The 57671-nt window shown below is 68.8% G+C and carries 45 protein-coding genes, 1 tRNA gene and 1 pseudogene (1 of these 47 running past the window's edge); 21 read left to right on the top strand and 26 right to left on the bottom strand.

The genetic code is table 11. The features are described from left to right. The 13 genes and pseudogenes from glf to ACY48E_RS04660 all read left to right on the top strand — a co-directional run. A protein-coding gene (gene glf / locus ACY48E_RS04720; RefSeq protein WP_462870943.1) for a UDP-galactopyranose mutase crosses the window boundary here: on the top strand, positions 1–266 show its end. Its footprint begins 973 nt before the window's first position; 266 of the gene's 1239 nt are visible here — the last part of the coding sequence; its start codon lies beyond the left edge, outside the window; the stop codon is at positions 264–266. Beyond that, positions 263–2116 carry a glycosyltransferase gene (locus tag ACY48E_RS04715; RefSeq protein WP_462870942.1) on the top strand — a complete coding sequence of 618 codons (1854 nt, stop codon included), beginning with the start codon at positions 263–265 and terminating at the stop codon, positions 2114–2116. Before glf ends, ACY48E_RS04715 begins: the two co-directional genes overlap by 4 nt. After that, the gene (locus ACY48E_RS04710; RefSeq protein ID WP_462870941.1) at positions 2094–2645 is read left to right on the top strand and encodes a phosphatase PAP2 family protein; all 552 of its coding nucleotides are present in this window, start codon (positions 2094–2096) and stop codon (positions 2643–2645) included. The genes ACY48E_RS04715 and ACY48E_RS04710 overlap by 23 nt, the downstream gene beginning before the upstream one ends. Then, the gene (locus ACY48E_RS04705) at positions 2642–3547 is read left to right on the top strand and encodes a decaprenyl-phosphate phosphoribosyltransferase (RefSeq protein WP_462870940.1); all 906 of its coding nucleotides are present in this window, start codon (positions 2642–2644) and stop codon (positions 3545–3547) included. Before ACY48E_RS04710 ends, ACY48E_RS04705 begins: the two co-directional genes overlap by 4 nt. After that, positions 3525–5423, top strand: coding sequence for a flagellar motor control protein ZomB (gene zomB / locus ACY48E_RS04700; protein WP_462870939.1), 1899 nt, complete (start codon positions 3525–3527; stop codon positions 5421–5423). The genes ACY48E_RS04705 and zomB overlap by 23 nt, the downstream gene beginning before the upstream one ends. A 216-nt stretch (positions 5424–5639) precedes the next feature. After that, positions 5640–6683, top strand: coding sequence for an alpha/beta hydrolase (locus ACY48E_RS04695; RefSeq protein WP_462870938.1), 1044 nt, complete (start codon positions 5640–5642; stop codon positions 6681–6683). Between the two features lie 272 nt (positions 6684–6955). Continuing rightward, positions 6956–9001: an alpha/beta hydrolase-fold protein gene (locus ACY48E_RS04690; RefSeq protein ID WP_462870937.1), complete on the top strand. Its 2046-nt coding sequence runs from the start codon at positions 6956–6958 to the stop codon at positions 8999–9001. A gap of 157 nt (positions 9002–9158) precedes the next feature. Continuing rightward, the gene (locus ACY48E_RS04685) at positions 9159–9680 is read left to right on the top strand and encodes a DUF732 domain-containing protein (protein WP_462870936.1); all 522 of its coding nucleotides are present in this window, start codon (positions 9159–9161) and stop codon (positions 9678–9680) included. Positions 9681–9691: 11 nt separating this feature from the next. Then, positions 9692–10669: a cutinase family protein gene (locus ACY48E_RS04680; protein WP_462870935.1), complete on the top strand. Its 978-nt coding sequence runs from the start codon at positions 9692–9694 to the stop codon at positions 10667–10669. A 162-nt stretch (positions 10670–10831) separates the two neighbouring features. After that, entirely contained in the window at positions 10832–11833 is a 1002-nt protein-coding gene (locus tag ACY48E_RS04675) for an LLM class F420-dependent oxidoreductase (protein ID WP_462870934.1), read from the top strand. Between the two features lie 278 nt (positions 11834–12111). Beyond that, positions 12112–13995: pseudogene (gene fadD32 / locus ACY48E_RS04670) on the top strand (long-chain-fatty-acid--AMP ligase FadD32); the annotation flags it as partial. 204 nt (positions 13996–14199) lie between these two features. Next, positions 14200–19191 carry a polyketide synthase Pks13 gene (gene pks13, locus ACY48E_RS04665; protein ID WP_462871222.1) on the top strand — a complete coding sequence of 1664 codons (4992 nt, stop codon included), beginning with the start codon at positions 14200–14202 and terminating at the stop codon, positions 19189–19191. 10 nt (positions 19192–19201) lie between these two features. Next, on the top strand, positions 19202–20746 hold the full coding sequence (locus ACY48E_RS04660; RefSeq protein WP_462870933.1) for an acyl-CoA carboxylase subunit beta: 1545 nt from the start codon (positions 19202–19204) through the stop codon (positions 20744–20746). A gap of 71 nt (positions 20747–20817) precedes the next feature. On the opposite strand, the gene ACY48E_RS04655 is transcribed toward ACY48E_RS04660, so the two are convergent. From ACY48E_RS04655 to ACY48E_RS04625, 7 genes are all read right to left on the bottom strand, one after another. Continuing rightward, complete coding sequence (locus ACY48E_RS04655) at positions 20818–21759, bottom strand: hypothetical protein (RefSeq protein WP_462870932.1); 942 nt, start codon at positions 21757–21759, stop codon at positions 20818–20820. Positions 21760–21942: 183 nt separating this feature from the next. After that, entirely contained in the window at positions 21943–25269 is a 3327-nt protein-coding gene (locus ACY48E_RS04650; protein WP_462870931.1) for an arabinosyltransferase domain-containing protein, read from the bottom strand. Positions 25270–25304: 35 nt separating this feature from the next. Then, entirely contained in the window at positions 25305–28475 is a 3171-nt protein-coding gene (locus ACY48E_RS04645; RefSeq protein WP_462870930.1) for an arabinosyltransferase domain-containing protein, read from the bottom strand. Beyond that, entirely contained in the window at positions 28472–30169 is a 1698-nt protein-coding gene (locus tag ACY48E_RS04640; RefSeq protein WP_462870929.1) for a glycosyl transferase, read from the bottom strand. Before ACY48E_RS04640 ends, ACY48E_RS04645 begins: the two co-directional genes overlap by 4 nt. A 134-nt stretch (positions 30170–30303) precedes the next feature. Next, positions 30304–32235, bottom strand: coding sequence for an arabinofuranosyltransferase (locus tag ACY48E_RS04635; protein WP_462870928.1), 1932 nt, complete (start codon positions 32233–32235; stop codon positions 30304–30306). Positions 32236–32242: 7 nt separating this feature from the next. Further along, entirely contained in the window at positions 32243–33007 is a 765-nt protein-coding gene (locus ACY48E_RS04630) for a decaprenylphospho-beta-D-erythro-pentofuranosid-2-ulose 2-reductase (protein WP_462870927.1), read from the bottom strand. Next, a complete protein-coding gene (locus ACY48E_RS04625) occupies positions 33004–34410 on the bottom strand; it encodes an FAD-binding oxidoreductase (protein ID WP_462870926.1) in 1407 nt (468 codons plus the stop codon). The genes ACY48E_RS04630 and ACY48E_RS04625 overlap by 4 nt, the downstream gene beginning before the upstream one ends. Positions 34411–34468: 58 nt before the next feature. Between ACY48E_RS04625 and ACY48E_RS04620 the strand changes: the two genes are divergently transcribed. After that, a complete protein-coding gene (locus tag ACY48E_RS04620; protein WP_462870925.1) occupies positions 34469–34966 on the top strand; it encodes a GtrA family protein in 498 nt (165 codons plus the stop codon). Here ACY48E_RS04620 and ACY48E_RS04615 read toward each other — a convergent pair whose 3' ends face one another. The 3 genes from ACY48E_RS04615 to ACY48E_RS04605 are packed head-to-tail and all read right to left on the bottom strand — an operon-like array spanning position 34967 to position 36084. After that, the gene (locus ACY48E_RS04615) at positions 34967–35317 is read right to left on the bottom strand and encodes an MmcQ/YjbR family DNA-binding protein (protein WP_462870924.1); all 351 of its coding nucleotides are present in this window, start codon (positions 35315–35317) and stop codon (positions 34967–34969) included. Continuing rightward, a complete protein-coding gene (locus ACY48E_RS04610) occupies positions 35314–35469 on the bottom strand; it encodes a hypothetical protein (RefSeq protein WP_462870923.1) in 156 nt (51 codons plus the stop codon). The genes ACY48E_RS04615 and ACY48E_RS04610 overlap by 4 nt, the downstream gene beginning before the upstream one ends. Positions 35470–35505: 36 nt before the next feature. Then, positions 35506–36084: a dTDP-4-dehydrorhamnose 3,5-epimerase family protein gene (locus tag ACY48E_RS04605; protein WP_462870922.1), complete on the bottom strand. Its 579-nt coding sequence runs from the start codon at positions 36082–36084 to the stop codon at positions 35506–35508. A gap of 38 nt (positions 36085–36122) precedes the next feature. On the opposite strand from ACY48E_RS04605, the gene rfbB reads away from it, so the two are divergent. Continuing rightward, positions 36123–37127, top strand: a complete 1005-nt coding sequence (gene rfbB, locus ACY48E_RS04600; protein ID WP_462870921.1) for a dTDP-glucose 4,6-dehydratase — start codon at positions 36123–36125, stop codon at positions 37125–37127. Positions 37128–37164: 37 nt separating this feature from the next. Here rfbB and ACY48E_RS04595 read toward each other — a convergent pair whose 3' ends face one another. From ACY48E_RS04595 to ACY48E_RS04575, 5 genes are read right to left on the bottom strand one after another with little or no spacing between them, the layout of a single operon-like run. Further along, the gene (locus ACY48E_RS04595; RefSeq protein WP_462870920.1) at positions 37165–37995 is read right to left on the bottom strand and encodes a glycosyltransferase family 2 protein; all 831 of its coding nucleotides are present in this window, start codon (positions 37993–37995) and stop codon (positions 37165–37167) included. Beyond that, positions 37992–38522, bottom strand: a complete 531-nt coding sequence (locus ACY48E_RS04590) for a GtrA family protein (RefSeq protein WP_462870919.1) — start codon at positions 38520–38522, stop codon at positions 37992–37994. Before ACY48E_RS04590 ends, ACY48E_RS04595 begins: the two co-directional genes overlap by 4 nt. Further along, a complete protein-coding gene (locus tag ACY48E_RS04585; protein WP_462870918.1) occupies positions 38519–39403 on the bottom strand; it encodes an NAD-dependent epimerase/dehydratase family protein in 885 nt (294 codons plus the stop codon). Before ACY48E_RS04585 ends, ACY48E_RS04590 begins: the two co-directional genes overlap by 4 nt. Further along, a complete protein-coding gene (locus ACY48E_RS04580) occupies positions 39400–40413 on the bottom strand; it encodes a glycosyltransferase (RefSeq protein WP_462870917.1) in 1014 nt (337 codons plus the stop codon). The genes ACY48E_RS04585 and ACY48E_RS04580 overlap by 4 nt, the downstream gene beginning before the upstream one ends. A gap of 11 nt (positions 40414–40424) precedes the next feature. After that, positions 40425–42698, bottom strand: a complete 2274-nt coding sequence (locus ACY48E_RS04575) for a hypothetical protein (protein WP_462870916.1) — start codon at positions 42696–42698, stop codon at positions 40425–40427. 90 nt (positions 42699–42788) lie between these two features. On the opposite strand from ACY48E_RS04575, the gene ACY48E_RS04570 reads away from it, so the two are divergent. Further along, positions 42789–44657 carry a glycosyltransferase gene (locus tag ACY48E_RS04570; RefSeq protein ID WP_462871221.1) on the top strand — a complete coding sequence of 623 codons (1869 nt, stop codon included), beginning with the start codon at positions 42789–42791 and terminating at the stop codon, positions 44655–44657. A 21-nt stretch (positions 44658–44678) separates the two neighbouring features. Here the strand turns inward: ACY48E_RS04570 and ACY48E_RS04565 are convergent, their stop codons facing one another. From ACY48E_RS04565 to ACY48E_RS04545, 5 genes are read right to left on the bottom strand one after another with little or no spacing between them, the layout of a single operon-like run. Further along, a complete protein-coding gene (locus ACY48E_RS04565) occupies positions 44679–45575 on the bottom strand; it encodes a class I SAM-dependent methyltransferase (RefSeq protein ID WP_462870915.1) in 897 nt (298 codons plus the stop codon). Positions 45576–45606: 31 nt separating this feature from the next. Further along, complete coding sequence (gene glfT1, locus ACY48E_RS04560; protein WP_462870914.1) at positions 45607–46545, bottom strand: galactofuranosyltransferase GlfT1; 939 nt, start codon at positions 46543–46545, stop codon at positions 45607–45609. After that, positions 46538–47350 (bottom strand): galactan export ABC transporter ATP-binding subunit Wzt/RfbE, encoded by an 813-nt coding sequence (gene wzt / locus ACY48E_RS04555; RefSeq protein ID WP_462870913.1) that lies wholly within the window; start codon positions 47348–47350, stop codon positions 46538–46540. The genes glfT1 and wzt overlap by 8 nt, the downstream gene beginning before the upstream one ends. A gap of 13 nt (positions 47351–47363) precedes the next feature. After that, a complete protein-coding gene (wzm, locus tag ACY48E_RS04550) occupies positions 47364–48233 on the bottom strand; it encodes a galactan export ABC transporter permease subunit Wzm/RfbD (protein ID WP_462871220.1) in 870 nt (289 codons plus the stop codon). A 19-nt stretch (positions 48234–48252) separates the two neighbouring features. After that, positions 48253–48765, bottom strand: a complete 513-nt coding sequence (locus ACY48E_RS04545; protein ID WP_462871219.1) for a bacterial proteasome activator family protein — start codon at positions 48763–48765, stop codon at positions 48253–48255. A 157-nt stretch (positions 48766–48922) separates the two neighbouring features. Here ACY48E_RS04545 and ACY48E_RS04540 point away from each other — a divergent pair, with 157 nt between their 5' ends. Beyond that, positions 48923–50122, top strand: coding sequence for a cysteine desulfurase-like protein (locus ACY48E_RS04540; RefSeq protein ID WP_462870912.1), 1200 nt, complete (start codon positions 48923–48925; stop codon positions 50120–50122). 27 nt (positions 50123–50149) lie between these two features. Here the strand turns inward: ACY48E_RS04540 and ACY48E_RS04535 are convergent, their stop codons facing one another. Continuing rightward, positions 50150–51139 carry an NAD(P)H-quinone oxidoreductase gene (locus tag ACY48E_RS04535; protein ID WP_462870911.1) on the bottom strand — a complete coding sequence of 330 codons (990 nt, stop codon included), beginning with the start codon at positions 51137–51139 and terminating at the stop codon, positions 50150–50152. Further along, positions 51139–52209: an L-glyceraldehyde 3-phosphate reductase gene (mgrA, locus tag ACY48E_RS04530; protein WP_462870910.1), complete on the bottom strand. Its 1071-nt coding sequence runs from the start codon at positions 52207–52209 to the stop codon at positions 51139–51141. The genes ACY48E_RS04535 and mgrA overlap by 1 nt, the downstream gene beginning before the upstream one ends. Positions 52210–52270: 61 nt before the next feature. On the opposite strand from mgrA, the gene ACY48E_RS04525 reads away from it, so the two are divergent. From ACY48E_RS04525 to ACY48E_RS04515, 3 genes are all read left to right on the top strand, one after another. Continuing rightward, a complete protein-coding gene (locus ACY48E_RS04525; RefSeq protein ID WP_462870909.1) occupies positions 52271–53440 on the top strand; it encodes an alpha-hydroxy-acid oxidizing protein in 1170 nt (389 codons plus the stop codon). 168 nt (positions 53441–53608) lie between these two features. After that, positions 53609–54040, top strand: a complete 432-nt coding sequence (locus ACY48E_RS04520) for a MarR family winged helix-turn-helix transcriptional regulator (protein WP_462871218.1) — start codon at positions 53609–53611, stop codon at positions 54038–54040. Positions 54041–54134: 94 nt separating this feature from the next. Beyond that, positions 54135–54224: transfer RNA gene (locus ACY48E_RS04515), tRNA-Ser, on the top strand. A 49-nt stretch (positions 54225–54273) separates the two neighbouring features. Here the strand turns inward: ACY48E_RS04515 and ACY48E_RS04510 are convergent. Next, positions 54274–55203, bottom strand: coding sequence for a sigma-70 family RNA polymerase sigma factor (locus ACY48E_RS04510; protein WP_462870908.1), 930 nt, complete (start codon positions 55201–55203; stop codon positions 54274–54276). A gap of 85 nt (positions 55204–55288) precedes the next feature. Here ACY48E_RS04510 and ACY48E_RS04505 point away from each other — a divergent pair, with 85 nt between their 5' ends. Further along, the gene (locus ACY48E_RS04505) at positions 55289–55501 is read left to right on the top strand and encodes a DUF1059 domain-containing protein (protein ID WP_462870907.1); all 213 of its coding nucleotides are present in this window, start codon (positions 55289–55291) and stop codon (positions 55499–55501) included. A 201-nt stretch (positions 55502–55702) separates the two neighbouring features. On the opposite strand, the gene ACY48E_RS04500 is transcribed toward ACY48E_RS04505, so the two are convergent. The 3 genes from ACY48E_RS04500 to ACY48E_RS04490 all read right to left on the bottom strand — a co-directional run. Then, positions 55703–55900 (bottom strand): hypothetical protein, encoded by a 198-nt coding sequence (locus ACY48E_RS04500; RefSeq protein ID WP_462870906.1) that lies wholly within the window; start codon positions 55898–55900, stop codon positions 55703–55705. After that, positions 55897–56559, bottom strand: coding sequence for a hypothetical protein (locus tag ACY48E_RS04495; RefSeq protein ID WP_462870905.1), 663 nt, complete (start codon positions 56557–56559; stop codon positions 55897–55899). The genes ACY48E_RS04500 and ACY48E_RS04495 overlap by 4 nt, the downstream gene beginning before the upstream one ends. A 343-nt stretch (positions 56560–56902) precedes the next feature. Beyond that, positions 56903–57671: HNH endonuclease (locus ACY48E_RS04490; RefSeq protein ID WP_462870904.1), on the bottom strand; the 769-nt coding region annotated here is incomplete at its 5' end.

Below are 57671 nucleotides of genomic sequence, written 5' to 3'. Positions count from 1 at the left end.
ACGAGCCGTACTACCCCATCAACACCCCCGACGATCGGGCCAAGCTCGCCGCCTACCGCGAGCGCGCGAAGGCCGAGACCGCGCAGAACAAGGTGCTCTTCGGCGGCCGACTGGGCACCTACCAGTACCTCGACATGCACATGGCCATCGCCAGCGCGCTCACCGCCTTCGAGAACACCCTGCGTCCGCACTTCGAGACCGGCGCCCCGCTCTCGGGTGGGACGGCGCAGCCGGGTGGGACGGCGAAGCCGGGAGGGGGGGCGTGACGGCGCTGCTCCAGCGCATTCTGCTGCCCCGACCGGGCGAGCCGCTGGACGTTCGCACCCTGTATCTGGAGGAGGCCTCCACCAACGCCCGTCGCGCACATGCGCGCTCGCGCACGTCGCTGGCCGTCGGACAGGAGTCCGAAGTCTCCTTCTGCACCTACTTCAACGCCTTTCCCGCCAGCTACTGGCGGCGCTACAGCATCCTCACCGCCGTGGTACTACGTGTGGCGATAACCGGCCGCGCGCGTGTGGACGTCTACCGATCCAAGGCGGACAGTTCCCGCATCCACGTCCAGGGACTCGAGACCGACGGCTCCGGTCAGGCGCTCGAGTTCGTGATCGACCTGGCCCCCTTCGAGGACGGCGGATGGATCTGGTTCGACGTCAACTCCGACACCGACTGTGTGCTCGACTCCGCAGGCTGGTACGCCCCCGTGGAGGCACCGGGGGTCGCGTCGGTGGCCGTCGGCATCCCCACGTTCAACCGGCCCGAGGACTGCGTCAAGGCACTCACCGCGCTCGCGTCGGATCCGCTGGTGCTGGCAGTCGTCGAGAAGGTGATCGTGCCGGATCAGGGCACTCGCAAGGTGCGCGACCAGCCGGGATTCGTCGACGCGGCCGCTGCGCTCGGTGATCGTCTGGCACTGCACGACCAGGCCAACCTCGGCGGGTCCGGCGGGTACAGCCGCATCATGTACGAGGCGCTGACGACAACGGACTGTCAGCACATCCTGTTCATGGACGACGACATCGAGATCGAACCGGACTCGATCCTGCGGGCTCTGGCGATGTCGCGTTTCGCGAAGGTGCCGACCCTGGTCGGTGGCCAGATGCTGAACCTGCAGGCACGCAGCCACCTCCACGTGATGGGCGAGAAGATCGACATGTCGATCTTCATGTGGGGGGGCGCGCAGAACGTCGAGTACGACCACGACTTCTCCGAGGACCCGCTGCGGGACTCCAAGTTGCTGCACCGGCGGATCGACGTCGACTACAACGGCTGGTGGATGTGCATGATCCCCCGCGTGGTCGCCGAGACCATCGGTCAGCCCCTGCCGCTGTTCATCAAGTGGGACGACGCGGAGTACGGCCTACGCGCTCGCGAGCACGGTTTCCCCACGGTGACGCTGCCGGGCGCGGCGATCTGGCACATGGCGTGGTCGGACAAGGACGACGCCATCGACTGGCAGGCGTATTTCCACCTCCGCAATCGCCTCGTCGTGGCGGCGCTCCACATGCAGGGCAGCGTCAATGCTCTCGTCGCGGACACCGTCAAGGCCACCGCCAAGCACCTGCTGTGCCTCGAGTACTCCACCGTCGCGATCCAGAACATGGCCATCCGAGACTTCCTGAAGGGCCCGGCGCACATCGCGTCGATCCTGCCCACCGCGCTCGGTGACGTGCACGCCGCGCGCCGCGCCTACCCGGACGCCGTGGTGGTCGGCTCGTCCACCGAACTGCCGGCACCCTCCGGTGCGAGCGTTCCCGCTGTCGGTGAACCCGTCGGCGCGCTGGCCAAGGTGGCGCGGCTCGGCCGGGGCCTGGTGCACAACGTGCGCGCCGCCGATACCGCCCACCACGAGCGTCCTCAGCTCAACGTCCCCACCCTCGACGCGCGGTGGTTCCTGCTCTCGCAGATCGACGGCGTCACCGTGACCACCGCCGACGGCCGGGGCGTGGTCTACCGCAAACGGGATCCGCGGACAGCCGCCGGACTGCTCGCCGAGGCATTGCGACTGCGCCGTGAGCTGCGCGTTCGCTTTCCGGACCTCGCAGGGCAGTATCGTCGCGCCGTCCCCGAACTGACCAGCAAGGAGCATTGGGAACGTGTCTTCAGCCACCAGCAGTAGATCGCCGCGCGAGATCGCGGTGATCGCCGCGGTCCAGCGCAGCGTGGGCGCGGTGCCCGGTGCGGTCCCTGCCGCGCGCGGGATGTCGCACTTCGGCGAACACGCTCTCGGGTGGATTGCCATCGGCGCGATCGGCGCGGCACTCGATCGCCCGCGACGTCGCGAGTGGCTCGGTGTGGCCGGGGGAGCGGTCGGTGCACACGCCGCCTCGATCGTCGTCAAGCGCATCTCACGCCGTCGTCGACCCAGCGACCCGGCTGTGCGCGTGGGTGTGTCGACGCCGTCGCAGTTCAGCTTCCCGTCCTCGCACGCCACGTCCACCACCGCCGCTGCCGTGCTGATCGGGCGCATTCTCGGCAAACCCGTTGCCGCGGCCGTGGTGCCGCCGATGCTCCTCTCACGCCTTGTTCTGGGCGTGCACTACCCCTCCGACGTTCTCGTCGGGTCGGCGCTCGGCGCGGTGTCCGCCGCGGCCGTCGTGAAGTTCCAGTCCCAGTCCCAGTCCACGACCTCGGCAGGAGAATCATGAGCGAGGAAGCCGCACCGGTCGGAGCGCCCCCGAAGAATCTTGTCGACGGCATCATCAAGGCCGTTCGTCCCCGTCAGTGGGTCAAGAACGTGCTGGTGCTCGTTGCGCCGCTGGCCGCCGGCTCGGTCACCGACGTGAACGTCCTGGCTCCGGTGGGCTTGGCCTTCGTGGTGTTCTGCATGGCCGCCTCGGGCGTCTACCTGGTCAACGACGCGATGGATGTGGAGGCCGACCGCGCGCACCCCACCAAGAGGTTCCGGCCGATCGCGGCCGGGGTGCTGCCGGTCAACCTCGCGTATGCGATGGCCGTGGTGCTGCTGGCCGGGTCGATCGGCCTGTCGTTCGTCGCCAACAACAACCTGCCCGTCGTGATGGCGGTGTACGTCGGGGTGCAGCTCGCGTACTGCTTCGGGCTCAAGCACCAGGCCGTCCTGGACATCACCATCGTCTCGTCGGGATTCCTGCTGCGCGCCATCGCCGGCGGTGTCGCTGCGAACATCCCACTCTCGCAGTGGTTCCTGCTGATCATGACCTTCGGTTCGCTGTTCATGGCGGCCGGCAAGCGGTACGCGGAACTGCAACTCGCCGAGCGCACCGGCGCGAAGATCCGCCGCTCGCTCGAGAGTTACACCACCAGCTACCTGCGGTTCGTCTGGACGCTCGCGGCGACATCCCTGGTGATCTGCTACGGACTGTGGGCTTTCGAGCAGGACCGCGTCGACAGCACCAATCTGTTCGCAATTTCGATGGTCCCGTTCACGATCGCTATCCTTCGGTATGCCGTCGACGTCGACGGTGGCGTTGCCGGGGAGCCGGAAGAGATCGCACTCGGTGACCGAGTGCTCCAACTCCTCGCCATAGTGTGGATCGGAGTTGTGGGTGTCGCTGTCTACCTCACCTGAGGAGCGCACGGCCACGCCCGAGATCGCCTCGACAGAAGGCTCGACAGGAGAGCTGTCGACGCCGACCTACGCCCGTGTGATCGGCGCACTGGGCATCGCCGTCACCGCTGCACTGACCTTCTACGGTGCGTGGGAGCGTCGCTGGATCGCCGACGACGGCCTCATCGTCCTTCGCACCGTGCGCAACCTGCTCGCCGGGAACGGGCCGGTGTTCAACCGCGGTGAGCGCGTCGAGACCAACACCAGCGCCGCATGGACGTACGTGGTGTGGTTCTTCGGTTGGCTCAGCGGAGTGCAGCTCGAGTACGTCGTGCTCACCATCGCCCTGGTGCTGACCACCGCCGCGGTGGTGATCGCGATGATCGGCACCGCCCGGCTGCACCGCGGCCGCGTCGCGGTCCTGGTTCCGGCCGGCGCGATCGTCTACATTGCCGTCTCGCCCGCTCGCGACTTCGCGACGTCCGGGCTCGAGACGTGCCTGGTGCTGTTCTGGCTGGCCGTCCTGTGGCTGCTGGTGGTGCGGTGGGCCTACCGCGACCGCAGTGCACCGGTTGTCCTGGTGGCGTTCTGGGCCGGGCTCTCGCCGTTGGTGCGGCCGGAACTGGTGCTGGTGGGCGGGCTGTTCCTGGTCATCATGTTCGTCGCCACCCGCGGACTTCTCCGCAAGGCGATCCTGGTCGCTGCCGCAGGAGCGATCCCGCTCGGCTACCAGGTGTGGCGGATGGGCTACTACGGCCTGCCGTATCCGAACACCGCGGTGTCCAAGGATGCGGGCGGTAGCAAGTGGGGTCAGGGGACGAAGTACCTGATCAATCTCATCGCGCCGTACTGGCTGTGGATCCCGTTCGCGATCGCCCTGGTGATCGCGGTGGTGACGGCGGTGGTGCTGGCTCGCCGAGCGCAGGTGTCGCTGCCTCGCTCCGATCGCGATCTTCGCGCAGCCGCAGTGCGGGCCGTGCGGACGGCGCCGCAGTGGGTGCGCTCGCCCGCGGCGGTCACGGCCGCGATGGTGCTCTCCGGTGTGCTCTCCGCCGTGTACACCGTCCGCGTCGGCGGCGACTTCATGCACGGACGCACTCTGCTCCCGGGTCTGTTCATGCTGCTGCTCCCGGTCTCGGTGGTGCCGTTGCCGTTGCGCCGCGCGGCGGTGGCCGTACCCGCTGCACTGGCGTGGATCGCTGTGATGGTCTGGGCCGGTTTCGCCGCGTCGACGCCGGGCATGCCGGGGGGCAGCTCCCTCACGCGCAGCGGCATCGTCGACGAGCGGGCGTTCTATGCCCTCAACACCGGTCACCAGCACCCGATCCTGGCCAGCGACTACCTGGACTACCCACGGATGCGCGCGATGGTGCGCACCATCGAGGACACCCCGAACGGTGGGTTGCTGCTCAACAGTCCCCAGTACACCTACTGGGACGTGGTGACCCCACCGGCGCCGATCCCGCCGGGCGGGGCCGAGCACGTCGTCTACTTCCTGAATCTGGGGATGACGAGCATGAACGTGGGGCTCGACGTGCGGGTGCTCGATCAGATGGGACTGGCGTACCCGTTGGCGGCCCACACGCCGCGCCTGGACGGTGGCCGGATCGGCCACGACAAGGCTCTCTACGCGGACTGGGTGGTCGCAGACACCGGCATGGTCGAGACCAAGCCGTTCCTACCCCCGTTCATGGACGAGAACTGGGTGGCGCGCGCCAAGCTGGCGTTGACATGTCCGCAGACGGTGCAGCTGCTGGATTCGTATCGGTCCGAGCTCACACGCGCTCGCTTCGTTCAGAACTTCAAGAACTCCCTCGAGATAGCCGCCTATCGGTTCGATCGGGTCCCCGAGTACGCGCTCGAGGACTGTTCTCTGCCACTTCCACCGGAAAAATGACCGTCCCGTAGTGAGATCCACATCACATTCGGGCGTGATTCTCAGCAGTTTCGAGCCGAATCCGCGCCGTGTTTCTGCAGTGATGTGCAGCCGGGATGTGCGCTGTGTAACGATGAGCGCGCGCCGAGGTATCAACGGTGGGGTTCCCATCGGCGCGATGTCGTCGGTTAAGGTTCTGCGGTCGGCGACCGCAAGACATACGGAGAGGCCAGTTGTATGCATGAGGGGTCCGTGGCTGTCCTGAAGGACGGCACGAACAACACGACCGACGCGCACGGGGGGAAGCGTTCGCGTGTCGGTGCTCGGCTGCGCCGGGCTCTGGTGGCTGTCGGCCTGAGCGTGGCACTGCCGCTCGGCCTGGTGGTCGCCGTCGCGCCCACGGCCTCCGCGGCCGACGTCGGCGGTTTCGACGTGTGGACCGACTCGTCGATGGGCCCGATCAAGAGCCGCGTCTGGCGTGCGGCCGACGGCAACACCAACAAGGTGGTCTACCTCCTCGACGGGCTGCGGGCCCGCAACGATCTCAGCGGTTGGGAGATCGAGACCAACGCCGGCTCGTTCCTGGCGAGCCAGGGCATCAACGTCGTCGAGCCCGTCGGTGGTCAGTCGAGCTTCTACACCGACTGGTACACACCGTCGAACTTCAACAACCAGAAGGTCACCTACAAGTGGGAGACCTTCCTGACCAAGAACCTCCCCGACCGCCTCGCCGCGCCGGATCTTCGCTTCTCGCGCACCCGCAACGGTGTGGTGGGCCTGTCGATGGGCGGCAGCGCGGCTCTGACGCTCGCTGCGTACTACCCGCAACAGTTCAGCTACGCGGGCTCGCTCTCGGGCTACCTGAACATCTCCGCCCCCGGCATGCGCGAGGCCATTCGCCTGGCGATGCTCGACTCCGGCGGCTTCAATGTCGACGCCATGTGGGGACCGCCCTGGAACCCGGCGTGGCTGCGCAACGACCCGTTCGTGTTCGCCCCGCGTCTGCGTGACAACGGCACCCGCGTGTGGGTCTCGGCCGCGAGCGGCCTGCCCGGCGACTTCGACCGCCCGCGGTCACTGGTGGACTACTTCAACACCGCCAACGGCATGGCACTCGAGGCTCTCGCTCTGGCCAACAGTCGCGCCTTCCAGATCCGTATGGCGACCATCGGCGGCAACAACGTGACGTACAACTTCCCGGCGTACGGCACACACCGGTGGGACTACTGGTCCCAGCAGATCTATCTGCTCAAGGACGACCTGCGCAACAACATCGGCTGACCTGCTCCCGGTCGGTTGCACACTCGGGTGTCGAGCCCCGGAACACCTGGTGTTCCGGGGCTCGATGCGTGTCCGGAACCGTGCGGTGGGCAATCCGGAAGCCTGTGGTGGGTAACCCGCATTCCCGCATCGGGTAACAGAGTGGTAACAACAGCATCAGTGGTAACAGCGAGCCGTTCGGTGCCGATGATCCTGAACGTGTAGAACTATTCGGTGACCCGTCCGGCGATGCGGTCGTCGATCACTGTTCGTCAAGAAAGCGAGTTAAGGCGATGCGTCTCGGTACATCAGGTTCGGCGGCACCGAGCCGCAGATTCCTCGCCGCGGTCGCCGCGGGGCTCGTCCTGCCCCTGGCCATCGGCGGTGCAATCTCCCCGGCCGGTGCGCAGCCCGCCGCCACACCCACCCCCGTGACCACGACCGCCCCTGCGCCGACCACCACCCCGGCACCCACCACCACCGCGCCGCCGACCACCACGGCGCCGGCCGCGACCCCCACCACCGACCCCGCTGTCGTGCCCACCACGACAGCCCCGCCCCCGCCCGCCGCGCCGACCTCCGTGCCGGTCGCCGAGCCGGCACCGGCAGCGGCACCGTTGGCCGCGCAGGCCACCGCAGCTCCGCCGTCGACCGTTCGCTGGATCACCGACCGCCGCGTGGCGATCACGGTGAACTCGCCGTCCATGGGTGCGCCCATCCAGGTGCAGATCCTGCTCGCGCGCGACTGGAACAAGAGCCCGCAGGCCGTCTTCCCGTCGGTGTGGATGCTCGACGGGTTGCGGGCGCGCAACGACGAGAACGGATGGACCCTCGAGACCGACGCCGCATCCTGGTTCGCCGACAAGAACGTCAACGTCATCCTGCCCATCGGTGGGCAGTCCAGCTTCTACAGCGACTGGCAGCAGCCCGACAACGGCGTGAACTACCAGTGGGAGACGTTCCTGACCAAGGAACTGCCGCCCGTTCTCGAGGGCTCGTGGCGCACCAGCAAGATCCGTGCGGTCGCGGGTCTGTCCATGGGCGGGACCGCCGCGATGGCTCTCGCCGCCCGCAATCCCGGCTTCTTCAAGTTCGCCGCCTCCTACTCGGGCATCCTCACCACCACCACCCTGGGCATGCCTCAGGCCGTGGCGTTCGCGATGCGCGACGCCGGGAACTTCGACGCGAACAAGATGTGGGGCCCGCCCAGCGACCCGGCGTGGGCAGCCCACGATCCCTACTCCCTCGCCGACAAGCTGCGGGGCGTGAGCATCTACGTCTCCAGTGGTAGCGGCCTGGCCGGTCCGTACGACCAGCCGTCGGGAATCCCCGGGATCAGCACCAACACCGCGGGCACGGGCCTCGAGATCCTTGCGCGTCTGACGTCGCAGACGTTCGCCACGCGACTGAACCAGCTCGGCATTCCCGCGTCGATCAACTACCGCCCGTCCGGTACGCACACGTGGCAGTACTGGAACTTCGAGTACAAGCAGTCGTGGCCGCAGATGGCCGCCGCGCTCGGTGTCGAGGTCGGCAAGCCCAACTGTGGCGTCAGCGGTGCGATCGCCGGCGTGGTGGCGGCCAACGGGTTCCTCGGCGACTGCCTCACCGACCCCTACCCGGTGACCGGCGGGACGGCTCAGGACTTCCGCTTCGGTCGCGTGTTCTCCTCCGACGCGGGAACCGCTGCCGTCGCCGGTGCGATCGGCGGCGCGTACCAGGCCATGAAGGGCCCCGACAGCCCGATCGGCCTGCCGACCACCAACGAGCTCGTCGCGCCCGACGGCCGCGGACGCTTCAACTCGTTCCAGAACGGGATGATCTACTGGACGCCGCAGACCGGCGCCCACGCCGTGCGCGGCGCGATCCTCGCCGAATGGGCCGCACAGGGCTACGAGCGCGGACCGCTGGGATACCCCGTCGCCGACGAGGTGGCCACCCCGAGCAAGCCGGGCGCGGTCCAGGGCTTCGAGATCGGCGCCATGTACTGGAGCCCGAACAACGGCGCGCGCGCGGTCCTCGGGCGCATCATGGCCAAGTACGCCTCGATCGGGTTCGAGAACAGCCCCCTGGGCTTCCCGCAGACCAACGAGATCCCGGTCCGCGACGGCGGCAGGTTCACCCAGTTCGAGGGCGGCAACATCTACTGGTCGCCGATCACCAACGCCTGGGTCGTCCTCAACGGACCGATCTTCGACGCCTGGAAGAGCGTCGGTTACGAGGCGGGCCGCATCGGCTACCCGATCAGCGACGTCTTCCCGATCGCCGGCGGGGTGCAGCAGAACTTCCAGTTCGGATTCATCACGCTCAAGAACGGACAGACTCAGGTTCTGCCCTGATCGTCGGGTGACACCGGGACTCGTGGTCGTCGGCCACGAGTCCCGGTGGATCCGCGACCAACCCACAGAGTTATCTCAGGCTCGGTCGGTACCGTCGCGAACGGCCGAATCGCTCCGACCGACCGCCCCGGCACCGTTCTCGACGAAAGGACAGCGGATGACCGCCTACCGTGCACCGCTTCGTGTCGCCGCCGCGACGGCCGCGTTCGCCGCAGCTCTCGCGTTGGCAGGCTGCTCCGGTAACGACTCCACTGCCACCGGTAAGCCGAGCACCACCAACCCCGGCGCCCCCGCCACCACGGCCCCGGTCGTCCCCACCGAGGGCACCGCCGGCGGCAACGATGTCGCAGCCACCGCGCCGCCGGAGCAGCCGCAGCCCGTACCCTCCGGGTTCCCCGGTCCCACCGACGTCCAGATCGATGCGCGCGGGCAGAGGTTCCTCGATGCGCTCAAGGCTGCGGGCGTGACGGTGACAGGAACCGGTGATATTGCCATCTCCACCGCCAACTACATTTGCGCAGCCAAGCGCGACAACGTCGATCCCGCCGCCATCGCCACGATCGTCAAGGCCAGTGTGGGCTCGGAGGCCGTCGCCACCGGCGCGACCCTGTCCGACGACCAGGCCGGTGCGCTCGCGCAGAAGTACATCGACACCGCATCCTCTGCGTACTGCAGCTAGGACCGTCCCAGATGTCGGCTCGAACCACCCGTAGGCGCTCGCCCTGGCGATCGATCGTCAAGCTCCTGGTGATCCTGCTGGTGCTGGTCGTGGTGGCCGTCGCCGCGTGGTACCTGCTCGCCGGGCGCCTGCGCACTCCCGCACCCACGCCGGGCCCACCCGCCGCGCAGCCTCCGCCGACGTCGCAGCCGGCGTCGTGTCCCGACGTGTTCGTGCTGGCGATCCCCGGAACCTGGGAGTCGCGTGACGGAGACGACCCCTACAACCCGACGGCCAATCCCGCATCGCTGATGCTCAACGTCTCGCGCCCGCTGCAGCAGCAGTTCGCGCCCGCGCGGGCGGAGATCTACACCCTGCCGTACGTCGCGCAGTTCTCGAATCCGATCGCGATCCCGCCGGATGGTCAGGCCTCCTACAACAACTCCCGCTCGGAGGGCACCGCTGCCGCCGACGCCATCCTCACCGCTCGTCGCACCGCGTGCCCGCTGACCAACTTCGTGCTCACCGGTTTCTCCCAGGGCGCCGTGATCGCCGGCGACGTGGCCGCAGCGATCGGCGCGGGCACCGGGCCGATCGCGCCGCAGAACCTCCTCGGAGTCACCCTCATCGCCGACGGTCGACGCGACGGAACCAGCGCCAAGGAGGTCGGCCCGCCGGCCGACGGCGTCGGTGCGGAGGTGGCTCTGGGTGGTCTCGACGTCCCGGGCATCACGTTGACCGGTGCTCGCCAGGGCGGGTTCGGGACGGTCGCCGATCGGGTGAACACCATCTGCGCCGCCGGTGACCTGGTGTGCGCGTCGTCCCCGGATGCCATGTCGCTCAGGAACATTCCGGGTTCACTGGTCACCCTGGCTGCGGCTGCGGGAAATCCGGTGCACTCGCGGTACGCGTCGTACGTGGTGGATTCGGCGGGGACGACGGCCACCGAGTGGACGGTGCGGTGGGCGGCCGGGCTGATCTCCGCAGCGCCTGCCCCTGCACATTCCTGACGGTCATCCTTACCATTTCTGACACGGAGTCGGGTTCGGGACCGTCCAGCACGGGTTCGGAATCAGGCCCCGGGAGCGGTTACAGTGTTGCCTCGTCGTGATCTGCGGTGACGCGCAGTCGATGAAAGGGACATGAAACCGTCCATGCTCCAGGAGAAGGCTATGAGTTCAGGGGAAGCGCCCATTTCGGCGCCTGTCCGGCCGTTCAGGTTTGCCGCCAGTGGCGAGGGCAACCCCGAGGAAGGTGGCGCACGCAAGTTCGTCGCTCTCGCTCGGACCGCCGAGGAACTGGGCTACGACAGCTTCATGATCCCCGATCACCTGGGCAATCAGGTCGGCCCGATCGCCGCCCTCGGCGCCCTCGCGGTCGCGACCGAGAGGATTCGGTTGGGCACCGCGGTGCTCGCGAACCCGTTCCGCCACCCGGCGATCCTCGCGAAGGACGCCACCACCATCGATCAACTCTCGCGCGGACGGCTCGAGCTCGGTATCGGCGCTGGTTGGCTCAAGGACGAGTTCGGCCGCGCGGGGATCGACTACGACCGCCCCGGCGTCCGAATCGAGAAGCTCGACGAGGCCCTGACCATCCTCGACGTTCTCATGCGCGGTCAGGAGTGCACGTTCACCGGCAAGCACTACCAGGTGTCGGGGCTGCAGGGCAGTCCTCGTCCGCGCCAGGGTCCGCGCCCGCCGCTGATGGTCGGTGGCGGCGGACCACGCATGCTCGCGCTCGCGGCCAAACATGCGGACATCATTTCGCTCGTTCCCAGCACCACGGCGGAGGGCAGGCTCAAGCTCTCGGAGATCACCATCGAGAAGAGCATCGAGCGGGTCGAGCACATTCGCGCGTGTGCGGGGGACCGGTTCGCCGACATCGAGCTCAACTGGACCATCACCACCATCGTGATCTCCGACGACCGTCGGCAGACCGCCGAGATGGCCTTGACCGCCCTCGACCAGGGCATGATGCCGAACATGGAGGTCGACACCGCCCTGAGCGTGGACGACATCCTCAACTCCCCCTACGTCGCGATCGGGACGTTCGAGGAGATTGCCGATCAGATCCGTAACGTTCGCGCGCTCACGTCGATGTCCTACGTGGGGGTTTTTCCGACGCAGATGGAAGCCTTCGCTCCGGTGATCGCGTTGTTGAAGGGTGAGTGAGCTTCACGGTGTCAGTGCGTAGTGCCGCAGATCCGGTCGGCGGCAGATCCGGTTGGCAGAACGAGCCACAGTGTGCAGGTACGATTCTTGTGATTCTCACAGGTTTCGTTCGCAGCTGTCGGGCTACGTGAGCCAGCAAGTAGTATCGCGCGCTGGTGCGGTTCAGAGTTGAACGACGTGCGCGACCAGGAACACTAGAGAACCATGATGTGGCGTGAGTACGGGGACAGTGCTCGGATCGCCTCGGCGCCGAGCCGCCCCGTTTCGGAGGAGCAACTATGACTTTTGTGTGGGATGACGTACTGGACCAGAGCGGTCGCATCGCGATCGACCACCACGACACCCTGGTGCGCCACGTCGAGAAGGCGGTCGAGAAGAACGGCGACAAGCTCGCCTACCGGTACCTCGACTACTCCACCACCCGCGATGGGGTCGTCCACGAGCTGACCTGGAGTGAATTCGGACGTAAGCTCCGCGCCGTATCGGTACGTGTGGGCCAGGTCACCAAGCCGGGCGACCGCGTGGCGATCCTCGCTCCGCAAGGTCTGGACTACATCGTCGCCTTCTTCGGTGCGGTGTACGCCGGCGCCATCGCCGTCCCCCTGTTCGACCCTGCCGAGCCCGGCCACAGCGACCGACTGCACGCGGTGCTCGGCGACTGCGAACCCACCGCCATCCTCACCTGCACCGCCTCCGCCGCCGGTGTTCGAGAATTCTTCCGCCCCCTTCCCGCCGCCAAGCGGCCCCGCGTGATCGCCGTCGACGCCATTCCCGACAGCATTGGCGAGAATTGGGTCGAGCACGTTGCGGACATGAATGACGTCGCCTATCTGCAGTACACCTCGGGATCGACCCGGGTCCCCGCGGGAGTGGAGATCACCCACCTCGCTGTGGGGACCAACGTGGTGCAGATGGTCGATGCCCTGGGTATCACCGAGGACACCCGTGGCGTTACGTGGCTGCCCCTGTTCCACGATATGGGCCTGCTCACGATCATCCTTCCGACGCTGCTCGGGCAGTACATCACCGTGATGTCGCCGCGCGCGTTCGTCCAGCGGCCGTGGCGGTGGATCAAGGAACTCCAGGCCGAGTTCGACGGTGCCCAGACGTTCGCCGCAGCCCCCAACTTCGCCTTCGAGCACGCCGCACAGCGCGGCCTTCCTCGCAATGGCGAGAAGCTCGATCTGTCCAATGTCGTGGGCCTGATCAACGGCAGCGAGCCCGTCACGGTGTCGTCGATGAAGAAGTTCAACGACGCATTCGGTCCGTACGGTCTGTCCAAGGCGGCGATCAAGCCGTCGTACGGGATGGCCGAGGCAACGCTGTTCGTCTCGTCCACTGCGCGCGGCCAGGAGGCCCGCGTCATCCACGTCGATCGGGACGAGCTCAACAACGGGCGCATCGTCAAGGTCGACGAGAGCCACCCGAACGCCTCCGCGCAGGTTTCCTGCGGGTACGTCGCACGTAGTCAGTGGGCGGCGATCGTGGACCCGGAGACCGCGTCGGAGCAGCCCGACAACACCGTCGGTGAGATCTGGCTGCACGGCGAGAACATGGGCAAGGGCTACTGGGGCCGTGAGCGTGAGTCCCTCGAGACCTTCCACAACCGGCTCGAGCACGCCCTCACCGAGGGCAGCCATGCGGCGGGCGCTCCCGACGATGCCAAGTGGATGCGGACCGGTGACTACGGGGTGTACGTCGACGGCGAGCTCTACATCACCGGTCGGGTGAAGGACCTGGTGATCGTCGACGGTCGCAATCACTACCCGCAGGACATCGAGTACTCCGCTCAGGAGTCGAGCCCGGCGCTGCGGCCAGGTTTCGTGGCGGCGTTCTCCGTTCCGGCCAATCAGCTTCCCGACGTGGTGTTCGTCCGCGGTACCGGGGGCCTGCAGAAGGACCCCGACGACGCCTCCGAGCAGTTGGTCGTGGTAGCCGAACGCGCGCCCGGTTCGGGCAAGGCCGAGCCCGGCCCCATTCTCGACGCTGTGCGCGCCGGTATCGCCGCCCGTCACGGTGTCACCGCTCGTGACCTGCTCCTGGTGCCGGCGGGCTCGATCCCGCGGACCTCGAGCGGCAAGATCGCGCGCCGGGCGTGCCGCCTGGCCTACATCGAGGGCACCCTTCGGGGCGGATACCAGCAGCAGTCGTTCCCCGATGCCGCAGTGGATCCCGCCGCGGACTCGCTCGAGTCGGTCTCCTCGGGAGCGACGGTGTCGGCCGCCGACGCGTCCGTGCAGGGGTAGGCGGGACAGAGACAGAGGCGCTCGCGGACGGTCATTCGTGGTCGATCGGTGCGCGAGATCAGAACGTGCTGTACCGACAACCGAGGTGAAGAAATGGCCGATCAGAGTAACTCCGGCGACATGACGGTGATGCAGTTGCGCGAATGGTTGCGCAACTGGGTCGCCGAGGCCACCGGTCAACCGCTCTCGGCCATTTCCGACGATCGGCCACTCGAGGAGTTCGGACTGTCCTCGCGCGACGCCGTGGCGCTCAGCGGGGACATCGAGGATCTGGTCGGGGTCACCCTCACGGCCACCGTCGCCTATCAGCACCCCACCATCGCCATGCTCGCCACCCGCATCATCGAAGGTGAGCCCGAGGGCGCCGGCACCGACGACGACTTCTACCTGACCGCACCGTCGGGCCGCGCCCACGATGTGGCGGTCGTGGGCCTGGCCACACGGTTCCCCGGTGCGGGCGCCACCCCCGAGTCGATGTGGGAGATGCTCGACGCCGGCCGCTCCGGAATCGGTGACCTGCCGGAGGGGCGGTGGGCGGAGTTCACGGCGGATCAGCGGGTGCGGGATCTGCTCGCCACCACCGTCACCAAGGGTGGGTACCTCGACGACGTCAAGGGCTTCGACAACGAGTTCTTCGCCATGTCCCCGCGCGAGGCCGTCAACGTCGATCCGCAGCAGCGCTTGGCGCTCGAGCTCACCTGGGAGGCGCTCGAGCACGCGCACATCCCGGCCAACGAGCTCAAGGGCAGCCGAACCGGTGTGTTCATGGGCAGCTCCACCAACGACTACCAGATGCTGGCACTCGGTGACTCCGAGCCGCACCCCTACGCCCTCACCGGCACCTCCACCGCGATCGTGGCCAACCGTGTGTCGTACTTCTACGACTTCCGTGGCCCCTCGGTCACGCTCGACACCGCGTGCTCGTCGTCGCTGGTCGCCGTCCATCAGGGTGTGCGCAGCCTGCGTGACGGGGAATCCGACGTGGTTCTCGCGGGCGGGGTCAACATGCTCCTCGCGCCGCCGGCCACCCTCGGTTTCGCGGCCACGGGCGTGCTCGCGCCGGACGGTCGAATCAAGGCCTTCTCGTCCGACGCCGACGGCATGATCCGCTCCGAGGGCGGCGGCATCGTGGTGCTCAAGCGTCTCGAGGATGCAGAACGCGACGGTGACACCATCTACGCGGTCATCGCCGGTAGCGCCGTCAATCAGGACGGCCGCTCCAACGGCCTCGCGGCTCCCAATCCCGATGCCCAGGCCGACGTTCTCCGTGACGCGTACCGCGACGCCGGGATCGTTCCCTCCGGAATCGACTACATCGAGGCGCACGGCACCGGGACCATCCTCGGCGACCCGATCGAAGCGGATGCACTCGGTCGCGTGGTCGGCCGCGGACGTGCGGACGACAAGCCGGTGCTGCTGGGCTCGGCGAAGACCAACTTCGGGCACCTCGAGGCGGCTGCCGGTGCGGCCGGGCTGATCAAGGTGGTGCTCTCGATGCATCACGATCACCTGCCCGCGTCCCTGAACTACGCCGGCCCCAACCCGTACATCCCGTTCGAGTCCGCACATCTGAAGGTGGTCGACACCGGTGCCGACTGGCCGCGGTACTCCGGTGTCGCCGTGGCCGGGATCTCCGGCTTCGGCTTCGGTGGAACCAACGCCCACGTCGTCGTCCGCGAGTACGTGCCCACGGCCGACGAGGCACCGGCCGTCGAGGTCACACCCGACGCCGAGCCCCGGCCGGTACTGCTGGCGGTGTCGGCTGCCATGCCGTCGCGTCGTCGCCGGGCCGCGTCCGATCTCGCCGACTGGCTCGAGACCGAGACGGGTTCGGTGACCCCGCTCGTCGACATCGCACGCACCCTCGCCTCGCGGAACCACGGCCGATCCCGCGCCGTCGTGCTCGCTCGCACCCACGCGGAGGCCATCACCGGTCTGCGTGCCGTCGCCGCCGGTAAGCCGTCGAGTGGTGTGTTCTCCGCGGATTCGCCCGCATCCAAGGAGTCGGTGTGGGTGTTCTCCGGCTTCGGTGCCCAGCACCGCCTGATGGCCAAGGACCTGTATGCGGCCGAGCCGGTGTTCGCCGCAGCCCTCGATCGGGTGGACGCGCTCATCGTCGACGAGGCCGGGTACTCGATCATCGAGATCGTCCTCGACGACTCGCTGACGTACGAGTTCGAGAACTCGCAGGTGGCGATCTTCGCGATCCAGGCTGCACTCGTCGACACCCTCACCCACTACGGTGCACGTCCGGCCGCGGTGATCGGGCACTCGATGGGCGAGGTGGCGGCGGCCTACGCCGTCGGCGGTCTCGGTCTCGAGGACGCGGTTCGCATCATCTACTCCCGCTCACGCCTGCTCGCCGAGGCGCAGGAGACCGGGACCGGTGCGATGGCGCTGGTGGAGTACTCCGCCGCCGACATCGGCGAGATGACCGATCAGTTCCCCGGCGTCGAGCCCAGTGTGTACGCAGCCCCCACCCACACCACTGTCGGTGGCCCGGCCGAGTCGGTGCAGAAGCTGGTCGACCTCGCCGTCTCGCTCGGCAAGATGGGTCGCGTGCTCGACGTGCGCGGCGCCGGACACACCTCGGCCGTGGACCCCCTGCTCGGTGAACTCACGGCGGAGCTGGCGGGTATCGAGCCGTCCCCACCGAAGATCGGTGTGTTCTCCTCGGTCCACCGCGAGGCGTACTACCGACCCGGGCACGAGCCGATCCACGGTCTGGACTACTGGACCACCGGCATGCGCTACCCGGTGTACTTCACGCAGGCGGTGCGCCAGGCCGTCGAATCCGGCTACACCACCTTCGTGGAACTGGCGCCCAATCCCATCGCCCTGATGTCCGTGGGCGCGACGGCCTGGGACGCCGGTGTTCCCGACGCGACGCTGGTGCCGGTGCTCAAGCGCAAGGAGTCCGAGCCCGAGACCTTCCTCGCAGCCCTGGCCACCCTGTACGTCCACGGGCACGCGGTGTCGTTGCCGACGCTGTACGGACCCGGTGCCTACGCCGACCTGCCGCGCACCGCGTTCGTCCGCAAGCCGCTGTGGATCGACTCGCGCGTCACTCTCATGGGTTCGGCGGTGCCGGACGGAACCATCGCTGTGGGCGGTGTTCCCGGTGCCCATGTCGCGCTGCCGGACGGTCGACACGTGTGGCAGACCTCCGCGTCGGCGGTCACCGACCTCGGCGGTCTCGTACGCGCCGCGGCCGATCAGGTGCTCACCGACGTCACCGTCGGGTCGGTGGTCTCACGCGCTCCGATCGCGCCCGACGCCACGCTGACCACCACGCTCACCCCGCATCTCGGTGGGGCGTCGCTGACCGTGCACGCCCGTGTCGGCGCGGACTTCGTGCTCGTCGCCGAGGGCGTGGTGGGGGCAGCCGGCAGCACGGTCGGCGCAGCCGAGGGCGTGGTGGGCGAGCAGGCGGTCGCTGTGCCCGCCGCCGTCCCTGCCGCAGCTGTGTCGCCCACCGCGGGGACCAGCAGCGCGTACGACGACGTCGTGCCCACCGACGAGACCTTCGATTCGGTCGCCGACCGCTGGGATCCGGAGGGCACCCAGACGCTGTCGGAGCGTCTGGCGATCATCGTCGCCGAGTCCATGGGCTACGCCGTCGAGGATCTCCCGCCGGAGGTTCCGCTGGTGGAGTTGGGCCTGGACTCCCTGATGGCGACGCGCATCAAGAACCGCGTGGAGTACGAGTTCGACATCCCGCAGCTGCAACTGCAGGCGGTGCGCGATGCGAGCCTGCGCGAGGTCGAGAAGTACCTGCGCTACGCCGTCGAGAACCGGGACGAGGTGGCTGCGCTGGCAGCGCAGCAGAACGGGTCGTCGGGCGAGGCCGATGTCATCGACCTCGCGGCTCTCGCTGCCGAGAAGGAGGCCGCCGCCGCCGCTGCGGTCGCCGAGGCGTCCGACGCCACCGCCTCCGAGGCGTCCGATGTCACTGTGACGGCCGAGGTTTCCGCCGAGCCGGATTACAGCTCGGCGACCGTCCCCGATCTCAGCGATGTCGTCGACACCAACGCCGGTGACGTCGCGCCCCGCGACGCGGCCGAGCGCCTGACGTTCGCGATGTGGGCGGTGGTCACCGGCGAGTCGGCCAAGGGCATCTTCAACACCCTCCCGGTGCTGCCGGAGGAGACGGCGGAGAAGCTCGCGACGCGGCTGTCCGAGCGCGTCGACGGCGAGATCACCGTCGACGACGTGCTCGACGCCGAAACCATCGAGTCACTGTCGAACACCGTCCGCGAGTTCCTCGAGTCCGGTGAGGTCGAAGGTCTGGTGCGCACCCTGCGGGCGCGCGAGGAGGGTTCCGACGCCGTGCCGGTGTTCGTGTTCCATCCCGCCGGTAGCTCGTGCGTGGTGTACGAGCCGCTGCTGCGTCGACTGCCCGCAGGGACCCCGATGTACGGTCTGGAACGGTGCGAGGGATCGATCGACGCCCGGGCCGCGGAGTACGTCCCGATCCTGCGCGAGATCCAGGGCGATGGCCCCTACGTGCTGGTGGGCTGGTCGCTCGGTGGGGTGCTCTCCTACGCCGTCGCGCGGCTGCTGCGCGAGCAGGGTGCGGACGTGCGCGTCGTCGGCCTGATCGACACGGTCTTCCCGTACGAACCGATCCCGGAGGACCCCGACGAGGTCGCCGAGCGGTGGAAGCGCTACGCCAAGGTCGGTGAGCGGCTCTACAACGTGGAGATGCCGCTGCCGTTCGACAAGCTCGCCGAGGCGGACGACGAGGGTCAGATCAGGATCGTCCTCGACATGCTCAAGCTCAGCGGCAACAAGGTGCCCAGCGGCATCATCGAGCACCAACGCACATCGTGGTTGGACAACCGTGCCATTCAGACCGCCGACCCGGGCCACTACGGGGGCCAGGTCACTCTCTACATGGCCGACAAGTACCACGACGACGCGATTGCGCTCGAGCCGCGCTACGGCAAGCGCCGACCCGATGGTGGGTGGGGCCCGTACACCGACAACCTCGAGGTCGTCTACATCGGGGGCGACCACCTTGCCGTGATCGACGAGCCGTACATTGCGAAGATCGGTGCAGACCTGAGCGTGAAGTTGAACGCTCTCACCTTTGCGGCCCAGGGAAAGTGAGACGACGAGCGTGAGCGCCACGACAGCGAACCGGTTGGAGCAGCTTCGCGACAGGCTCGAGCTCGCCCGCGAACCGGCCGGTGAGGTTGCCGTCGCGAAGCGGGCGGCGAAGGGCATACCCAGCGCCCGCGAGCGCATCGAGATGCTCCTCGATCCGGGATCGTTCGTCGAGATCGGAGCGCTCGTCCGTGCCCCCGGCGACCCGAAGGCCCTCTACGGCGACGGGGTGGTCACCGGGCACGGCACCATCGACGGCCGTCCGGTCGCGGTGTACTCCCACGATCAGACGGTGTTCGGCGGAACCGTCGGCGAGATGTTCGGCCGCAAGGTCGCGCACATCATCGAGTTCGCGGCGTCCGTCGGGTGCCCCTGCATCGGCATCAACGACTCCGGCGGCGCTCGCGTGCAGGACGCCGTCACCTCCCTGGCGTGGTACGCCGAGCTGGGTCGTCGCCAGGAACTGCTGTCCGGTGTGTGTCCGCAGATCTCGGTGATCCTCGGCAAGTGCGCCGGCGGTGCCGTCTACGCCCCGATCAACACCGACATCATCGTGGCCACCGAAGAGGCCTACATGTTCGTCACCGGTCCCGACCTGATCAAGTCGGTCACCGGCGAGGAGGTGAGTCTGCACGATCTCGGCTCGGCGCGTCAGCAGGCCATCAACGGCAACGTGCACCATGTGGCCGCCGACGAGAAGGCCGCCTTCGAGTGGGTGCGTACCTACCTCTCGTACTTCCCCTCGAGCTGCAACGAGGAGCCGGTGATCATCAACCCGGGCCTCGAACCGGAGATCACCGAGGACGACCTGTTCCTGGACACCTTCATGCCCGACGCCGACAACGCCGGCTACGACATGCACGACATCCTGCTGCGCATCTTCGACGACGGCGACTTCTTCGAGGTCACCGCCCAGACCGCGCACAACGTGATCACCGGCTTCGCCCGTGTGGACGGCCGGCCGGTGGGCATCGTCGCCAACCAGCCGCTGCATCTGTCCGGCGCTCTCGACGCGGCCAGCGCCGACAAGGCCGCGCGGTTCATCTGGAACTGCAACGCCTTCAACATTCCGCTGGTGCTGATCACCGACACCCCCGGTTTCCTGCCCGGGCTCGACCAGGAGCGCGTGGGTGTGATCAAGCGCGGCGGTCGCTTCATCTTCGCGTTCGTCACCTCGACGGTGCCCAAGGTGACGGTGGTGGTGCGCAAGTCCTACGGCGGCGGCTACGCGGTCATGGGTTCCAAGCAGCTCGGCGCCGACATCAACTTCGCCTGGCCCACAGCCCGCATCGCCGTCATGGGCGCCGAGGGTGCCGCGGCGATCATGGCCCGCAAGGCCATCGCCGAGGCCGGCGACAACGCCCCCGCCGTCCGCCAGGCCTTCATCGACTTCTACAACGAGCACGTCGCCACCCCCTGGATCGCCGCCGAACGGGGCTACGTCGACGCTGTCATCAAGCCGTCGGAAACCCGCCTGCAGATCCGCCAGGCCCTGCGCATCCTGCGCGACAAGCCCCACACCGCCCAGCCCCGCAAGCACTTCCTCTTCCCCGTCTAGCCCCGGTTTTTTTGTACCCAATGTGACATTCGGTCACCTGAGATGACCGAATGTCACATTGGGTACGCCTACTAGCGGCTGCGGACCCGTAGGTTAGGGCGGGGGCGGGAGCGAGCGCGCCCGATTGCGGCCGAGAGGTGCGCGATCACCGTGCGCGGTTCGCGCTGGATCTGGCGCGGCAAGTGAGTGACGACCACGATTCCCGCAGCTTCCATTCGCTGACGACGGGCGAGGGTGTGTTCGTGATCGCTCGGCGTGAGGTGATGTTGGAGGGAATCGATCTCCCAGGCGAGGGCGATGTCGTCGATCCAGCCGTCCGGGCGACAGAGAAAATGCCCGTCGACGTCGAACACGTCGACGTTGTGGACCATCGCGGGTAGGTCGTGTTCGCGGTAGAGCTGTTGCGCCGCGATTTCCGCGACAGAGTGGGCATCGGCGCCCAGTTCACGCAGCACCGAGCGGGAAAGGGCGCTGCCACGGTCGCTACCAGCGTTCAATTCGGCCATCAACCCCGATACCGACGCGTCACCGCGCTGCACCACGGCGCTGAGAAGGGCTCGGCAGGAGTTGCGGTTGGTCAGCCGACGACTGGAGTCGAGAACGGCCCGGTCGACCGGTGCGCAGTCGAACACGTCTCGGACCACGGCTTTCGGTGGGCGCCACGTGCGCTCGATCAGCACGAACGAGGCCGAGGCCCTGAACCGCTCCTGTGGCAGGAGCATGTGTATGCGATCACGCTCGGTCACTGCGTACCCATGCAGTGCCAGGGCAGCGTGCCCTGTGAAGAGGGCCTTGTCGCCGGCATAGATCTGAGCCGCGAGTAGTCGTTGCCGATGCGACGGAATACCGTTGTGCAGCAATACAACTCCGGGGAGCATCCGCTGCCAACGCCCGCCCGGTGCGCACTCGGCGACGATGGTGTTGGGCCTGACGCCGAGCTCCTTGATGGCCGCAGTGGCGATGATTCCGTCAGCGCTGCACTCGCGCAGCATGGTGGTCAGCGAATATCTCATCGGATCAGCGTGCCTTGGCGGGCCCGCGTACACAGCCCCACAACCTCAGCCTGTGGACAACCGTCTGGACTATCCAGAGATCACCCGGTCGCCCTTGCGCAATCTTGCGTCCGGCTGTACCCAATGTGACATTTGGTCAGCAGAGGTGACCAAATGTCACATTGGGTACACAGACCCGCCGCCCTAGAAGACGCGGAGGGTGCCGGGTTGCCAGAGGCCGGAGCGGGTGGCGGTGCCGGTGTCGACGGTGGCGGGGGTGGCGTCGGGGAAGTAGGGGTCGTAGCGCTCGAGGGAACCCCAGTCGCGGGCCCAGTCGTCACGCAGGTACGTGGGGATGGTGGTGGAACTGGCCAGCATCTGGGTGAAGCCGAGGGGCCCGCCGTTCTCCGCGGCCTGCCAGGTGTCGGTGGAGGACACGGCGAGGGGACGGTCGGGGAGGATGCGGTAGTTCGGCACCTCGGCGACACCGGCGCTGTGGTCGAAGGGTCGCTGGCACGGGAACTGCAGCCCGACGGCCCAGTCGAGGAGCACCGGCTGGGTGCTGCCGATGTAGGACTGCAGTGTCTGCAGCTTCGGCGCGCGTGGCGGGGTGAAGGCCAACCACTGGTCGCCGATGAGGATGGGGTCGTTGGCGACGATGCGAACGGCGTCGGAATCGGGTGCCAGGGCGCTGCGCGGGATGCGCAGGTTGCGCCAGGACGGGGCGGGGCCGATGTCCTGCGGCATGTACATCCCCTGCGGGGTGATGGTGCCGTCGGCGTTGCGCTTGCCGTACTCGACCATCAGCGACTGGCCGTAAGTGATGGCGCCGGAGATGGGATCGCGGGAGAAGATACGGCCGGCGGCGCTGACCACGATCAGCGGTCGATCCTCACCGGCTGCGGGCAGGCCGTACCAGTCCGAGGTGGCTTTGGCGGGTTCCTGCACCCCGTCCTGGTAGGACCCGAGGACGGGAGTGGTGGCGGGGTCGAGGCCGAAGGGCAGTTTGGCGCTCGAGCCGTTGACGCCGATCGCGCCGATGCCGCCGGCAGTGCCCGAGGACTGGCCCTTCTCGAAGTTGGCGCCGATGTTCTGCTGCGCGGTGTTGCCCTGTCCGGGCTTGACCTCGACGGCGTCGGCGCTGATGTCGGTGGGAATGCCGTTGGGGGAGAAGCCCGTCGGGTTCGCACCACCGAGTGGTCCGGTGGCGGGGTCGGCGGGGTTCGCCGGATCGGGCAGCGGGGTGAGGATGCCGTCGTTGGGGTTGGGTTCGACGAGGACGTCGTTGGCCAGGCCGCAACTGTTGCCGCCGAAGACGGCTTCGATGTTCGAGCGGGCCAGGGAGTAGCCGGGGTACTGGGTGACCGCGCCCTTGGCAAGCGAGAGCACCTCGAAGAGCACCATCAGGCCGGCGACGACGGTGAGTGGCGCGGCGGCGAACTTGCGTATCCGGCGGCCGCGCACCGTGCCTGCTCGTGGTTGCGGCGGCGCGAATCCCTCACGCAGGTACTGCCAGCCCGCGAGGGCGAGGACGAGCGCGAAGAGCACCAGCAGCACGGTGTTGGACTGGATGCCCGCCAGTGCGACGGTCTTGTCGAACCACGGCACGCCGTAGCTCGAGACGTACCAGTACCCGTTGATGCCGGAGAACGAGAACGCCAGCACCAGCATCAGGCCGGCCGCGAACATGGTGCGGTTGCGGCGGGTGCGCAGGGCGGTCGACGACACCGCGACGGCGGTCAACGCGGCGAGCGACCCGGCGATACCGGCGTAGGCCCCGAAGTGGTGGGTCCACTTGGTGGGGTTGAACATCATGAAGAAGATGGTTCCGAAGACGACGCCGATCAGGCGCCACGCCGGCCCCGACGGGACGCCGGGGATGCGCTTGCGGCGCAGCAGCACCACGACAGCGGTGAACAGGCACAGCAGCATCGTCAGGAACGCGAAACGCCGTGCGAGAGAACCGTCGACGGTCTGCACGGACAGGAAGTAGTACCGCAGGAAGTCGTTGTACCAGGGCTCGTTGGGGCCGATGAGGGTGCGAACCCGGGTGGACTCCATGACGGCGGCGTAGGTCTGGTCGCCGAAGACGACGATGAGCACCAGCAACCCGGCCGACGCGATGGGAGCGATGAGGGCGAGGGTGCCCACCTGGCGGTGGCGGCGGACGACGATGCGTGTCAGGGGCCGGATGCCGGTGAGGATCGCGGCCACACACATCAGGCCCGTGGGCGCCGCAGCGAGCGTGAATGCGCCGACGATGGCGGCGACGGCGGCCGGTAACAGCCTGCCGGTGGCGATGGCGCGTTCGATCGAGCACCACGTCAGCAGCGCGCCGAGCGCGACGATGGGCTCCGGGCGCAGGCCGTTGTTGTAGGGCAGCCAGAAGGCCAGGAACACCAGTCCGCCGGTCCACACCGCGACGTTGCTCATCCTGACGGCGCGACCCAGACGCGGAACCACCTCGCGGCTGATCAGCAGCCAGCACACGATTCCGGCGATCAGGGCGGGCAGGCGCATCCACGGGCTCGCGGTGGAGATGCGCGCGAAGGCGCCCAGCACGTCGTAGTACCAGCCGAAGGGCGCCTCGGGCACACCGAACCAGCGGAAGTAGTTGGCCATGTAGCCGGACTTCTCCGACACCCGCGCCATGGTGAGCAGGTACCCGTCGTCGGAGGTGTTGGCTCCGATGAAGTGCCAGCCGACGAGTGTGCCGACCACGGTCATGTCGACGCCGTTGAACTTCCACCACCGCGGCGGCAGGAAGTTGCGGTGCCCGCGTCCGTCGGTGCCGTCGAGACGACCGAGCGCGATCAGGGCGATGAGCGTGCACAGCACCGCCAGGACCATCGCGGTGAGCTTGATCAGCGTCGGGCTGGTGGTGAAGCGCGAGTCGACGGTCATCGTCAGCGACAGTCCGGGCTGCGCTGCGGCAGGGCCGCTGAGGTCACTGAACACGCCCACCACCTGGGGGCGCAGGTCGCCGGGCAGCGACCCCGCCCGCGGGGCGCCCTGCGGGTCCGTCAGGCCCGTGAAGGCGGCGGTGGTGGCGTCGATGGTCGAGGTGAACTCGATCGACGTGCAGGCGGGCGAGGCGACCTCGGCGCGCGGCGCGGTGGCCACCACGACGTTGCGGTCGAGGACGTCGACGTTGTCTGCGCCAACACGAACGAACATGGCGTTCAGAGGGGCGCCGTCACCGCGCGCCGGGGCGGTGGAGAGCAGGATGCCGCCGGCCGCCGGGAGCGCGCGCACCGCGGCGCACGGGACCGAGGCGCGGATGTCGTCGGGCACCTGGGACATCAGGGGCGCGGTGACGTCGGCTATGCGGTCGTTCTGCGGCCAATTCACCGTGGCGGTGGTCTGCGTGACGGGCAGGAACGGCGTGAGGACCGCGAAGAGGGCTCCGAGCAGACCCACGACGATCGCCACGAGGCGGGTCGTGCGGTACTGGGCGCGGTAGTCCACGTCGGCCGCGGGGTTGCTCGGGCGCTCCGCCGCGGCCGGCGAGAGGGATACGACATCTGACACGGACTGGATGTTATTCGACCGTGATGCAAAACCGTCTATCGGTACTTGATTAATCCTGGAGACCACAAACCAGACACATCACTCTTTGTGACATCCACCCGGGCCGGAACGGCCGAGGGGTCCATTGCGGTGAATTTCTCCAGTGAACCCCAGTCCCGAGCGAGGTCGTCACGCAGATACGACGGCACCGTGTCCGCCCGCAGCAGCAGCGGCGTCCACCCCAGGGGGCCGCCGCCGATGGCGTCCTGCCACGCGTTGGTGGAGTCGGCGCCGATGCGGTCGGGCAGGATTCGCCACTGCGGCACCTCGGCCACCCCGTCACGATGATCGAACGGTCGCTGGCACGGGAAGGCGAGTCCGACGGACCAGTCCAGCAGCACCGGGGCGGTGCGTCCGACCACGTCGTCGAGCGAGCGGGTGATCGGCATACGCGGCGGGGTCACGGCGAGCCACTGATTCGGGGACAGGTCGGGATCGTCGGCGACCAGTCGCACGGCGTTGGCCTCGGCCGGGATGCGATCGGCCGGCACCCGCACATTGCGCCACGACGGCTGCGGTCCGATGTCGAGCGGGACGACGGTTCCGAGGGATCGCACCGCGTCGCCGTCGATGCGCGCGAATTCCACCTGTAGCGATTGTCCGGGGGTCACCACACCGTCCTTGTCGACGGAGAAGATGCGCCCGGCGACGGCGACGGCGAGGAAGGTGCGCCGGTCGGTGGGCAGCGCGTACCACCCGCTTCGCAGGCTCGCGGCGCCCTGCGGGCCGTCGCTGTAGCTGCCCAGCACGGGCACCGTCGCCGGATCGAGTCCGAACGGCAAGCTCACCCGCGACCCGTTGACGCCCCTGGCCTGCTCGGATCCACCGCTGGTCCCGGCGGTGTTTAGCGAGCGGGTCTTGCCGTCGGTGGTGTCGATGGAGTTGGCGCCGCCGACAGTGGTGTTCTCGGTGTCGGCGGTCAGATCGGCCGCGACGCCGTCGGGGGTGAAGCCGGCGCTCTCGCTCCCGGCGAGGTGGTCCGCGCCCACGCCGGGGGTGGGCAGGGCGGGCAGGACGGACGCGGTGGGGTCCTGCTCGACCTCGACGTCGCGTGCCAGTGAGCAACTCTGGCCGGCGAGTGCGTCGAGGTTGGATCGGCCCACCGAGTAGGCGGGGTACTGGCTGACCGCGCCCTTGAGGAGCGAGAGCACCTCGAAGGCCACCACGAACGCGGCGATGACCGGCAGAGCAGCGCCGGAGAAGCGACGCGGGTGCGCCTGCTCCGCAGGGCGGAAGGGCGCCCGCAGGTGCTGGACGGCGGCCACGGCGAGGGTGAGCACGGTCAGCCCCAGCAGCAGAGTCGCGAAGCCCTTGCCGGCGATGGAGGGTGGCTTGTCGAACCACGGCACGCCGTAGCTCGAGACGTACCACCAGCCGTTGGACCCGGTGAAGGCGAGGGCGGTCAGGAACAGCACCGCCGCGGTGAACAGGGTGCGGTTACGTGGTGATCGGACGGTGACCGAGACCACCGCCACCGCGGTCAGTGCGGCGAGCGAGGCCGCCAATCCTGCGTACACGCCGAAATGGTGCGTCCATTTGGTCGGGGTGAACATCATCAGCGCCAGCGCGCCGACCACGATGCCCACGATTCGACGTGACGGGCCAATTGCCGTACCGGGAATGTGCCCACCTCGACGCAGCATCACCATCACGACGGTGACGAGGGACAGGAGCATCACGAACACCCCGAACCGGCGTGCCAGCGACCCGTCGGGAGAGATGGCGAGCAGGGCGTTCCACCGGTAGTACTCGTCGAACCACTTGACGTTGGGGCCGACGGCCGAGCGCACCCGCGTGGCCTCGAGCACCGAGGCCACGGTCTGGTCGGCGAACACGGCCGCGATCACCACGGTGCCGGCCGTGAGCAGCGGCGCGAGAAGCGCGGCGAATCCGACGGTGCGTGCGCGCCGCACGAGCAGCGTCAGCAGTGGTCGTGTGCCGGCCAGCAGCGCCGCGATGCAGATCAGCCCGGTGGGGCCGGCGGCGAGGGAGAACGCGGCGACGATCACCGCGACCGCGGCCGGGAGCAGTCTGCCCGTGGCGATGGCCCGTTCGATCGAGCACCAGGTCAGCAGCGCGCCGAGCGCGATGATCGGTTCGGGGCGCAACCCGTTGTTGAACGGCAGCCAGAAGGCCAGGAACACCAGCGCGGCGGTCCACACTGCGGTGCGCTGCGTGCGCACTGCGATGCCCAGCCGGGGGATCACCTCGCGACTGATGAGGAACCAGCAGGCCAGTGCGGCGACGAGGGCCGGAAGACGCATCCACGGGCTGGCCGTCGACACGCGCGTCAGCAGCGCCAACATGTCGTAGTACGGCATGCCGAAGGGCGCCTCCGGCACGCCGAACCACCGGTAGTAGTTGGCCATGTAACCGGCCTTCTCCGACACCCGCGCCATGGTGAGCAGGTAGCCGTCGTCGGAGGTGTTGGCGCCGACCACGTGCCACACGGCCAGCACCGCCACCACGACGGCGTCCGTTGCCCGCGGACGCCACCGCCGCGGCAGCACCGGCCGGGCCCGCCGACCGTCGGTGCCGTCGAGGACGTGCAGTGCGATCAGGGATGCGATCGTGGCGACCACGGCGAGCGCGATCGCAAGGATCTTCGCGACGGAGGGGGTGGAGGAGAAGCGGGAGTCGATGTCGACGGTCACCGCCAGCCCCGGCGGGGTGGGGCCGGTGAGCGTGGTGAACACACCCACGGTCTGGGGGCGCACGTCGGCCTCGACGGCGCCGATCACGCGGGGCTCGAGGCCGGGGGCGGTGAGGGTGGCGACGGTGCGGGTGCCGTCGGAGACCACGGTGAGGTCGGTGCACCGCTCACCTGCGAGGACGCTGGTCAGGACGCGGTCGCGAAGCACCACGTCGGCCCCGAGGTCGGTGCGGACGATCTGCAGTCCCTTGGCCCGCGCGTCGGGGGCGTCGGGGGCGACGGTGGAGACCAGGGTTGCGCCGGGGGTGGCCGCGGCGACCACCGAGCACGGCACGGTGGCCGCCACGCGCAGTGGTGCGTAGCTCACCAGTGGGGCCTGCACGCTGGTGAGCGAGTCGGCCTGCGGCCAGCTGATCGACGCGTCGTCCTGCTGCACCGGTAGCAGCGGGGTGACGATCGCCGCCAGTACGCCGAGGATTCCGGTGACGATCGCGACGATGCGCGCGGTCCTCATGCGCGCACCAGCTGCCGCACGTCCCACACGATCGAGCCGTCGACGCGTCGGCCGCTGAACCCGAGGAGGCTGTCGATGCTGCGTTGCAGCGCAGCGACGTTCTTGCCCGGCGGTAGCACCACGACGTCGGCCCTCCAGAATTTCAGGTCGTTCACCGCGGTTGCCCGCTGCTGGGCGGTGGCGGTGATGGCGACACCGGTGTTGCGAATATCGCCGAGCAGAAGCGCGGTCTCACGGTTGCGGGCGCCGTAGCGGGCCAGGTGTGGATCGTCGTCGCTCGGTCCGACGAAGTATCCGCCCGCGAGCGCGAATTCCGAGCCGTTCTCGTACTGCCAGCGCAGCGCGTCGGCGTCACTGGGGCTGGGGACGGGGACCACCACCACGGATCCGTCGTCGACGTAGTCGCGCCAGAAGCCGTCGGTGAAGAACTCGGGGATGGGTCCGCGATCGCTGACCGGCAGTGGGGTGGGGACCAGCGGCACCAGCGCCACGGCGACGACGGCGGCGAAGGTGAGCATTCTGGCCGCGACGCGCGAGGCGATCACCCGATCGGCGGCCAGGGCGATGATCAGCGCCATGGCCGGGACGGCCGCGAGCACGAAGCGAGTCTCGAGCACCGATTCGAGCAGTGGGTAGGTGTGCACCCGCTTGCCCGGCAGATCCACCGTCGTCGGGGTACCACCGATGCTGAGCACAGCTCCGAGCGATAGCACGATCATCACCACGGCCGTCACCGCCGCCGCTCGCGCCGAGACGGACCGCCACAGGTACACCGCGCACACCGCCGTCACTGCCAGCAGCGGCCAGCCGAGGTAGGCGTTCTGCTCGGTGCCGTTGATGGCCAGATCGGGCCCCGGGAACCACGTGCCGCCGAGTGCGGTGGGCGGGAAGGACGTGATGGCGAGCAGGTCGTTGCCCGGCAGTTCGTGATCGAGGTACGAGTACGACTCCGGGCCGTTGAACTGCCACCACACCGGCCAGGCCACCAGCGCACCGGCGATCGCGGCGGCGCCGAGCGCGGCCGGGACGAGGCGGGTGAGCATCGCGACGGCGGCGCTGGGCCGCAGCAGCAGGTACGACGCGGCGAACACCGCGCCCGCGACCGCGCCGATCAGCAGCGGCTCCTCACCGAGCATCACCTGCCACGCGGCGAGCAGACCGGCGATCACCGCGTTGCGCGCCACCTGCTCGCCCCGCGCGATCCGCACCGTGGCCAGCGCGATCAGCGGCAGGGCCATCAGGAACACGAAGTTGGGGTGGGCGTTCGCGTGGGAGATCATGCCGGGGGAGAACCCGCAGATCAGGCCCCCGAGCGCGGCGGCGGTGCGCGAGGTGACGGCCACTCGTGAGAGCAGGTGGTACCAGGCGTAGGCGGTGGTGGCGAGCCCGGCGGTGAGCGCGCCGACGAACGCGACGGCCGGCCCGAACACCACGGTGATCGGCGTCATCGGCACCGCGAGGCCCAGCATCGCGGTGTTGGCCATCATGTTCACCCCGGACGGCGCGTTCTGCAGCGTCGAGAACAGCGGGTTCTCGAGCGTGGTCACCGCGTGCGCGGTCGCGGCGAAGAACCACTCCCACATGGTCTGGTCCTGACCGCTCAGGGTCAGGACCGTTGCCCGCGGCTCGGCCCACTGGCGCGAGAGCACGATGAATGCGAGGGCGGTGAACACGGCGGCGACGACGGCGTCCACACGTCGGCTGCTCCCAATGCCCCCTCGCCCGACTTCGGCCTCCCTCGGCACCCCGTGATCACCGGGTTGGTCGAGGGCCGGTCGGGGGGGCGCGGACCGGTGGGCCGAGGAGGCGACGGGGGTGCGGCCGGAGGTCATGGGCGCATCCGGGTGATGAGGGTGAAGGGGCCGATGTCCTGCACACGGAACTGCGGGTCGTCGAACACCGCGGCGTCGAAGGTCACCGTGTAGCGGCGCACGTTCGGGTCGTTGGGGTAGACGTCCTGAGCCAGGCGCAGCGTGTAGGTGGCGGTGCCGTCGTCGGCTGTCGCGCGGCGGACCAGGAACGCATCCGGCGCGCGCCACGGCGAGGAATCGAGTTCACTGATCAACTCGTCAGGGGTGGCGGCCATCGACCACTGCTCGATGGTGTCGGCGCGGGCGGCGTATTCGGCGAGGGGGTTGGCGTAGTGCGAGGTGGGCCCCTGGAAGCCGTAGTAGGGGTAGTAGGCCAGGAAGGTGGTGTCGGCGGTGAGCACCACGTTCTCGCGCGCAGGACGCCCCGTCGCCTCCCGCAGCGCCCGGTCGATCTCGGGGAAGTACGACGCCGAGTTCGGCTCCCGCTTGTCCGCGCGCTCACCGTTGCCGTCGGTGTCGGTGTAGGCGACGGTGATCTCGGTGGTCAGGATGCGGGGGATGTCCTGGGTGAACCCGAGCGCGCCGAGCACGGCCAGGCTCACCAGCACCAGACGCACCCGCGGCGACTCGTTGGTGGCCAGGTACATCGCCCTCGCCCCCTCGACGGTGCCGAACACCCCGGCAGCGCCCAGGATCAGGATCAGCACCGGTTCGAGGCGAAAGCCCAGCAGCGTGGTGCCCGCAGCGGTGGCGGCCATCGAGGCCAGAGCCCACACGTAGACCGCCGCCGCACCGATGCCCAACGCCTGCGCTCGACGAGAGTGCCTGATGCGCAACAGGATCCAGGTCGTACCGATCATCGTCGCCACCCCGGTCAGCGAGGCCTGCAGCATCGGCAGGGGCAGCTCGGCTCCGCTGTCGGGCAGGTAGTGCAGCGCCGTGCCGGCGGCGGCAGGGGTGCCGCGCAGCGCCGCGAGCAGGTAGGGCCCCCACACCGTCACGGCGATCACCGCGGCGATCACCGCCATCACGGCCAGCTTGGCGGCGGGGGTGAGCAGCGCGCGCCACGAGCCGCTGCGCCGCACCGCGATGGCAGCGGCCACCGCCGCCATCAGCGTCACGGCTGCGGCGGCGTAGCCGAAGTAGAGGGTGTAGAAGGTCGCGGCCACGCCGAGGAAGATCCCCACCCCCGCCGCGGCGGCCCAGCCGCCGGATCCGAAGCGCGCGAGCGCTCCCCACGCCAGCAGCAGCACCGGCGGGATCAGCACCGCGACCACCGCGCCGTAGGACTCGGGGGAGGCGTACGCCAGCGCGAACACGCTCACCCCGGCCGCGGCCAGCACCGCTGTGTCACGACGCACCAGCTGCGTCCACAGCACCAGCGCGAGAGTCGACGCGATGGCCAGCGAACCGATCGCCCACGGCTTGAACGCTTCCCAGCCCGCCAGCGAGAGAGCGTCGGCCACACGTCCGCCGAGCCAGAACCACCCGGCCGGGTAGTACGGCGGGATGCCGGCGTAGGTCATGTCGTGCAGCCCGGCGGAGTCGGTCAGACGCGTGAGGTAGGCGGTGCGGAACTCCTGGTCGACCGAGACACCGAAGAGGTAGAGCTTGGTGGCGGCCAGCGGCATCCCGAGGGTGACGGTGACCAGCGCCGACACGCCCACCCACGAGAAAAGTTTCGCGATCACCGGTGCTCGGCCGGCCCGCATCAGCCACACCGACACAGCGATCACCGCTGCGGCGGCCACCTGGCCGACGGTGGTGAGGGCGCGGGTGACGTTGGAGCCCGTGTACGCCGGCCACTGCACCAACGTCATGGCGTAGAGCCCGATCGCAGCCACCAGTGCCGCGACGACGGTGGCGGCGACGGCCTCGAGCGCCGTCGTACGTGCAGTGCGTACGGCTCGAGGTGCTGTCCGCGCCGCGCCCTGTGCTGATGCCCGCAATGCGGTTCTAGATGGGGAGCTTGCGGAAGATGGGCCGCGGAATGTGGCGCAGCACCATCATCACGTAGCGGAAGGGACCCGGTGCCCACACCAGCGGCGTGCCCTTACGCGACGATGCGACGGCGAGCTTGGCCACATCCGACTTGTCGATGGTCAGCGGCGCTTCCTTGACGTGCTCGCTGAACTTGGTCCGCACCATGCCGGGGCGGATGACGGTGACGCGAGGTCCGAACTCGCGCAACGCTTCTCCCAGCCCGAGGTAGAACCCGTCGAGCCCGGCCTTGGTGGAGCCGTACACGAAGTTCGACCGCCGCACCCGCTCGCCCGCCACCGACGACATCACGATGATGCGTCCGTAACCCTGCGCCTTCATCTTCTCGCCGAGCAGCACGCCCACCGACACCGATGCGGTGTAGTTGATGTTGGCGGTCAGCACGGCCTTGCGCTGGTCCTGCCAGAGTTCCTCGGGGTCGAAGTCGACGGCGAAGGCGACGATCGCCACGTCCACGTCGCCCGCGTCCCACGCGGCGTCGATCACCTTCGGGTGCGCGTCGGTGTCGACGGCGTCGAAGTCGATGAGCTCGACGGACTTCGCGCCCGCCGCGGTCAGCTGCGCCACCGACTTCTCGCGCAGGGGGTCGTTCGGCAGCGCGGCGAGGACCACCCGTGCCGGCGCCTGCTTGAGGTACTCCTCGGTGATGGCGAGGCCGATCTCGCTGGTGCCACCGAGAACGAGGATCGTCTGGGGGTTGCCGACGGCGTCTATCGTCACAGCAGTTCCAACCTTCTGGCCATGTCGGAGGCGAAAACGCCTGTGGGGTCGACGGATCGGCGGACCTTGATCCACTCGTCGATCTTCGGGTACATCGCGTGGAAGGTCTCGGCCGTGGTTCGCGAGTCCTTGGCCGTGTACAGCCGCCCGCCGAACTCGAGCACACGCTTGTCCAGTTCGGTGACGAAGGCGCTCAGACCGTCCTTGATGGGGAAGTCCACGCACACGTTCCACCCGGCCATCGGGAAGCTCAGCGGTGCGTCGTTGCCCGGCCCGAACAGCTTGAAGACGTTGAGGAACGAGTAGTGCCCCGAGCGCTGGATGTCGATGATGATCTTCTTGAACTCCTCGACGGCCTCGGGTGGCACCACGAACTGGTATTGCAGGAAGCCGCCGGGACCGTAGGCGCGGTTCCACTCACCGAACATGTCGAGCGGGTGATAGAACTGCGTCAGGTTCTGCACCTTGTTGCGGTAGGTACCGGACTTGCGGTACCAGACCTCTCCGATGGGCCCGAAGGTGTACTTGTTGGCCAGGCCGTTGGGGAAGATGTCGGGGAACGTCAGCAGCTGCGGGGCGTCGAACTTCAGGGGATCCTTCTGCAGCTTGGCCGGCAGCTGGTCGAGTGTGGCCAGTGAGCCGCGGGAGATGGCGGCGCGGCCGAGCTTGGGCGGCGCGGCGATGGCGTCGAACCACGCGCTCGAGTAGTCGTAGTCGGACTCGCTGCCGTCGCTGTGGAAGTCGATGGTCTCGTCGAGGCTGCGGGTGACGTCGCCGTCGGCGATGAAGTACGCCGTCTCGGTGGGGGTCATCTCGATGGTGGCCCGCATGATGATGCCGGTCAGCCCGTTGCCGCCGACGGTGGCCCAGAAGACGGGAGCGGTGGGGCCGGTGGGCAGCACCGTGGTGATGGCGCCGTCGGCGGTGAGCAGGTCCATCGAGCGCACGTGGTTGCCGAAGCTGCCGGCGCTGTGGTGGTTCTTGCCGTGGATGTCGCAGCCGATGGCTCCACCGATGGTGACCTGGCGCGTGCCCGGCAACACCGGGACCCACAGGCCCAGCGGCAGCGCGGCGCGCATCAGCTGATCCAGGCTCACCCCGCCGTCGACGTCGACGATGCGGGTGGAGGCGTCGATGCTGTGGATGGTCCGCAGGGCCGTCATGTCGACGACGAGACCGCCGGAGTTCTGAGCGTTGTCACCGTAGGACCGGCCGAGGCCGCGGGCGAGGACGCCGCGCCGCAGGTGGGCGGGCTTTCCCTCGTTGTCGTCGGCCACGCGGGCGACCGCCCGTGCGATCAGCTCCGGATCGGCGGTGGTGAGCACCTGCGAGGTGGCAGGTGAGGTACGACCCCAGCCGCTCAGGGTCTGGGTCGTGGTGGGCAGATCAGCAGTGGTGGACATCGCTGATCAGGTTACAGCCCTTCGCGGGTGCTCCGATCGGGGAAGTACGCTTCGCCTCATGCCCGACCACCGTGCGTCCGACCACCGTGCGCCCGACCACGGCGCGCCCGAGCATCTCGCGCCGCTGCCCGTCGAGATCCCCGTCACCGAGAACATCGCCGACGACGCGCTGGACCTGAAGACGCAGATCCTGCGTTTCCTGATCACCGGCGTGCTCTCGGCGATCGTGGACTACTCGATCACGCTCGGCCTGCAGTACGTGCTCGATCTGCCGCTCACGGTGGCCAAGGCGGCGGGCTTCATCGTGGGCACCACGGTGGCGTACCTGATCAACCGGCGCTGGACGTTCGCCGCCGAACCCAGCCGCGCCCGCTTCGCCGCAGTCGTGCTGCTCTACCTGGTCACCTTCGGCGTCAACCTGGGCATCTACACGGTGTTGGGGCACGTGTGGCCGCAGGAGGTCCTCTACTCCACGGCCGCGTTCGTCATCGCGCAGGGCACCGCGACGGTGCTGAACTTCGTGGTGCAGCGGGCGGTCATCTTCCGCATCCGCTGATCAGCGGGACCGCAGCTCGTTCCGCAGTCGAGCGGGCAGCGACGCGACCACCAGGTCGTACGAGGTGCGGAGAAGGTCGCGGAGCAGGGCGTCCGGAACCGACCCGTCCAGGGCGACGGTGATCCAGTGACGCTTGTTCATGTGGTAGCCGTGGGTCACGTTGTCGAACTCCTCGACCAGCGAGATCACGTCCTCCGGGTCGGCCTTCAGGGTCACCTGTTCGGTGTCCTCGCCCACCGCCACGAACATCTTCCCGCCGACCTTGACCACCACGGTCGTCGGTCCGAACGGTCGTGTGGTCTCGGCGGAGACGAACCCCTCACACAGGGCGATCACCTCGTCGACGGTCACCGGTCGCTCCCGCCGACGGCGAGACCGACGACCACCGCACGGACGTCCCGTCCGCGCGCGCGTGTCCCGACGAGGCGCACGCGGTTGGCTAGATGCTCGCGCTGACGCCGGGGCGACCCCTGCAGCCGCACCGCGTTGCCGTCGCTCGCCATCTCGAACACCATACCCATCTGTTCGCTCGCCTCCGGTCAGTCGAACAGGTCCCCGCGCTCGCGGGCCTGTGCGAAGGAGGGGGCGGCGGCGTCCTTGCCGGAGAGTTGGTACTGCAGGGGGCGGCCGTCGCGGGCCACGGTGGGCCAGTCGATGGCCAGGTCCGGGTCCAGGGGGTCGATGTCGCGGTCGAAGCTCGGGGCGTATTCGATCGAGCACAGATACATCACCGTCGACCGGTCCTCGAGGGAGAGGATGGCGTGCCCGAGCCCCTCGGAGAGGTACACCGCGCGGCGGTCGACGTCGTCGATCAGCACCGAGTCCCACTGGCCGAAGGTGGCCGAGGACCGGCGCAGATCCACGATCACGTCCAGGAACGCCCCGCGGGTGCACGTGACGTACTTCGCCTGGCCGGGTGGGCTCACCGTGTAGTGGATGCCGCGCAGCACCCCGGCCGCCGAGACCGAGCAGTTGGCCTGGTTCAGCGTCAACGGGTGCCCGGTGGCGGCCTCGAACTCGCCGGCCTTGAACCACTCGAAGAACACGCCGCGGTCGTCGCCGAACTGGCGCGGGGTCAGCTCGTACGCGCCGCTGATGCTCAGTTCACGGATCTGCACCGCTGCACCGTAACCTGCCCACCGGTACCCTTCCCGCCATGAAGGTCTTGGTGACGGGTGGGGCGGGCTTCATCGGGTCCAACTTCGTGCTGTCGACGCTGGCGTCGCGGCCCGAGGCGTCGGTGACCGTTCTCGACGCCCTCACCTACGCGGGCAACCGTGCGTCGCTGGCCGCGGTGGAGGACCGCATCGAGTTCGTCCACGGCGACGTTGCCGACGCGCAGGTGGTGGGCCCGCTGGTGGCGCAGTCGGATGTGGTGGTGCACTTCGCGGCGGAGTCGCACAACGACAACTCCCTCGCCGATCCGTGGCCGTTCGTGCACACCAACGTGATCGGTACGTACACGCTGCTGCAGGCGGTGCGCGAGTACGACGTGCGCTATCACCACATTTCCACCGACGAGGTGTACGGCGATCTCGAGCTCGACGACCCGGCCCGGTTCACCGAGAGCACCCCGTACAACCCGTCGTCGCCGTACTCGTCCACCAAGGCGAGCAGCGACCTGATCGTGCGGGCGTGGGTGCGCTCGTTCGGGCTGCGCGCCACCATCTCGAACTGCTCCAACAACTACGGGCCGCGCCAGCACGTGGAGAAGTTCATTCCCCGTCAGATCACCAACGTGCTCACCGGGGTGCGCCCCAAGCTCTACGGCGCGGGCGCCAACGTGCGTGACTGGATTCACGTCGACGACCACAACAGCGCGGTGTGGGAGATCATCGACCGCGGGCGCATCGGTGCCACCTATCTCATCGGGGCCGACGGCGAGGCCTCCAACCGCACGGTGGTCGAGACCATCCTGGAGATCTGCGGCAGGAAGGCCGACGATTTCGACTTCGTCACCGACCGGCCCGGTCACGACCTGCGGTACGCCATCGACTCCTCGCTGCTGCGCACCGAACTGGGGTGGACCCCGCAGTACCGCGACTTCCGCTCCGGCCTCGAGGCCACCGTGGCGTGGTACCGCGACAACGAGGACTGGTGGCGGCCGCAGAAGGACCGCACCGAACGCGCCTACGCCGCAGCGGGCGAGCGCACGCTGTAACTCACCCCGTCGGCCCAGCTCACGACATCCGTACAGCTCACGACATCCGGCGCCGCAGGACGAGGTAGGCCGCTCGGCGCAGGAACGAGGTCATCAGTGCGCGGGCGTCGCCGATCAGCACGTCGGTGCGCGAGAGCAGACCCGGGTTCTCGCTGCTGAGCTTGGCGTGGAACCCCGCGGCCTGGGCGGCCTGGGTGCGGGCCAGGCGCACACTCCACTGCCCGGCGTTGATGCGGAAGGTGGCCAGCGACCGCCGGATCGCCACCACATCACCTTCGAGCGCCACCTCGGTGAACGTCGCCTGGTCGATCAGGTACGGGTGGGTGTTGTCCCACCAGCCGATCTTCTCCAGCGCGTCGCGGCGCATGAGGACGCAGCCGGGTTCGCCGAAGATGTTGGACCCGGCCAGCACCGCCGTGCGGGCCGCGACACGCCCCGGCACCAGACCGTCCAGGGGTCCGAGCCCGCGGGCGGCGATCAGCGTCGCGCCCGCCGCGTCGACCAGCGTGCGCCGGCACGCCACCAGGACGGCCGACGGGTAGGCATCGAACGCGGCGACCTGCTCGGCCAGGCAGGTGGTGGCAATGGTGTCGTCGCCGCACACGAGCTTGATGAACTCGCCGGTGGCCTCCGCGCTCACCCGATCCCAGTTGGCCTTCGCCCCGCCGCCTGCCGGTGTGGTGAGCACCCGCACGCGCGGGTCGCCCTCGTAGCGCCGCGCCACGGCGAGGGAGTCGTCGGTGGAGGCGTGATCGGCGATCACCAGTTCGAAGTCGGTGAACGATTGGGCGAGCACGGATTCGATGGTTTCGGCGAGGAAGGCGGCACTGTTGTAGGCCGGGATCACCACCGAGACGCGGGGACTCATCGGGTCGGCTCCTGCTCGGTCGGCTCCTGCTCGGTCGGCTCCTGCTGTGGGGAATCCAGCTCGGTCGGCTCCTGCTGTGGAGAGTCCTGTTCTGCCGGTTTCCCTCGGGGCCGGTGGAAGGAGAAGTCGCGGTAGCCGAAGAAGCTGATCACCGCGGTGAGGAACGTGATCACCAGCTGCGACGGGATCGGCGGGAAGCCGAGCACGCTCACCGCCACGGTCATCGCCACCAGATTGATTCCCAGGGCGCTCAGGTTCACCACCACGAACCGCCAGAAGTCCCGCAGCACGTGCCCGCGAACCCGGAACACCAGGTAGCGGTTGGTGCAGAAAGCGGTCACCACGTTGCACACGTATCCCAGCAGGATCGCCGCGTGATAGCCGAGGGCGTCGCCGACGGCCAACTGCCACACGATGAACCATGCCGTGCCCAGTGCAGTGTTGAACCCGCCGACCAGCAGGAACACCAGGGGTTGGTTGCCGATCAGTCGGGTGAGTGGACCCGGCGGCGGGGCGGATTCGGTCACAGCGACCGCCGAATGGAGTCGAGGGTGGCGTTGATGCCCGCGTGCAGGGTGCGGTGGGTGCGCCTATCGATGTGCGGCCACACGATCGAACGCAGTCGAAGGTCCGCGCCCTGCAGTGCCGACAGTGGTGATGCCGCATGCACCACGTTCGGACGCCGGTGGAACACCGATCGGCACGTCCCCAGGATCGCCCCGATGGTGACCGCCTGCCCGGAGGCGAAGATCTTGGTGGTCGATCGGGCCGCTGCGCGCGGCGCGTGGTCGAGGGCGTCGGCGACCATCTCGGCGGCGTCGGTCACGTAGAGGTAGTCGCGGAGGGTGTCGAGCGGTACGTACAGCGACACCGGTGAACCCAGCAGGTACCCGCGGCACAGGTGCGAGATCAACCCCTGCGGCTTGGTCAGGTTCTGCCCGGGCCCGTAGAGGTTGGCGAAACGCCCGATCACCGAGCGCGCGGCGGTGCGCCCGCTGTGCTCGGCCACCAGCGCTTCGGCCTCGAGCTTCGCGCGGCCGTAGTCACCGAGGGGGACCGGGGTGCTCGACTCGTCGTGCGGCGCCCCCACCGACCCCGCGTACACCCCTCCGGCGGACGACGCGTGGAAGAAGGTGCCGCCGTCCATGGTGGCGATGGTGTGCCGGAGCAGGTGGTTCTCGGCGTCGAAGTGCACGCGGGCGGTGCCGTTGACACCCGAGCCCGCGCACCACACCACGTTCTGCGGCGACGGTGCGCGCCGGGCGTCGTCCGTGATCACCTGCAGGGCGCGCGCGGGGTCGGTCCACGGCACCGACGACACGCGCACGCGGTGGCCGCGTCGGGTCAGCTCGGCGGTGACGGCCCGGCCCAGCAGACCACCCGAGCCCACCACCCACGAGGTGGTCATTCGGCATCCGCCACCAGGTGTGCGCGCCCGAGTGGACCGTCGGACGGGTCGGCGACGATGAGGTACGCGGGTTTGCCCATCGAGGTCTTCACGCTCACCCCGACGTACTCGGCGATCACGCCCAGCGAGAACAGGGACGCCCCGAAACCGAACAGCAGCACCACCATGGTCGAGGCCCAGCCCCGCACCTCGGAGGCCGGGTCGAAGAACGTGTACACCACCAGCAGGTACCCCACCAGCACCAACCCGAGGAGCGCGAACACCACCCCGAGGATGCTCACGATGCGCAGACCGGTGGTGCCGCTCGAGAGCACCATGCGCCAGAAGTGCGAGAGCAGGCTGCGCAGGCGGTATCCCGAGCGCCGACCCTGCTCCTCGCGCAGAGTCACGTCGCTGGTGGTGACGGTGCCCGCGATCCACCCCAGCGCCACGTCCAGGTACGCCTCGGACCCGGCGTACGCGGCCACCGACCGCCCGATCTCCCCGAGCACCAACCGGAAGCTGTGGAACGCCATGGTGGACTCGGCCGACAGCGCCCGCGCGATCAGCCACTTGGACCAGCGTGAGGTGGCGTTGCGCCACATTCCGTGCGGCGGCTCGTTGGTGGGTCGGGCGTAGACCACCGCGGCCTGCTGATCGAGCGCGGTGTCGAGCATCCCGCCGATGGCGGCCGGGTCGTGCTGACCGTCCTCGTCCATCGTGACGATCCACTCGCCGCCGCTCGAGGCCATGCCCGCCAGGGTGGCCGGGTGTTGACCGAAGTTGCGGCTGAGCCACACCGCCCGCACCCACGGGTGGCGCTCGGCGAGCTCTCGGATCACCGCGGCGGACCGGTCTGGCCCGTGATCGAAGACCAGCAGCACCTCCTCGATCACCATCGGCCGTCGGCCGGGGGTGAGGGTGACCTCGGTGAGGGGCTCGAGCTCGGCCATCAGCGACGGCAGGGTCAGCTCGCCCTGATAGACCGGGACGACGACGGAGACGCGGTGCGGCGCGGGAGCGTCGGTCATGGATTCGAACCCTAACCCGCCACGCGGCGACGACGGCGCACGTCCTCGCCCACCATGACCAGCAGTGTCGCCGCTCCCAGGCCCATCGCGGCCAGGCCGAGGCGCTGGCCGGGGGATCGGAAGGTGAGCACGAGGGTGGCGTCGGTGGTGCCCGGCGGGAGGTCGACGTACGCGAACGTGCCGCCGAGCCCTTTGACCTGCACGTCCTGCCCGTTCAGGGTGGCGGTGTAGCCGGGCCAGGCGAGCCGGGCGAACACCACGCTCCCCCCCGACGCCGACGACACCTGCACTGTCTCCGATTTCGAGTCGTCGTCGGCCGAAACCGGTCGAGCGGTGGCGTTCACGGTCGCCGACACCGTTCCCGGCGCGGTGGACACGGGCCCGTCGACCCGCTCGAGAACGGCGATCTTGCCTGCGGCGTACGACGGCGGATCGACGTACCGCCAGCCCGGAGGAACCGGCACGTTCTGCAGCGACGGGAACTGCGCCCGCTGGATCACCACCCGGTCCAGGCGCATCAGATCGGCGTAGGTGCGCCCGGTGTAGAGCTCGGTGCGGAAGAGGTCGGTCAGGGCGGCCGGGCACGTGGACCCGTCGTACTCCATGCACAGCAGAGCGCTGAAACTCTGGTGGCCCACCGGGGTGTAGGCGTTGACGTAATCGCGGCCGAGGTCCTTGGCGTAGTTGCCGTAGACCTGGGAGCGCCACGGCAGGTCGGTGTCGGTGCCGTTGCCCGAGCTGGGGGTGTTGGTCAGCGAGCGTGACCCCAGCTGCAGGGTGGTGCCGGGGAACTCGGGGAACCCGGCCGTGGCTGCGGACTGCGAGGACGGTAGTGCCCAGGCGCTCAGGATCGGGCGGTAGGCGCTGACCTGGTAGAGCGCGACGGGCACCACCAGCACCACCAGGAGTGTGGCGACGGCGCGGTGGCCGTGACGGTTCGCCAGGTACAGCGCGAGGGCGCCGGCGGCGGCGATGAACATGGCCGAGAGCACGTGCCGGCCCGCGAACTGCGGACCCGACGACAGCGCGCGCAGTACCAGTACCGACGTCAGCACGGTCGCCGCCAGCACTCGGGGCCGCAGCGGGCTGGTGGTGGCGTGTCGGCTCAGCAGCACCACCACGATCACCAGGGCGCTGACGGCGACGAAGGGCAGCAGTCGGGCCGGCCAGCGGATGGGCCCGATGTCGCTGGGCCCGGCGGTGTAGAGCAGCAGCGCCACCAGCAGTATCAGCGGCCCGCACAGATCGCGCAGCGTCCCCCGCGTGCGCGTCCAGCCGATGAACGCCAGGGCCGGGATCAGGAACCAGGCGATGTAGGTGGCCGGGTTGGTGGTGGTCTCACCGGCCCACGACTGGATGCTGCTCACCGACGACGGGATGGACGCGGTCACGGTCTCCGACCAGGGCGCCACCAGGAAGTTGTCGTTGAGCGTGCCCTCCTGACCGGTGCGCCACGTGACGTCCGAGCTGAGCACGCCGGGCAGGAAGGTCACCGCGCCGCATGCGGCCGCGGCGGCGGACGTGACGGCCAGCCGCAGCACCGGCATCACCTGCCGTGCACGCACGTACTCGCCGATCATCACCGCACCCGCGGTGACCCCGGCCATGAGCGCGGCGTGGACGTAGCCGACCGTGATGGCCAGGTAGAGGAACGCGAACACCGGCAGCGGCCCGGAGGTGCCGCGCACGTATCGCACCGCGCTGGCCCACGCCTGGACCACCCAGGCCATGCCGATCAGCGACGTCACCCACGACGGCTGTTCGAAGAACAGGGTGAAGCCGGCGAACGGTGCGCTGGTGGCGGCCACCGCGGCCCACCCGGGGCGTGCGCCGTACTCGAGGGCGACGCGGTAGACCCCCAGGGCGAGAACCACGGCGAACGAGATCTTCACCAGCGCCGCGAACAGCGACAGGTTGTCCACGGACGGCGCGAGGAAGTTGATCGCGATCTGCACCGGGTTCCACAGCCCGCCCTGACCTTCGACCGGATAGTTGCCGGCCATCCACTGGTGCACCACGAGGGGCAGGAACTGGCCCTCGCGCAGTAGTCGGCCCAGCGCCAGCCAGTTGCCCACGGCCCCGGACTCGGTGTCGTCGACGTAGAAGTATCGCGAGTTCGCCGCGAGGACGAGCAGAAGACCCGTCGTCACCACGGCCGCGACGGCAGTGCCCCAGAGCAGCCGCTCGGCACGCGGGCTCGGCCGCCGAGTCGTCGACAGGTCGGTGTGCCTGTCGGTCGGTAGCGCTGCGGACCCGACCTCGGGCAGGTCGGTTCGCGAAGTCACGGGCTCCATCGCACCACATTGTTATCGTGGGTAGGCACTTGGCGTCCATACCGCACCCTCCCCGCGGTGAATCAGGAGACCTCTTTCCCCATGGCTCGAACGGCGTCGGTCACCGACCGCGACTTCTTCCCGGACGCGCTCGCCGATCGGTTGGTGGTGCAGCGGGGAGTGTTCGTGGGGCCGTCGCCGCGGGTCAACAGCGATCTGTACGTGGTGGTCGAGTCGGGCTCCGGTCACCGCGAGCGTGATGTGCTGCACCTCGCGGCGGCCTCGCTGGCACACACCAACACCTACTTCGGGCGTTTCGCCGCGAGCTACTGGCAGCGGTGGACCACCGTCACCGAGGTACGGGTGAGCGCGCGGATCGCCACCACCGCTCGGGTGCGCGTACGGGTGATGGCCTCCGACATTGCCGGGCATCGCCGCATCGTCGCCGCCCAGGAACCGGCGTCGGACACCGTGGTGAGTATCGACGTACCGCTCGACCGTTTCGTCGACGGCGGTGCCCTGTGGCTCGAGGTCGAGACCTTCACCGCACCGGCCGTGATCGACCAGGTGCAGTGGACCACCGCGGCGCCCGCTTCCCTGCACAACGTGGCCATCGCCATCTGCACCTTCAATCGGGCCGACGACTGCGCTGCCACCGTCGCAGCCCTGGCCGCCGAGGACGAGGTTCTCGGCGTCATCGACGCGGTGTACGTGGTGGATCAGGGAACCGATCCTGTGTGCGAGCGGCCCGAGTACCTGGCCGCCGCCGCCCGCCTCGGGTCCCGCGTGCACTACCTGCGCCAGCCCAACCTCGGCGGTGCGGGAGGATTCACCCGGGGGCTGTTCGAGGCGACGGCGGACGGGCCGGATCTGCCCTCCACCACCGGCGACGTGATCCTGATGGACGACGACATCCTGTGCGAACCGGAGACCGTGCTGCGGTTGCGCGCGTTCGCCAACACCACCGTCGAGCCCACCCTGGTGGGTGCACAGATGCTGTTCCTGCTCAACCCCGACTACCTCAACGTGGGCGCCGAGGACGTCGATCTCGGATCGCTCGCCCACGGGCGCAGGGTGCCCGGCGCGCTGAGCAACACCTCGATGCTCGAGGAGAACCAGGAGCGACGGGTCGATGCCGGGTACAACGCCTGGTGGACGTGCCTGATCCCGGTGGAGGTGGTGCGCACCATCGGGTTGCCGCTGCCGATCTTCTTCCAGTGGGACGACGTCGAGTACGGCATTCGGGCTCGCGCTGCCGGTTTCGTCACCGTCACCCTGCCCAACGCCGCGGTGTGGCACGCGGACTTCTACTGGAAGGATTTCGACGACTGGGCGCGGTACTTCAGTACCCGCAACTCGCTCGTCGTCGCGTCGCTGCACAGTGAACTCGACGGTAGAGCGCTGGCGCGCATGCTGTTCCGGCAGATCTCCGAGTATCTGGTGGGTATGCAGTACGGCCTGGCCCACACCACGCTGGCGGGGATCGAGGACTTCCTGTCGGGCCCGTCGCACCTGCGCGACGGCGGTATGGCCGCGATGGCCGCCATTCGTCGCTCGCGTGCGCAGTACCCGGAGACCGTCATGCATCCGGCGGCGACGCTGGACGTACCGTCGGCGGAGATCCGGCTCGAACGCGACGGCGGTGAACCCAGCCGCCCCATCGCGGTGCTGTGCAAGCGCGCGGTCGATCAGTGGTTCGGCCGCACCATCTCCGGCGTGCGCGCCGTGCCCCGCGAGGACGCCCACTGGTGGCACATCGCCCGCTTCGACCACGTGGTGGTCACCGACGCGTCCCAGGGTGGGGTGCGGGTTCGCCGACGCGACAAGGCCACTGCCCGTGCACTGCTGATCCGCACCCTGCGCGTGTTGCGTCGACTGCGCTCGACGGCACCCGCGGTGGCAGAGCAGTACCGCGCGGCGGCTCCGGAGTTGATCTCGCGCGAGAACTGGGCGCGCCTGTACGAGATCTGAGGCCTGCCCGGGGTCAATGCCTTACCTGCGCCGGCCACCCCGGCTACGGGTGCGGCGACCGGAGGCCTGATCCGCGGCGGGGCGCTGCTCGCCGGTGATCCGTGCGACCACCTGCTCACCGTTGGAGGTGTAGCCGAGGTACTCGAACTCGAGCCCGGAGCGGGCGACGTGTTCGGTCCAGGCTCGGTACTCGTGCTCGGGCCAGCCGGGGAAGTTGAAGAACTCGTCGAACACGATCACCGTGCCGGGCACCAGACGAGCGTCGACGGTGCGCAGCACGAAGTCGGTGGCCGAGTACAGATCGGCGTCGAGGTGCAGGAAGGCGATGGGCTCGCGGTTGCGGGCGAGGAACGTGGCCAGGGTCTGCTCGAAGCGGCCGGTGACGATGTGCGCGCCGGGGACCTCGGGGGCGCTCTCCTGCGCGAAGGTGCCCTTCGGGAACCCGGTGCGCCAGTTCTCCGGCAGGCCCTCGAACGAGTCGAAGCCGGTGACCACGCCGACGTTGTCGCCCGCACGCCAGGCGTCGGCGATGATGGTCAGGGTGGTGCCGTCGGCGACGCCGAACTCGAGCGCCAACCCGTCGATGCTCACCGCGTCGAGCGCGAACCGCAACGTCTCGTGCGGATGGGTGAACGTCGGGAGGTTCTGCAGGTGCTCCTCGGCGAACTCGGCGGCCAGCGCCACGGCCTCGAGGTCGGAGGCGAACGGTATGTCGCGTCGCATGCGGAACTCGAGAGTGTCCACCGCGGTGCGCAACTCGGCGATCGCCTCGTTCTGGGCGGTGACCAGTTCCACCAGTTCGCGGTGGCGGGCGTCGACGGGAGAGGCGGGATCGACGGCGGCCTCCTGCACCGCGCGGATCAGCTTCTGCCGTGCCGATGCCTTCGCGCGCCCGATCCAACCCCGCCGTGCCGTCATGGGTTCCTACCGTAGTTCATCCCGGCGAGCGTCACGGTCGTCGGAATTGTTCGCGACGGCCCAGGCGCCGCAGCGCCACCCACTCCCGCAGCCCGCCCGGGTTGCGCGTGGTCACCAGGAAGTACCAGCCGAAGCGGATCCACTCCTGGGGCAGCAATCGGCGCAGGCCCGGCTGCGCGAGCAGGTAGCCACGGTTGCGGTAGGTGAAGTACCGCTTGGTGGCGTCCTCGGGGTACTGGGTGTGCATACGCCCGCCCAGGATCGGCTTGAACTCGTCGGCGCCGTTGGGATGCAGGTACGCCGTCTGCAGGCACGTGCCGAAGTTCAGCCCCGAGCGCTGCAGTCGGCGGTGCACCTCCACCTCGTCGCCGCGCACGAACAACCGGATGTCGGGCACCCCGACGGCCTCGATGGCCGCCGCGGTGAACAGCGCGCCGTTGAACAGCGACGCGATACCGCCGAGAAAGTCGCCGCCTCCCGTTCCGTCATTGCCGGGGATCTGCGGGTCGGACAGCTCGCTGCGCAGCCGACGCCACGCTGTGCCGCGGCGCAGCGGGAAGGCCAACCGGTCGGGGTCGTCGATGTCGCACACCACGGGCGAGACCTCCGCGAGGTCGTACCGGTGTGCACACGCGAGGAGTGTCGCGAGAACCTCGGGTCCCTCGGGGCGCCCGTCGTCGTCGGCCAACCACACCCGATCGGCTCCGAGGGCCAGGGCGTGCAGGATGCCGAGCGCGAAACCGCCTGCTCCACCCAGGTTGTGACGCGAGCCGATGTATGTGGTGGGCAGATCGATCGTCTCGACCAGTTCCCGCACCGGCGGTTCGTCGGCGTTGTCGATCACCACCAGATGATCGGGTCGACGGGTCTGCGCGGCCACGACGGCCAGCGAGGTGGCGAGCAGTTCGCGTCGGCGGTGGGTGACCACGACGGCGACGATGGTCTCGGCGGGCGCCACCGGGTCAGCCATCGGAGGTCTTCGCGTCGTCCTTCTCGAGGTCGGCGATCGTGCGCGCGACGTGGTCGGCGGCGTCGTCGCCCTCGTAGGCCCGCACGATGTCCTCGATGCTGCCGCGTTGGCGAATGTGACCGTGGTCGATCCACAGGGCGCTGTCGCACAGCTGGGCGAGGAAGTCGTTGGAGTGGCTGGCGAACACCAGGATGCCCGAGCGCTTCACGAGGTCCTGCAGCCGCACACGCGCCTTCTTCATGAACTCGGCGTCCACGGCGCCGATGCCCTCGTCGAGAAGCAGGATCTCCGGGTCGATGCTGGTCACCACACCCATCGCGACGCGCACGCGCATGCCGGTCGAGTAGGTGCGCAGCGGCATCGACAGGTAGTCGCCGAGTTCGGTGAACTCCGCGATCTCGTCCATCTTCGCCAGCATCTGCTTGCGGGTCTGACCGAGGAACAACCCGCGGATGATGATGTTCTCGAACCCGGTGACCTCCGGGTCCATACCGACACCGAGGTCGAACACCGGGGCGACGCGGCCGCGGATGGTTGCGCTGCCGCGGGTTGGCTCGTAGATCCCGGCGAGCAGCCGCAGCAGTGTGGACTTGCCGGCGCCGTTGTGTCCGACCAGCCCGATGCGATCGCCCTCCTTCAGCGAGAGCGTGATGTCGCGCAGGGCCTCGACCACCACCACGTCGGAGTCGTTGCGGCCGATGGTGCCCCCGGCCTTGCCGAGGAACGCCTTCTTCAGGGAGCGGGCCTTGGCGTCGAAGATCGGGAAGTCGACGTGCGCGCCGACGGTCTCGATGCTCACGGTCATCGCAGGTGTCCTCTCAGACCCAGTAGGGCACGCGGGCCCGGTAGGTACGCAGGGCGTACAGCGCCAGGGCGCAACCGACGACGGTGATCGCGAGGACGATGTACCAGTGGTAGAGCTTCTGCGGTTGGCCGATCATGGGATCGCGCAGGATGGCGAGGTAGTGGAAGAGCGGGTTGATCTCGGCGAGCTTGGCCCGCTCGGAGATCTGCCCGGCCTTGTTCGACAGCGACTCCGTGCTCCACATGATCGGCGTCAGCACGAACAGCAGGAGCGTCAGGCTGGTCAGGATCGGGGCGATGTCGCGGTATCGGGTGGCGAAGATCCCGAAGACCAGCGTCACCCACACCATGTTGATCAGGATCAGCAGCACCGCGGGGATGGCCGAGAGCGACGCCCACGACAGATCCCGCCACACCCCGAACGCGAACAGGATGATCACGTAGATCACCAGGTTGTGCGCGAAGAGCAGCATCTGCCGCCACACCAGGCGGTACACGTGCACGCTCAGCGGCGCCGGTAGCTGTTTGATCAGGCCCTCGTTGGAGATGAACACCTCGGCGCCCTCGAGGATCGCGGCGTTGACCAGGTTCCAGATGATCAGACCCACGGTGACGTAGGGCAGGAACTTGCTCAGCGGCTGATCGAGAAGCGCCGAGTACAGGATGCCCATCGCAGCCGCCTGTACACCGGTGGCGATGGTGATCCAGAACGGCCCGATCACCGAGCGGCGGTAGCGCTGCTTGATGTCCTGCCAGCCCAGGCTCAGCCACAGTTCGCGGTGGGCGTACCCCTCGCGCAGATCACGAGCGGCGCGGCGAAGGGTTTGACTGTCGGACACGGTCGGCCAGCCTACCGGTACCGCGGGTCCGACCCGGACCGTCAGTGTCGATGCCGCCGGGGAGTCAGAGGTACTGGCCGGTCCCGGGTGACGCGGGCCCACCCTGTCCGGGCTGGCCGATGGACAACCCGGGCGGCAGGGCACCCTGACGCATCTGCTCGAGCTGGGCGCGGGCCGCCATCTGCTGCGCGAACAGGGCCGTCTGAATGCCGTGGAACAGACCTTCGAGCCACCCCACCAGCTGCGCCTGGGCGATGCGCAGCTCGGCATCGGAGGGCACGGACTCGTCGGTGAAGGGCAGCGTCAGCCGCGTCAGTTCGTCCCGAAGCTCCGGGGCCAGACCCTCCTCGAGTTCGGCGATGGAACTGCGGTGGATCTCGCGCAGGCGGGCGCGGGAGGCATCGTCGAGCGGTGCAGCCCGAACCTCCTCGAGAAGCTGCTTGATCATCGTGCCGATGCGCATCACCTTCGCCGGCTGCTCGACCATCGCGGCGACCGATTCGCCGTTCTCCCCGGCGTTCTCGTCCGCGTCCGCGGCGGCACCCGTCCTGGCCGAACCCGTCCGGTCGGTTCCCATCACCTCGATGGTCGGACCCTCGTCCGAGGTGGAGCTGGGGTCACGGTCGGGATCGTCGAGTGCGGCGGAGTTCGGTGACATCATGGCCTCCATACTGACCGCAAATACCGACGGGCGCGACCGACCGAGGTGGGCCGCGACGCCTACAGTGGTCGCCATGGCTTACGACGTCGCACGGGTTCGGGGACTGATCCCCTCGCTCGGCGACGGATGGACCCACCTGGACCCGCAGTGCGGAATGCAGATACCCGACATGGTGTCCACCGCCGTGTCCACGGCGTTTCGCGGATCCGCGTCCTCACGTACCGGTGGTCATACGTTCGCACGACGCAGCGCCGCCATCACCGCCCAGGCCCGCGAGGCCATCGCAGACCTTGTCGGCGGCTCCCCCGACGGCGTCGTGCTGGGACCCGATCGCGCCACTCTGCTCGCGTGGTTGGCGGAGTCCCTGAGCAGTCGACTCGGCCTAGGAACCGGGGTGGTGCTCTCGCGTCTGGACGACGAGGCCAACGTGGCACCGTGGCTGCGGGTGGCCAACCGGTACGGCGCGCAGGTGCGCTGGGCGGAGGTCGACATCGAGAACTGCGAGCTGCCCACCTGGCAGTTCGAGGAGTTGATCACCCCCACCACTCGACTGGTCGCGATGACGGCCGCCTCACCGGTGGTCGGCACGGCTCCGGACGTACGGGTGGCCGCCGATCTGGTGCACGCGGTCGGTGGACTGATCGTGGTCGACGCCGCGGGCGCGGCCCCGTACGCCCACATCGACATCGCCGAGCTCGAGGCCGACGTCGTGGCGGTGAGCGCCTCCGCGTGGGGCGGCCCGCAGACCGGTGCCCTGGTCTTCCGAGACCCCGGTCTGCTGGACCGGCTGCCGTCGGTGTCCCTCGACGCGCACGCCCGCGGTCCCGCGCGTCTCGAGGTGGGCGATCTTCACTACGCCCTGCTCGCCGGGACCACGTCGTCGATCGAGTTCCTGGCCTCCCTCGACGATTCCGCTCGCGGTACCCGTCGGCAACGCCTCGAGATGTCGATCAGCTCGCTGCAGAACTATCAGGACGGGCTGTTCGAGCATCTGCTGCGACGGCTCGATCTGCTGCCGCGGGTGATGGTGATCGGCCGTGCGTCCAGCCGCGTGCCCACCGTGAGCCTGAGCGTGCAGGGGGTAGCGGGGGAGAAGATCGCCGAGTTCATGGCCGAGCAGCGCATCGGGGTGGCCGGTGGGGTACCGGGTGCGAGCCGACTGCTCGAATCCCTCGGGGTCGACGAGGAGGGCGGGGCGATCACCGTCGGGCTCGCGCCGTACACCACGCGCTACGAGCTCACCGAATTCGTCGACAAGCTCGCCCTGCTCTGATCTGCCCTGCCCGTGGTTCGCGGAGCGTCACGCCACGCGCAGCAGAACCTTGCCGACGGTTCGGTGATCGTCGAGCAGTCGGTGGGCGCGCGCCGCGTCGGCGAGCGGGACCTCCTCGTGCACCACCGGTACCACCGCCCCCGCCTCGATCATCGGCCACACGTGTCCGTGCACCTCGGCGACTATCGCGGCCTTGCCCGCCGGGCCGGTGTCCGGCCGACCTCGCAGGCCCGCACTGTGCACGGTGCCCCGGACGGCGACCAGTGCGCCGAGGTCGATCTCGGCGCGCGCTCCGCCCTGGAAGCCGATGATCACCAGGCGCCCGTCCGGTGCGAGGGCAGAGATGTTGCGGGAGAGGTACTTCGCGCCCATGTTGTCGAGGATCACGTCGGCACCGTGGCCGTCGGTCGCCGCTCGCAGTTCGGCCACGAAATCCTGCTGCGTGTAGTCGATCCCGATCTCCGCGCCGTAGGTGCGGCATCGTTCGAGCTTGGCCGCCGAGCCGGCGGTGACGGCGGTGCGCACCCCGAGCGCCCTGGCCACCTGGGTGGCATGGGTGCCGATGCCGCTGCCGCCACCGTGCACCAGCAGTGTCTGCCCGCTGCGCAGTCCGGCCGTCATCACGAGGTTCGACCACACCGTGCAGGCCACCTCGGGAAGTGCAGCCGCGGTGTGTACCTCGACGCCGTGGGGAATCGGGAGGAGTTGCCCGACCGGCACCGCCACCCGCTCGGCGTACGCCCCACCGGCAACCAGGGCGCACACGGGATCGCCCACCGAGACACCGGTCACGCCCGGCCCGAGTCGGCTGACGATGCCCGAGCACTCGAGGCCGAGGATCGGCGACGCTCCTGGCGGTGGCGGGTAGACGCCGATGCGCTGCTGCAGGTCGGCGCGATTGACCCCCGCGGCGACCACGTCGACGATCACCTCACGCGGTCCCGGCTCGGGATCGGGCACCTGCGCGAGTTCCATCATCTCGGGCTCGCCCGGCTCGCGCACGGTGATCGCGTACATCAGGCGCTCGCGGTCGCGTCGGCCCAGAGGTTGATCCGCGGGTTCGCCTCGGTGCCCACATGCTCGTCGATCGCGGCGAGTTCGTCGTCGGTGAAGGAGAGGTTCTCGAGGGCGCCCACGTTGTTCTCGAGCTGTGTCACCGACGATGCGCCGATCAGCACCGACGTCACCCGTCGATCGCGTAGCGCCCAGGCGAGCGCCATCTGGGCCAGGCTCTGTCCACGCGCGGCGGCGAGGTCGTCGAGCGCGCGGAGGTGGGCCAGTGTCGAGTCGTCGAGCCAACTCGGATCGAACGACTTGTTCTGCGCTGCACGAGAATCCGCCGGGATCCCACCCAGGTAGCGATCGGTCAGCAACCCCTGCGCGAGCGGGGAGAAGGCGATGGTGCCCACCCCCAGGTCGTCGAGCGTGTTCAGCAGGTCGGCCTCGATCCAGCGGTTGAGCATCGAGTAGGAGGGCTGATGGATCAGCAGCGGAACCTTCGCCTCGGCGAGGATGGCGGCGATCGCGCGTGTGCGCTCGGGCGAGTAGGAACTGATGCCCACGTAGAGCGCCTTGCCCTGCTCGACGGCGCTGACGAGTGCGCCCGCGGTCTCCTCGAGTGGTGTCTCGGGGTCGGGGCGATGACTGTAGAAGATGTCGACGTGGTCCACGCCCATGCGATGCAGGGACTGGTCGAGCGAGTTCAGCAGGTACTTGCGGGAGCCGCCGAAACCGTAGGGGCCCGGCCACATGTTCCACCCGGCCTTGGTCGAGAGCACCAGTTCCCCGCGATACGGGCGGAAGTCCTCACGGAAGATGCGGCCGAAGTTGATCTCGGCGCTGCCGAACGGCGGGCCGTAGTTGTTGGCCAGGTCGAAGTGGGTGACGCCAAGGTCGAACGCGCGGCGGAGAACGGCCCGCTGGTTTGCCAGCGGCACGTCGTCGCCGAAGTTGTGCCAGAGTCCCAGCGAGATCGCGGGGAGCTTCAGGCCGCTGTGGCCGGTGGTGCGCCACTGCATGGTGTCGGGTCGAGTGCTCTGATAACGGTCTGGGGCGGCGACGTAGATGTCGAAGTTCGGATCGGCCATGCCGTCGAGTCTGCCCGTTTCCTGCCGGTCGTGGGGTGCGAAATCCGTTAGCGTGGGGCGGGTGAACACCTTCGGATCGTTCCAGAACGAGATCTATCTGCGCGGTCTGTCGGGGGCGGTCCCGGACCTACCCGTCACCGCCGCCGGTCTCGAGCTCCAGGCCCGTCAGACGCTCTCGGCGGCCGCGTTCGCCTATGTCGCCGGGGGTGCGTCGACCGAGCGCACGATGGCCGCCAACGTCGACGCTTTCGCCCGCCACCGCATCCTTCCGCGCATGTGGCGTGGGGTCAGCGCTCCCACCGATCACGATCTGTCCGTCGACATCCTCGGTACACCGCTCGCCGCGCCGATTCTCACGGCGCCCATCGGTGTGCTCGGCCTGGTTCACCCCGACGCCGAGTCCGCGGTCGGCTCGGTTGCCGCCGAGTTGGGGATCGGATCGGTTCTGTCGACGGCGTCGTCGACGCCGATGGAGGAGGTCGCCGCCGTCTCGGGTGAGAACTGGTGGTTCCAGCTGTACTGGCCCGCCGACGACGAGCTCGCCGAGTCACTCGTGCGCCGCGCCGCCGCCGCCGGGGCGAAGGCCATCGTGGTCACCGCCGATACCCCGGGCATGGGGTGGCGGCCGCGGGACCTCGAACTGGGCCATCTGCCGTTCCTGAGCGCGCAGGGCATCGCCAACTACCTCTCCGACCCGGTGTTCCGGGCGCGGTTGGCCCAGCCACCCGAGCAGAGCGAGGACGCGATGCGGATGGCGGTGCTCACCTGGGTGTCGCTGTTCGGCAATCACACTCTGCGCCCTGCCGATGTCGAGCGAGTTCGCTCCTGGACCGATCTGCCGGTTCTGGTGAAGGGCATCCTGCACCCGGACGACGCTCGCGAGGTCGTCGATCACGGCGCCGCGGGCGTGGTGGTCAGCAACCACGGGGGACGTCAGGTGGACAACGCCATCGCCTCGCTCGACGCTCTCCCGGCCGTCGCGGAGGCCGTCGGTGATCGAGCCACCATCCTGCTGGACTCCGGTGTGCGGTCGGGCGCCGACGTGATCGTCGCGCTTGCTCTCGGCGCCGACGCGGTGTTCCTGGGCCGGCCCTGGGTGTACGGGCTGGGTCTGGCCGGTAGAGCGGGCGTCGTCCACGTGCTGCGGAGCGTGCTCTCCGACCTCGACATCACCGTCGGTTTGGCCGGAATCTCCTCGCTCGCGGAGATCGACGCCTCAGTTCTCGCGTAAAACTTTGCTTCCGGGGAGTAACAATTATCGCCGTCCAATAGTCGACTGACCGGTCTCCACTAGTATCGGCTCGTGAGTGCAGAGACGGTCGCCGGGGACGGCTCCTCGGAGGACGACGTCCCCGTGGGCGGCCTGTCCGGCTCGGTGCGCTGGCTCGACGACACCGAGATGCGTGCCTGGCGGTCGTTCATGGAGGTCAGTTACCGGCTGCTCGACGTGCTCAACCGGGAGCTGCAGGACCGTCACGGCATATCCCTGGCCGAGTACCGCATCCTCGTCCTGCTCTCCGAGGCCCCCGGCGGTTCGCTGCGGATGAGTTCGCTCGCCGACGGCGTCCTCTCCTCGCGCAGCCGTCTCACCCACCAGATCCGGCGCATGCAGGAGCAGGGGATGGTCGAGCGCTCCACCTGCGAGGACGACGGGCGCGGTGTTCTCGCCGTCATCACCGACGAGGGCCGCTCACGCCTCGACGCCGCGGCCCCCCTCCACGTCCGCGGCGTGCGAGCCCACCTGCTCGATCTGCTCAACCGGTCCGAGCAGCGCACCCTCGGCGACGTCTTCGAGAAGGTCGACCGCCACCTCGGCCCCCGCAACCAGTAGGCCCAGTCATCAGTGGGCCCAGTCATCAGTGGGCCCCTGCGACCGGTCGGCCCTGTAGTCCCCACGCCCAGTCCCAACCACTACGATTGCCGACGGAAGCGTGGCAGAGCGGCCCAATGCACTCGCCTTGAAAGCGAGAGGCGTGTAACAGCGCCCGGGGGTTCGAATCCCTCCGCTTCCGCCAAGGCCAGGGGCTGTCCCGGCTGGCGCTCGCTGACGTGAACGCCAGATCGTCAATGAGCCCCACCCGAGCGACGGCGCACAGAGGCGAGCGCGCCCGCCTCTGCACGGAAGACGATCGCGTGCACCACGCCGTCGGCCACGGTGAGGTCGAAGGCGACCTTCGGCTCGCCGTGCTGCATCCAGGCCAGTCCGGGGCGATGATCGACGAACACCGGCAGCGCTGCCTTCGCCGCTCCGTCGAAGAAGGTGGCCACCGCCTGGCGGCCCTCGATCCGGGTCGGCGTGCCGAGCGCGGCGGCCGCGGCGTCGGCGGTGACGAGGACGTCCGGCGCGAGCAGCCGCAGCAGGGCCGGCAGGTCACTGCCGCGGGCCGCGGCGAGGAACGCATCGACCACCTGCCAGTCGGCTGATGCAGTGGCGACCGCCCGGTCGGCGGCGGGCTCGTCGACGGGCTGGTCGGCGGCGGGTTCGTCGACCGTTCGGTCGGCCGTGGCCGCCACCTTCCTCCGCGCCCGAGAGGCCAGCTTGCGCGCGCCGGTCGGGGTGGCGTCGAGTACCGCGGCGATGGTGTCGAAGTCGACGGCGAAGGTGTCGTGCAGCACGAATGCCACCCGTTCGCGCGGGCTCAGCCGGTCGAGCACCACGTGCAGCGCCGTGCCGACCGCCTCGGCCAGGACGACGTCGTCGAGGGGGTCGCCGGTGTCCTCGGGGTCGGCGCCGACGTGGCCGAGCAGGTCGAGTTGGTCGACGGGTTCGGGCACCCGGACGCGTAGCCGGTCGAGACACAGCCGGGTGGTCACGGTGGTGAGCCACCCCGGCAGGTTCTCGATCACCGTGCCCTCGCGCACCGCGCGGTCGAGGCGCAGCCACGTCAGCTGGATCACGTCCTCGGCCTCGCCGGCATTGCCGAGCACGTGCGCGGCCAGCGCGGTCAGGCGCGGCCGCTCGGCCTCGAACTCGGTGTCGGTGTTGCTGCTCATGGTGGTCACACTCTCGTCGCGGAATCCGTCATGAGGATGACGGACGCGGAACCCCGCGTGTGACCGAGACCAACCGGAGGACCCCATGACGACCACGACCGGAACCAAGACGATGACATGCCGCGATCTCGGTGGCCCCTGCGATCTCGCGCATCGCGGGTCGAGCGCCGACGAGGTGATCAAGGCGCAGGACCGCCACCTGCGCGAGGCGGTGAAGGCCGGCGACGATACCCATGCCGACGCTCGCCGTGAGATGAAGGGTCGCTGGCTGCACCCCAAGCGCGCGATGGGTTGGTAGAACGGCGTGAAGGACCGCTTCGCAGCGCTGCCGGCCGACTGAGCGCAGTCCGAGCGACCCACCGAGCACGCTGTCCCTCCGAGTAGGCCGACGTTGTCCACGACCGTGCGTTGGGGACCGGCATCGTCGCCTACTCGAAGTCAGGAAGAACCCTCTCGCAGGCCAAGGGCTTCCAGGCCCGGGGTTGGTGTCGAGCTTCCGTCACGATTTCCGCTGCTCGACTTTGTTCCGACGAAGTTCGTACGTCAGCCACAGCACGGCCAGCAGGATCGCTGCCGACCACCCGGCTATGCCGAGCCAGGTGGCATCGAAGTAAACCGATGCGAACACACACACCGTGATCAGCGCCGCGAATGCAGGCCCGAGGCGGCGCTTGAGGACGCCAGTTCGAAGTGTCATTCCCAGGCTCGCTGAACACACGCGGTCACGGCTCCCCCGCTGAATCCGATGACTCCGGCGATGCAGATCACGCAGCCGGCGCCCGCAGTGAACAGGCAGGCGATTGCGCAGATGTTGCTGAGACCAGCCGCGATCCACGCTGGAATTCCAAGCGAAGCAAGGCAGCTGTTGAGCTTGCCCCAGTTGATCCCTCGTTCCGTGGTCCCACCGCCGCCCTGATCGTTCTCAGCAGTTACGACTTGGTCGTAGATCGACGTTCCGTCGGCCCAGCTCTGAACCTGCCCCGAGTTGTCACTGATGGTGTGCAGCTGAATCTCGATGACCCTCGTCGGTGCGAACGAGGAATCCAGGATCACCGTGACCGCAGACCCGTGTGCCACAGCAGGGCCGGCGATGGGGATGCTGACGACATATGCCCCATCGGGTATTGATTTGACCTGCTGGGATGCGTAATCCAGCGTGTCGCCCGCACGCAGGTGCGTACCCGTCGCGGCGATCTTCGTAGCCGCGGCCCCCTGGAGTGCTTCTCGATCCTTACCGGACACTTCAGGGTAAGAGACAGCGTCTTCCGCGTTTCTGAGGAACTGCGCAACGTCTGCACCGGGCGACTCCGGAGCCTCCGGTTGAGCTGATGCTTGCGTACTGGTCAGGATCGCCACCAACAGGGACAAAATCAGAGGCAGAACCCAGGGTAAACCGTGTCTCATACAGACCTCCAGACCTCAGGGAAGAAATTTTAGAAACGGGCAGGAAGTATTACTACACATTGGTTTGCCGGTCAGCCTGTTTCGAAGCCTCTGACTCCACAGCCTGCGCCGAGGGCCACCAAACCGTAGGCAACTCTGATGTCGCACGACCATGCATCAATATTCCAATCTCACGTGCAACGTCCGTTACCTTGCCGACACCACCGCAGCCCGGGCCCGCCGAGCACCGACTGGACGTCGGTCGCGACTGGCGGCACCTCAACGCCGTGCCGCCACGACGCCAGCAGGGTCGCCGTCATCTCCTGGTGGGGGTGGGCAGTGCTGGTGCGGTGGAGGTGTAGGCCGTGCCGGGGGTGACGATGCGGTAGGTGTGTCGGCCGGTGTCGGAGGTGACCACCGTGCTGGTCAGTGGTTCGGAGTCTTTGATGAGGTTGCAGCGGGCGCAGAGGCCGGCGCCGTTGGTGAGGCTGGTGTGGCCGCCGCGGGCGTGTCGGTCGATGTGGTCGTGGTGGGCGATCGGTGCCCCGCAGTAGGGGGTGCGGCAGCGTCCGCCGTCGCGGATGTCGATCATCGTGGCCAGTGCGGTTGGGAATGTGCGCGATCGGGACCGCATGGCGGTGAGGGCACCGGTGTCCGGGCAGGCGTAGACGGTGCGCAGCGCCGCCGAACCAGCGGTGGTCACCGCGGTACACGCGGCGTCGCGTTCGGCGGTGAGCTCACGCACCCGATTCTGCAGGTCGAGGATGCGGCCCACCAGATCACCGACCAACTCACCGACATCGCCGTCAGCGCCGGCATCTGCGGCGGCCGACTCACCGACATCGGCGTCACCACCGCCACCGACAGCAGCGCCGGCGGCGTCGGTGTGTCCCGAGGATTGCGGGGGTTCCGGTGGCAGGTGCGGTGGTGCGGGTTTCGGTGGTGCGGGTTGTGGTGGTCGCGGGTGGGGCCCGAGCACGTCGGCGAGTTGTGCGTGGCGTTCGGCGGCACCGTAATCGGCGGTGACGGGCACCGGTGGGTCACCGTCGCGCACCGACCCCGGTCGCACCGACGACAGTGAACCC

It is taken from the genome of Rhodococcus sp. AZ1 (assembly GCF_054979605.1).
The sequence above is the reverse complement of the archived record's forward strand: the minus strand, read 5'-3'. Positions and strand labels throughout refer to the sequence as shown.

Coding starts and splice junctions, on each gene's coding strand:
- ACY48E_RS04705 (WP_462870940.1), top strand. CDS start 2,642: ATGAGCGAGGAAGCCGCACCGGTCGGAGCGCCCCCGAAGAATCTTGTC.
- ACY48E_RS04695 (WP_462870938.1), top strand. CDS start 5,640: ATGCATGAGGGGTCCGTGGCTGTCCTGAAGGACGGCACGAACAACACG.
- ACY48E_RS04690 (WP_462870937.1), top strand. CDS start 6,956: ATGCGTCTCGGTACATCAGGTTCGGCGGCACCGAGCCGCAGATTCCTC.
- ACY48E_RS04685 (WP_462870936.1), top strand. CDS start 9,159: ATGACCGCCTACCGTGCACCGCTTCGTGTCGCCGCCGCGACGGCCGCG.
- ACY48E_RS04680 (WP_462870935.1), top strand. CDS start 9,692: ATGTCGGCTCGAACCACCCGTAGGCGCTCGCCCTGGCGATCGATCGTC.
- ACY48E_RS04675 (WP_462870934.1), top strand. CDS start 10,832: ATGAGTTCAGGGGAAGCGCCCATTTCGGCGCCTGTCCGGCCGTTCAGG.
- pks13 (WP_462871222.1), top strand. CDS start 14,200: ATGACGGTGATGCAGTTGCGCGAATGGTTGCGCAACTGGGTCGCCGAG.
- ACY48E_RS04655 (WP_462870932.1), bottom strand. CDS start 21,759: ATGAGATATTCGCTGACCACCATGCTGCGCGAGTGCAGCGCTGACGGA.
- ACY48E_RS04645 (WP_462870930.1), bottom strand. CDS start 28,475: ATGAGGACCGCGCGCATCGTCGCGATCGTCACCGGAATCCTCGGCGTA.
- ACY48E_RS04625 (WP_462870926.1), bottom strand. CDS start 34,410: ATGTCCACCACTGCTGATCTGCCCACCACGACCCAGACCCTGAGCGGC.
- ACY48E_RS04620 (WP_462870925.1), top strand. CDS start 34,469: ATGCCCGACCACCGTGCGTCCGACCACCGTGCGCCCGACCACGGCGCG.
- ACY48E_RS04610 (WP_462870923.1), bottom strand. CDS start 35,469: ATGGCGAGCGACGGCAACGCGGTGCGGCTGCAGGGGTCGCCCCGGCGT.
- rfbB (WP_462870921.1), top strand. CDS start 36,123: ATGAAGGTCTTGGTGACGGGTGGGGCGGGCTTCATCGGGTCCAACTTC.
- ACY48E_RS04595 (WP_462870920.1), bottom strand. CDS start 37,995: ATGAGTCCCCGCGTCTCGGTGGTGATCCCGGCCTACAACAGTGCCGCC.
- ACY48E_RS04585 (WP_462870918.1), bottom strand. CDS start 39,403: ATGACCACCTCGTGGGTGGTGGGCTCGGGTGGTCTGCTGGGCCGGGCC.
- ACY48E_RS04580 (WP_462870917.1), bottom strand. CDS start 40,413: ATGACCGACGCTCCCGCGCCGCACCGCGTCTCCGTCGTCGTCCCGGTC.
- ACY48E_RS04570 (WP_462871221.1), top strand. CDS start 42,789: ATGGCTCGAACGGCGTCGGTCACCGACCGCGACTTCTTCCCGGACGCG.
- ACY48E_RS04565 (WP_462870915.1), bottom strand. CDS start 45,575: ATGACGGCACGGCGGGGTTGGATCGGGCGCGCGAAGGCATCGGCACGG.
- glfT1 (WP_462870914.1), bottom strand. CDS start 46,545: ATGGCTGACCCGGTGGCGCCCGCCGAGACCATCGTCGCCGTCGTGGTC.
- wzt (WP_462870913.1), bottom strand. CDS start 47,350: ATGACCGTGAGCATCGAGACCGTCGGCGCGCACGTCGACTTCCCGATC.
- ACY48E_RS04545 (WP_462871219.1), bottom strand. CDS start 48,765: ATGGGAACCGACCGGACGGGTTCGGCCAGGACGGGTGCCGCCGCGGAC.
- ACY48E_RS04540 (WP_462870912.1), top strand. CDS start 48,923: ATGGCTTACGACGTCGCACGGGTTCGGGGACTGATCCCCTCGCTCGGC.
- ACY48E_RS04535 (WP_462870911.1), bottom strand. CDS start 51,139: ATGTACGCGATCACCGTGCGCGAGCCGGGCGAGCCCGAGATGATGGAA.
- mgrA (WP_462870910.1), bottom strand. CDS start 52,209: ATGGCCGATCCGAACTTCGACATCTACGTCGCCGCCCCAGACCGTTAT.
- ACY48E_RS04520 (WP_462871218.1), top strand. CDS start 53,609: ATGCGTGCCTGGCGGTCGTTCATGGAGGTCAGTTACCGGCTGCTCGAC.
- ACY48E_RS04510 (WP_462870908.1), bottom strand. CDS start 55,203: ATGAGCAGCAACACCGACACCGAGTTCGAGGCCGAGCGGCCGCGCCTG.
- ACY48E_RS04505 (WP_462870907.1), top strand. CDS start 55,289: ATGACGACCACGACCGGAACCAAGACGATGACATGCCGCGATCTCGGT.
- ACY48E_RS04500 (WP_462870906.1), bottom strand. CDS start 55,900: ATGACACTTCGAACTGGCGTCCTCAAGCGCCGCCTCGGGCCTGCATTC.